The 56826-nt window shown below is 67.6% G+C and carries 49 protein-coding genes and 1 tRNA gene (2 of these 50 running past the window's edge); 23 read left to right on the top strand and 27 right to left on the bottom strand.

Annotated elements, in window-relative coordinates; genetic code table 11:
* Positions 1–434 carry the start of an acyl-CoA dehydrogenase C-terminal domain-containing protein gene (locus ACVWWW_RS11235; protein ID WP_027083472.1) on the bottom strand. 1363 nt of this gene lie to the left of the window's left edge, so only the first 434 of its 1797 coding nucleotides appear in the window; it begins with the start codon at positions 432–434; its stop codon lies beyond the left edge, outside the window.
* Between the two features lie 10 nt (positions 435–444).
* On the bottom strand, positions 445–927 hold the full coding sequence (locus ACVWWW_RS11230; protein ID WP_027083473.1) for an NDR1/HIN1-like protein: 483 nt from the start codon (positions 925–927) through the stop codon (positions 445–447).
* Positions 928–1048: 121 nt separating this feature from the next.
* Here ACVWWW_RS11230 and ACVWWW_RS11225 point away from each other — a divergent pair, with 121 nt between their 5' ends.
* Positions 1049–2242 carry an MFS transporter gene (locus ACVWWW_RS11225; RefSeq protein WP_456998699.1) on the top strand — a complete coding sequence of 398 codons (1194 nt, stop codon included), beginning with the start codon at positions 1049–1051 and terminating at the stop codon, positions 2240–2242.
* Here ACVWWW_RS11225 and ACVWWW_RS11220 read toward each other — a convergent pair.
* From ACVWWW_RS11220 to ACVWWW_RS11200, 5 genes are all read right to left on the bottom strand, one after another.
* The gene (locus ACVWWW_RS11220) at positions 2239–2880 is read right to left on the bottom strand and encodes a response regulator transcription factor (RefSeq protein WP_027083474.1); all 642 of its coding nucleotides are present in this window, start codon (positions 2878–2880) and stop codon (positions 2239–2241) included. The genes ACVWWW_RS11225 and ACVWWW_RS11220 overlap by 4 nt on opposite strands.
* A 57-nt stretch (positions 2881–2937) precedes the next feature.
* Complete coding sequence (locus tag ACVWWW_RS11215; protein ID WP_027083475.1) at positions 2938–3636, bottom strand: sensor histidine kinase; 699 nt, start codon at positions 3634–3636, stop codon at positions 2938–2940.
* Complete coding sequence (locus ACVWWW_RS11210) at positions 3633–6902, bottom strand: serine/threonine-protein kinase (RefSeq protein WP_051235296.1); 3270 nt, start codon at positions 6900–6902, stop codon at positions 3633–3635. Before ACVWWW_RS11210 ends, ACVWWW_RS11215 begins: the two co-directional genes overlap by 4 nt.
* Positions 6899–7804 (bottom strand): FHA domain-containing protein, encoded by a 906-nt coding sequence (locus ACVWWW_RS11205; RefSeq protein WP_027083476.1) that lies wholly within the window; start codon positions 7802–7804, stop codon positions 6899–6901. Before ACVWWW_RS11205 ends, ACVWWW_RS11210 begins: the two co-directional genes overlap by 4 nt.
* 142 nt (positions 7805–7946) lie before the next feature.
* Positions 7947–8774: a DUF6689 family protein gene (locus ACVWWW_RS11200; RefSeq protein WP_027083477.1), complete on the bottom strand. Its 828-nt coding sequence runs from the start codon at positions 8772–8774 to the stop codon at positions 7947–7949.
* 236 nt (positions 8775–9010) lie between these two features.
* Here ACVWWW_RS11200 and ACVWWW_RS11195 point away from each other — a divergent pair, with 236 nt between their 5' ends.
* Entirely contained in the window at positions 9011–11509 is a 2499-nt protein-coding gene (locus ACVWWW_RS11195; protein ID WP_081672169.1) for a S8 family serine peptidase, read from the top strand.
* A gap of 97 nt (positions 11510–11606) precedes the next feature.
* On the opposite strand, the gene ACVWWW_RS11190 is transcribed toward ACVWWW_RS11195, so the two are convergent.
* Positions 11607–12014: a DUF6491 family protein gene (locus ACVWWW_RS11190; RefSeq protein ID WP_027083479.1), complete on the bottom strand. Its 408-nt coding sequence runs from the start codon at positions 12012–12014 to the stop codon at positions 11607–11609.
* Positions 12015–12169: 155 nt separating this feature from the next.
* Here ACVWWW_RS11190 and ACVWWW_RS11185 point away from each other — a divergent pair.
* The 4 genes from ACVWWW_RS11185 to ACVWWW_RS11170 all read left to right on the top strand — a co-directional run bounded on the left by ACVWWW_RS11185 (position 12170) and on the right by ACVWWW_RS11170 (position 14360).
* Positions 12170–12245, top strand: a tRNA-Phe gene (locus ACVWWW_RS11185).
* A 110-nt stretch (positions 12246–12355) separates the two neighbouring features.
* Entirely contained in the window at positions 12356–13246 is an 891-nt protein-coding gene (locus ACVWWW_RS11180; RefSeq protein WP_027083480.1) for an MBL fold metallo-hydrolase, read from the top strand.
* Positions 13243–13959, top strand: coding sequence for a TMEM43 family protein (locus ACVWWW_RS11175; protein ID WP_027083481.1), 717 nt, complete (start codon positions 13243–13245; stop codon positions 13957–13959). Before ACVWWW_RS11180 ends, ACVWWW_RS11175 begins: the two co-directional genes overlap by 4 nt.
* Positions 13959–14360 carry an MAPEG family protein gene (locus tag ACVWWW_RS11170; protein WP_027083482.1) on the top strand — a complete coding sequence of 134 codons (402 nt, stop codon included), beginning with the start codon at positions 13959–13961 and terminating at the stop codon, positions 14358–14360. Before ACVWWW_RS11175 ends, ACVWWW_RS11170 begins: the two co-directional genes overlap by 1 nt.
* A 64-nt stretch (positions 14361–14424) precedes the next feature.
* Here ACVWWW_RS11170 and ACVWWW_RS11165 read toward each other — a convergent pair whose 3' ends face one another.
* Positions 14425–15933, bottom strand: coding sequence for an aminotransferase class III-fold pyridoxal phosphate-dependent enzyme (locus ACVWWW_RS11165; protein WP_027083483.1), 1509 nt, complete (start codon positions 15931–15933; stop codon positions 14425–14427).
* 206 nt (positions 15934–16139) lie between these two features.
* Here ACVWWW_RS11165 and queA point away from each other — a divergent pair, with 206 nt between their 5' ends.
* From queA to secF, 5 genes are all read left to right on the top strand, one after another.
* On the top strand, positions 16140–17189 hold the full coding sequence (gene queA, locus ACVWWW_RS11160) for a tRNA preQ1(34) S-adenosylmethionine ribosyltransferase-isomerase QueA (protein ID WP_027083484.1): 1050 nt from the start codon (positions 16140–16142) through the stop codon (positions 17187–17189).
* Positions 17190–17281: 92 nt separating this feature from the next.
* Positions 17282–18418 carry a tRNA guanosine(34) transglycosylase Tgt gene (gene tgt, locus ACVWWW_RS11155; RefSeq protein WP_027083485.1) on the top strand — a complete coding sequence of 379 codons (1137 nt, stop codon included), beginning with the start codon at positions 17282–17284 and terminating at the stop codon, positions 18416–18418.
* Positions 18419–18497: 79 nt separating this feature from the next.
* The gene (gene yajC / locus ACVWWW_RS11150; protein WP_027083486.1) at positions 18498–18842 is read left to right on the top strand and encodes a preprotein translocase subunit YajC; all 345 of its coding nucleotides are present in this window, start codon (positions 18498–18500) and stop codon (positions 18840–18842) included.
* 72 nt (positions 18843–18914) lie between these two features.
* Positions 18915–20777, top strand: coding sequence for a protein translocase subunit SecD (gene secD / locus ACVWWW_RS11145; protein WP_027083487.1), 1863 nt, complete (start codon positions 18915–18917; stop codon positions 20775–20777).
* Between the two features lie 13 nt (positions 20778–20790).
* Positions 20791–21756 (top strand): protein translocase subunit SecF, encoded by a 966-nt coding sequence (gene secF / locus ACVWWW_RS11140; protein ID WP_027083488.1) that lies wholly within the window; start codon positions 20791–20793, stop codon positions 21754–21756.
* Positions 21757–21896: 140 nt separating this feature from the next.
* Here the strand turns inward: secF and ACVWWW_RS11135 are convergent, their stop codons facing one another.
* On the bottom strand, positions 21897–22730 hold the full coding sequence (locus ACVWWW_RS11135) for an inositol monophosphatase family protein (protein WP_027083489.1): 834 nt from the start codon (positions 22728–22730) through the stop codon (positions 21897–21899).
* A gap of 78 nt (positions 22731–22808) precedes the next feature.
* Between ACVWWW_RS11135 and ACVWWW_RS11130 the strand changes: the two genes are divergently transcribed.
* The 3 genes from ACVWWW_RS11130 (at position 22809) to ACVWWW_RS11120 (ending at position 26742) form a co-directional block, all read left to right on the top strand.
* Positions 22809–23579, top strand: coding sequence for an RNA methyltransferase (locus ACVWWW_RS11130; RefSeq protein ID WP_456998698.1), 771 nt, complete (start codon positions 22809–22811; stop codon positions 23577–23579).
* A 92-nt stretch (positions 23580–23671) separates the two neighbouring features.
* Entirely contained in the window at positions 23672–24610 is a 939-nt protein-coding gene (locus ACVWWW_RS11125) for a phosphate/phosphite/phosphonate ABC transporter substrate-binding protein (RefSeq protein WP_456998697.1), read from the top strand.
* Complete coding sequence (locus ACVWWW_RS11120; RefSeq protein WP_027083492.1) at positions 24607–26742, top strand: EAL domain-containing protein; 2136 nt, start codon at positions 24607–24609, stop codon at positions 26740–26742. The genes ACVWWW_RS11125 and ACVWWW_RS11120 overlap by 4 nt, the downstream gene beginning before the upstream one ends.
* Position 26743: 1 nt before the next feature.
* Here the strand turns inward: ACVWWW_RS11120 and ACVWWW_RS11115 are convergent, their stop codons facing one another.
* Together ACVWWW_RS11115 and ACVWWW_RS11110 are read right to left on the bottom strand one after the other, a co-directional pair.
* Positions 26744–27358 carry an exopolysaccharide biosynthesis protein gene (locus ACVWWW_RS11115; protein WP_196804383.1) on the bottom strand — a complete coding sequence of 205 codons (615 nt, stop codon included), beginning with the start codon at positions 27356–27358 and terminating at the stop codon, positions 26744–26746.
* Entirely contained in the window at positions 27342–28658 is a 1317-nt protein-coding gene (locus ACVWWW_RS11110) for a hemolysin family protein (RefSeq protein WP_027083493.1), read from the bottom strand. The genes ACVWWW_RS11115 and ACVWWW_RS11110 overlap by 17 nt, the downstream gene beginning before the upstream one ends.
* 219 nt (positions 28659–28877) lie before the next feature.
* Between ACVWWW_RS11110 and ACVWWW_RS11105 the strand changes: the two genes are divergently transcribed.
* Positions 28878–29504: a DUF47 family protein gene (locus tag ACVWWW_RS11105; protein WP_027083494.1), complete on the top strand. Its 627-nt coding sequence runs from the start codon at positions 28878–28880 to the stop codon at positions 29502–29504.
* 10 nt (positions 29505–29514) lie between these two features.
* A complete protein-coding gene (locus ACVWWW_RS11100) occupies positions 29515–30645 on the top strand; it encodes an anion permease (RefSeq protein WP_456998696.1) in 1131 nt (376 codons plus the stop codon).
* A gap of 189 nt (positions 30646–30834) precedes the next feature.
* Here the strand turns inward: ACVWWW_RS11100 and ACVWWW_RS11095 are convergent, their stop codons facing one another.
* Entirely contained in the window at positions 30835–31245 is a 411-nt protein-coding gene (locus tag ACVWWW_RS11095) for a hypothetical protein (protein WP_027083496.1), read from the bottom strand.
* A gap of 36 nt (positions 31246–31281) precedes the next feature.
* Between ACVWWW_RS11095 and ACVWWW_RS11090 the strand changes: the two genes are divergently transcribed.
* Together ACVWWW_RS11090 and ACVWWW_RS11085 are read left to right on the top strand one after the other, a co-directional pair.
* Positions 31282–31626 (top strand): MGMT family protein, encoded by a 345-nt coding sequence (locus ACVWWW_RS11090; protein ID WP_051235300.1) that lies wholly within the window; start codon positions 31282–31284, stop codon positions 31624–31626.
* Positions 31627–31706: 80 nt separating this feature from the next.
* Positions 31707–32378 carry a rhomboid family intramembrane serine protease gene (locus tag ACVWWW_RS11085; protein WP_027083498.1) on the top strand — a complete coding sequence of 224 codons (672 nt, stop codon included), beginning with the start codon at positions 31707–31709 and terminating at the stop codon, positions 32376–32378.
* Positions 32379–32427: 49 nt separating this feature from the next.
* Here the strand turns inward: ACVWWW_RS11085 and ACVWWW_RS11080 are convergent, their stop codons facing one another.
* Both ACVWWW_RS11080 and ACVWWW_RS11075 read right to left on the bottom strand, forming a co-directional pair.
* Positions 32428–34455 carry a M13 family metallopeptidase gene (locus tag ACVWWW_RS11080; protein WP_027083499.1) on the bottom strand — a complete coding sequence of 676 codons (2028 nt, stop codon included), beginning with the start codon at positions 34453–34455 and terminating at the stop codon, positions 32428–32430.
* Between the two features lie 147 nt (positions 34456–34602).
* Complete coding sequence (locus ACVWWW_RS11075) at positions 34603–36678, bottom strand: M13-type metalloendopeptidase (RefSeq protein WP_027083500.1); 2076 nt, start codon at positions 36676–36678, stop codon at positions 34603–34605.
* 421 nt (positions 36679–37099) lie between these two features.
* Between ACVWWW_RS11075 and ACVWWW_RS11070 the strand changes: the two genes are divergently transcribed.
* On the top strand, positions 37100–38404 hold the full coding sequence (locus ACVWWW_RS11070) for a DEAD/DEAH box helicase (protein ID WP_051235302.1): 1305 nt from the start codon (positions 37100–37102) through the stop codon (positions 38402–38404).
* Between the two features lie 12 nt (positions 38405–38416).
* Here the strand turns inward: ACVWWW_RS11070 and ACVWWW_RS11065 are convergent, their stop codons facing one another.
* The 10 genes from ACVWWW_RS11065 to trxA form a co-directional block, all read right to left on the bottom strand.
* Positions 38417–39556 (bottom strand): DUF1501 domain-containing protein, encoded by a 1140-nt coding sequence (locus ACVWWW_RS11065; RefSeq protein WP_027083501.1) that lies wholly within the window; start codon positions 39554–39556, stop codon positions 38417–38419.
* Between the two features lies 1 nt (position 39557).
* The gene (locus tag ACVWWW_RS11060) at positions 39558–40976 is read right to left on the bottom strand and encodes a DUF1800 domain-containing protein (protein WP_027083502.1); all 1419 of its coding nucleotides are present in this window, start codon (positions 40974–40976) and stop codon (positions 39558–39560) included.
* Positions 40973–41224, bottom strand: coding sequence for a hypothetical protein (locus ACVWWW_RS11055; RefSeq protein ID WP_155914361.1), 252 nt, complete (start codon positions 41222–41224; stop codon positions 40973–40975). The genes ACVWWW_RS11060 and ACVWWW_RS11055 overlap by 4 nt, the downstream gene beginning before the upstream one ends.
* Positions 41225–41508: 284 nt before the next feature.
* A complete protein-coding gene (locus tag ACVWWW_RS11050) occupies positions 41509–43323 on the bottom strand; it encodes a DUF885 domain-containing protein (protein WP_027083505.1) in 1815 nt (604 codons plus the stop codon).
* Between the two features lie 86 nt (positions 43324–43409).
* Complete coding sequence (locus ACVWWW_RS11045) at positions 43410–44216, bottom strand: queuosine precursor transporter (protein WP_051235486.1); 807 nt, start codon at positions 44214–44216, stop codon at positions 43410–43412.
* Positions 44217–44236: 20 nt separating this feature from the next.
* Positions 44237–45412 (bottom strand): SMP-30/gluconolactonase/LRE family protein, encoded by a 1176-nt coding sequence (locus tag ACVWWW_RS11040; protein ID WP_027083507.1) that lies wholly within the window; start codon positions 45410–45412, stop codon positions 44237–44239.
* Entirely contained in the window at positions 45412–46065 is a 654-nt protein-coding gene (locus ACVWWW_RS11035; protein ID WP_027083508.1) for a DUF502 domain-containing protein, read from the bottom strand. The genes ACVWWW_RS11040 and ACVWWW_RS11035 overlap by 1 nt, the downstream gene beginning before the upstream one ends.
* A 22-nt stretch (positions 46066–46087) precedes the next feature.
* Positions 46088–48055 (bottom strand): bifunctional serine/threonine-protein kinase/formylglycine-generating enzyme family protein, encoded by a 1968-nt coding sequence (locus ACVWWW_RS11030; protein ID WP_196804384.1) that lies wholly within the window; start codon positions 48053–48055, stop codon positions 46088–46090.
* Positions 48056–48129: 74 nt separating this feature from the next.
* The gene (locus tag ACVWWW_RS11025; protein ID WP_027083510.1) at positions 48130–48579 is read right to left on the bottom strand and encodes a DUF4442 domain-containing protein; all 450 of its coding nucleotides are present in this window, start codon (positions 48577–48579) and stop codon (positions 48130–48132) included.
* A gap of 75 nt (positions 48580–48654) precedes the next feature.
* The gene (trxA, locus tag ACVWWW_RS11020; RefSeq protein ID WP_027083511.1) at positions 48655–49524 is read right to left on the bottom strand and encodes a thioredoxin; all 870 of its coding nucleotides are present in this window, start codon (positions 49522–49524) and stop codon (positions 48655–48657) included.
* A 74-nt stretch (positions 49525–49598) separates the two neighbouring features.
* Between trxA and ACVWWW_RS11015 the strand changes: the two genes are divergently transcribed.
* Positions 49599–50231 carry a DUF998 domain-containing protein gene (locus ACVWWW_RS11015; RefSeq protein ID WP_051235304.1) on the top strand — a complete coding sequence of 211 codons (633 nt, stop codon included), beginning with the start codon at positions 49599–49601 and terminating at the stop codon, positions 50229–50231.
* Here the strand turns inward: ACVWWW_RS11015 and ACVWWW_RS11010 are convergent.
* Complete coding sequence (locus ACVWWW_RS11010) at positions 50179–50430, bottom strand: SemiSWEET transporter (protein WP_027083512.1); 252 nt, start codon at positions 50428–50430, stop codon at positions 50179–50181. The genes ACVWWW_RS11015 and ACVWWW_RS11010 overlap by 53 nt on opposite strands.
* Positions 50431–50566: 136 nt before the next feature.
* Positions 50567–52306 carry a diguanylate cyclase gene (locus ACVWWW_RS11005; protein WP_051235306.1) on the bottom strand — a complete coding sequence of 580 codons (1740 nt, stop codon included), beginning with the start codon at positions 52304–52306 and terminating at the stop codon, positions 50567–50569.
* A gap of 135 nt (positions 52307–52441) precedes the next feature.
* On the opposite strand from ACVWWW_RS11005, the gene leuS reads away from it, so the two are divergent.
* From leuS to holA, 3 genes are all read left to right on the top strand, one after another.
* Positions 52442–55213, top strand: coding sequence for a leucine--tRNA ligase (gene leuS, locus ACVWWW_RS11000; RefSeq protein ID WP_036142105.1), 2772 nt, complete (start codon positions 52442–52444; stop codon positions 55211–55213).
* Positions 55214–55295: 82 nt separating this feature from the next.
* Positions 55296–55871: an LPS assembly lipoprotein LptE gene (locus ACVWWW_RS10995; protein WP_051235308.1), complete on the top strand. Its 576-nt coding sequence runs from the start codon at positions 55296–55298 to the stop codon at positions 55869–55871.
* A gap of 10 nt (positions 55872–55881) precedes the next feature.
* A protein-coding gene (gene holA / locus ACVWWW_RS10990; RefSeq protein WP_027083513.1) for a DNA polymerase III subunit delta crosses the window boundary here: on the top strand, positions 55882–56826 show its 5' portion. 120 nt of this gene lie beyond the right edge of the window; only the first 945 of its 1065 coding nucleotides appear in the window; its start codon is at positions 55882–55884; its stop codon lies beyond the right edge, outside the window.

Raw genomic sequence — 56826 nt, 5'->3', positions numbered from 1 at the left:
TCGGTGCCGTAGACCGAAAGCGCTTCAACCGCGCCATTCGACAGCAGCGGGAAGTTGCCCCATGCGAGATTGGCGGCGTCGACCATCTCCTTGATCGGGAAGCCGACAAGGTGCGGCAGGCCCTGGCCGCCGTGTTCGGTCGCGGTCACGAGGCCGGTCCAGCCACCTTCGACGTACTGCGCGTACGCCTCCTTGAAGCCGGGTGGCGTGCGCACATCGCCGGTCGCGGTGTCGAGCGTGCAGCCGATTTCGTCGCCGACACGGTTGAGCGGCGCGAGTACCTGCATGGCGAACCGCGCGCCTTCCTCGAGCACGGCGTCGAGCACGTCGCGCGTCGCGTCGGAATGACCCAGTCGCGCGAATTCGCGTTCGGCCTGCAGCAGGTCGAACAGCACGAAACGCATGTCGTTGAGCGGAGCGTCGTAACGGCTCATGGTGGCGACCTCAGCGCAGCACGCCGGGCAGGCCCGGCGCGGGGTTGAGCGTGCTGCGATGCTTCACGTCGAACGTCTGCTGCGACTTCTTGTCGGGCGTCGCGGCGATCTTGCCTTCGAGCATGTAGTCGACGCTGCGGCCGGCCGCCAACGCATCGGCGATGGCCAGCTTCGCGCCGGTCGCCGGCTGCAGGCGCACGTCGATCACGTCGGCGGATTCGGGGCCGATGTCGAGCGCGGGCGATGCGACGAGATCGCCGGCCGCCTGTTCGGACGCGGTCAGCGTGAGCCGCACCGTGTCGAAGCGCATCGGGATCGAGCTGTAGTTCTGCAGCCGCAGCTGGACGTCCCAGCCGCCGTCGGCACGCACGGTGAGTTGCTGGATCTGCGCGGTCGGCTCGGAGACGCGGCGCACCGGGCCGCTGACGCAGGCGGCGAGCATCGCGAGCGCGGCGGTCGCGAGGGCGAATCGAAAGAGTGAGGCTGGACGCATGGAGCAGCTCCGTTCGGAATCGTGTCGAGCATACCGTCCCGCACGGAGCGCGCGTCGACACGCTGTGCAGAGCAGGCGAGGGACGGCCGCCATACTCGGCCCATCGTCGATGGAGCAGCCGATGCAGCGATCGAATCTGCGACGCATTCCGCCTGCGGTGTGGGCCCTGGGCTGGGTCAGTCTGTTCATGGACTTCGGCTCGGAGATGGTCCATTCGCTGCTGCCCCTGCTGCTCGCCGGGCCGCTGGGCGCGAGCGCGCTGGCGATCGGGCTGATCGAAGGCAGCGCGGAAGGGCTGGTGTTGGTGACCAAGCTGTTCTCCGGCTACGCGAGCGATGCGATCGGGCGCCGCAAGCCGGTGGTGGTGCTGGGCTACGGACTCGCCGCGCTGACCAAGCCCTTGTTTCCGATGGCGACGTCGGTGTCGATGGTGGTCGGCGCGCGTTTGCTCGATCGCTTCGGTAAGGGCATCCGCGGTGCGCCGCGCGACGCGCTGATGAGCGACATCGTCCCGCCGGACCTGCGCGGCGCGAGCTTCGGCCTGCGTCAGTCGATGGACACCGTCGGCGCGGTAATCGGCCCGCTCACCGCTATCGCGCTGATGCTCGCGTTCCACGACGACATCCGGCATGTGCTGTGGTTCGCGGTGGTGCCTAGCCTCGTATCCGTCGCCATCCTCGTGCGCTTCGTTCGCGAGCCGGAGCACGTCGGCGACCGCGCACCGCGCGCACGTCTGCCGATCACCCGCGAGGGGCTGCGTGCACTCGGCAGCGGCTACTGGCGCGTGGTCGCGATCGGCGCATTGCTGTCATTGGCGCGCTTCAGCGAAGCGTTCCTGATCCTGCGTGCCGACCAGCTCGGCCTCGCGAAGGCGTATGCGCCAATGGTGCTGGTGGTGATGAGCCTGGTGTACACGCTGAGCTCGTATCCCGCCGGCGTGTTGAGTGACCGGCTTGGGCGACGCGGCGTGTTGATCGCGGGATTGGTGGTGCTCGTCGTCGCCGACGTCGTGCTCGCATCCGCGCACGGTCCGATCATCGCGTTGATCGGCGCCGCGCTCTGGGGATTGCACATGGGCCTGACGCAGGGCGTCCTTAGTGCATTCGTTGCCGACCACGCGCCGAAGGATTTCCGCGGCACGGCATTCGGCGTCTTCAGCCTTGCGTCGGGCATCGCGCTGGTCATCGCGAGCGCATTGGCCGGCGCGTTGTGGGACTGGCACGGTGCATCGACGACGTTCGTCGCTGGCGCGGTGTTCGCGGCACTGTGCGGGCTCGCATCGTTCGCGCTGCCGAAGCCGGTGGCGGTCGCCTAGTCGAGCAGGCCCTTGCGAAGCGCGTAGCGGACCAGCTCCGCGGTGTTGCGCACGCCGACCTTGTCGAGCACGCGGGCGCGATGGTTCTCCGCGGTCTTGGCGCTGATGTCGAGCTTGCGCGCGACTTCCTTCGTCGTGTGGCCTTCGGCGATCAGGTGGAAGACTTCGCGCTCGCGTGCGGTGAGCCGGCCGTAGGGATCGTCGAGCGTGCGTTCGGGATGCTGCAGCTGTTGCGCGAGTGTGCGCGCCGCCTGTGGGCCGAAATGGCCGCGACCCGCATGCAGGTTGCGCACGGCGGCGAGCAGCTCCGACGACGCGCTGTCCTTGACGAGGTAACCCGACGCGCCGGCGCGCACAGCCTGCAGCACGTACTCGTCCTCCTGGTGCATGGTGAGCACCAGCACGCGCGTCTGCGGCAGCGATTCGCGCAGGCGCCGCACGACCTCTATACCGCCGAGGCCGGGCATCGACAGGTCGGCGATGACGATGTCGGGCCGCACCGCGTTTGCCTTCTCGAGTGTTTCGATGCCGTCCGCGGCCTGCGCGACGACCTGTACGTCCCCATCCGCCTGCAGCAGGCCGACGAGGCTTTCGCGCACGAGAGTGTGGTCGTCGGCGATGAGGATGCGGATGGGCATGCGCGAACCGTGCGGTTCGAGCGGCCATGGCGTCAAGCCGGGGCCGCCCTGACGGCGTCAGTACGCGTCGAGCGGCACCACCGCGCGCAGCCGCGTGCCGTTGCCGGGCGCGGAATGGATCTCCAGCGTGCCTTGGAACAGACGCAGCCGTTCGCGCATGCCCGATAGCCCGCTGCCTCCGGCGCGTTCGTTCGTGTCGAAGCCGACGCCATCGTCGAGTATCTGCAACTGCAGTCGACCCTCGCGCTCGACCAGCCGCAGCAGCACGCTGCGCGCCTGCGCATGCTTCGCGATGTTGTTCAGTGCTTCCTGCGCGATGCGGAACATCAGGGTTTCGCGTTCGCCATCAAGCGGCGGAAGCGGTTCTACGTCGACGGTGACCGCAATGCCTGCGGTTTCGCCGACGCTGCGGCCGAGCCAGCGCAGGGCGGGTTCAAGGCCGAGGTCGTCGAGGATGGTCGGGCGCAGCAGGCGCGAAAGTTCGCGCGTGTCTTCCAGCGTGTCGGCACAAAGTGCGACCGCTGCATCGAGCGCAGCGCGCATAGGCACGTCGTCCAGCCCGTCACGCAACTGCGCGAGCCGATGCTTGAGCGCAGTGAGGTTCTGGCCGACGCCGTCGTGCAGATCGCGTGCGAGGCGACGGCGTTCGTCTTCCTGCACGCGCAGCACCGATCGGCCGAGGCGACGGAACTCGCGCTCGTTCGCTTCGAGGCGCTCAAGCAATTGCATGTAGCGGTCGGCGGCGGAATCGGTCATGGCGCGACGGCTTTCGCTAAGGCGGGTGCGGCGCGCGGCATGGCCGCGTCGAAATGCGTGCGCGCCTCGTGCGCAGCGGCTTCGGCGTCGGCTGCGGCCGAGGTGTCGCCGAGCGTGCGTTCGGCCGCCGCCGCCTGATCGTGGATGGAAGCGACGAGGCGGCTCGATGTATCACGCAGCGACGGCGCGGCGTCGCGATACAGGCGCAGAGCGCCCGCTGCGTCATTGCGTGCGAGCGCGGCGCGCATCGCGAGGTCGGTCCAGTCGAGACGAAGGCCCGCATTGCCGAGCGCCGCGGTAGGCGCGTCGAACGCTGCCGGGTCGCGCTTCGCGATTCGCGCCTGCAGCAGGTCGAGGTCGAGCTGCAGCGCGCGCACGCCGGACGCCATGGCGAGCGGTTGCGCGACCTTCAATGCGGCAAGCGCGGCACGTGTGTCGCCGCGTGTGTCGGCGAGCTGCGCGTCGAGGCGGCCGGCGATCGCGCGTTGTTCCGTCGACGCCTGCGCGAGATCGGTGCGCAAGCCAGCTAAAACGCGCGACGCACCGTCCAGATCATTCGCTTCGATACGCGCTTCCGCATCGAGCAGGCGCGCGTCGATGCTGCCGCGCAGGTCATCGCGTTCCTTGAACAGTGCAAGCGCTTCGGCCGCGTTGCGAATTGCGCCCGACGTGTCGCCGCGTGCGATCGCGAGCTCCGCGAGGTTGCGATAGGCGACGGCGGCTTCCTCCGCCATCTGGCGGCGCCGCGCCTGAGTCAGCGCGTCGGTCTGCGCCTGCTGCGCATCCGCCCAGCGCCCGCGCGCAGCCAGCAGCAGGCCGAGGTTCTGTCGCGTGCGGATCACGCCGGTTTCGTCGCCGAGCTGGCGATACGCATCGGCCGCGCGTTGCCAGTAGGTCTGCGCATCGTCGTACGCCCCGAGCTGGTACTGCGCGAAACCGATGTCGTTCAGCGCCTGCGCGACGCCGTGCGGGTCGCCGGCACGTTCGAAGCCCTGCAGCGCAAGACGGAACGCATCGAGCGATGCGGCGTAATGACCGCGTTCCTCTTCGAGCAGCCCACGTTCGTTGTCGACCGCCGCCAGGCCGGCGCGATCGTTCAGTTCGATGTTGATGCGACGCGCCTCGCCCAGCGCGGCAGCCGCAGCATCGAACGCGCCGCGCTGGCTGAGCAGGTTGGCGAGGTTGCGCTGGCTGGTCGCGACGCCGCGGCGATTGCCGACCGCACGACGCAGTTCGACCGCGCGGCGGTATTGCTCTTCGGCGTCGACGGTCTGACCGAGCCGTCCGTAGCCGACGCCGAGCGCATTCACCGTTTCCGCGACGCCGTACGCATTGCGGCCGCGTTTGAACAGCACGAGGGCGCGGACCAGGTAGTCGTCCACCGCCGGGCGTGCATCGCCCTTGAGGATGGAGAACTTGCCGAGTTCGAACCATGCGCGCGCATCCTGCGCATCGCGCTCGGTGAGTTTCTGCAGCGTGCCGATGGCGGCGTCGAATTCGCCTGCGGCGCCGGACGCGCGCGCGAATTGCAGTTGCGCGAACGTATCGGACGGAGACCGCGTCGACAACGCGCTCCACGTCTTCGCGGCGGTGGACGGATCACCTTCCAGCATTGCGCGCATCGCCGCGAGCTGCTCGTGCGAGGACGACGCGGAATTGGGCGCGGCGCGTTGCGCACGGTCGATCGCCGACAGCGCCACATCGTCCTCGCCGATCGCCTGCGCGACGTCCGCGAGCACGAGGAACGCGACAGGGTCATCGCGATCGAGCGCGGTCGCGTGTTGAAGCGCCGCGAGTGCGGCATCGTAGTGACCGGCGCGACGCGCGATTTCCGCCGAGCCTTCGAGCGCGAGCACATTGGGTGCAGGCACGTGGAAAGCGGGAGTCGCATTGACGCCGAATGCGCTTATGGCCTGCGCGGTGCGCAACCACGCGGCGAGCGCGGCAGCGGGCGTTGCTGCGCGCGGACCATCGAGTCGCGCATCGCCATCGCCGTCCTGCTCGCCGGTGACATGCCAGCCGTTCGCGACCGATGCGAGTTCGAGGCGTACCACGCGGCTCGCCGCACCGGCGCGACGCATTGCATCGAGTGTCGGCCGGCCCGTCGCGTCGAGCTGCCCCAGCGCCTGCAGCATGCGATCGGTGTCGACGCGCGCCATGCCGGGTGCGTCGGCCAACGCGGCGCGCAATTGCATGTCGAGACCCACGCGTTCGGCTTCCGCAACACCATCACCTTCCAGCGGCATCAGCAGCACGCGTTCGAGCGGGCGCGACGGCGCAGGCGCGATGGCATTGACGGGCGCGCGATGCGTCCACCAGAACGCGCCGCCGCCGATGGCTAGCGCAGCGATAACAGCACCTGCGAGCAAACGGCGACTACGAACGGGATCGCGCGGCACTTCGCACCGATCGATGGCCTGCACGACGGCCGCGGCGTCCGGCAACCGATGCGCGGGTTGCGGACGCAGAAGTCTTTCGACGAGCCGCGCGATCCATGTCGGCACGTCGGGTCGCGTCGCGGTGACGAGCGCAGGCGTGCGCACCATCCGCTGCGCCAGTGCTTCCGCGGCGGTCGCCGATGCGAACGCACGCTCGCCGGTCAGCATCTCGTGGAGGATCAGGCCGAGCGCGTACAGGTCGCTGCGCGGCCCGATCGGATCGCCGCGCGCCTGCTCGGGCGACAGGTAATCCGGTGTGCCGACGATGCTCGACGTCGCGCTGCGTGTGCTGGTCGCGATCGAGCGCGCCACGCCGAAATCGGTGATCGATGCATTGCCGTCCGCGGCGACCAGCACGTTCGCCGGTTTCAGGTCGCGATGCACGACGTCGCGCGCATGTGCCGCCTGCAGGCCCAGTGCGACATCGCGCGCGATGCGCAGCGCGGTGTCGATGGGGAGGGCCCCACGATCGATGATGCGATCCAGCGGCTCGCCGTCGATCAGGTCCATGCTGATCAGCCAACGCGTATCGCCGTTGGCGAACTCGTGTCGCGCGATGTCGTGGATGCGCACCACGTGCGGGCTCGACACCTGGCGTGCGAGCAGCAACTCCTGCCGGAAGCGTTCGAACGCATCGGCACGCTGCGCGATTTCCGGCCGCAGCAATTTGATCGCCACGGGAACACCTAACGCTTCGTCCTGCGCGCGATAGACGACGCCCATGCCGCCGACACCGACCAGTCCTTCGATGCGAAAACGCCCGGCAAGCAGGGTGCCGGGCGCCAGATCCATCTGCGCGTAGATGCCGGTGGACGTGTGGTCGGTCATCGCGTCGGCGAATGGCCTGCGAGCAGGTTCGCCCAGTCGCCGGGTGCGGGCGGTTCGACACCGCCCTGCGTTTCGCCACGGGCCGCGAGCCACAGCGCGCAACGCTCGGCGAAGGCCTGCAACAGTTCGACGTCGAGCGTGGTCAGCGCGGGGCCGGCTTCGCGGCGGTCCGCATAGACGGCCCCGAGTGCGCGATCGCCGTCGAGCAGGGGCAGGGCGATCAACGTCCGCAGCCCGCCGCGCACCACCGATTCGCGGCTGGACAGCCAGGCATCGTGGCCGATGTCGTTGAACACGACCGGTGCGCGCGACCGCAGGGCCTGCGCGACCGCGCCGAGGCTGCCGGTGAATTCGGGACCCGTGGCGAGCGACGCATCCAACGCGATCGACGCGGCGATGCGATAACGCCCGCCGCCGGCGGTCAATACGAAGCCGCGCGTGCACTGCGCAAGTTCCAGCACCGCGCGCAGGCTGTGCTCCAGCAGCGTGGATGTCGGCGCGGCGCCGTCCTGTGGCTGCGCCATGGCTTCAATGCGTGCGGTGAGGCGCGTGGCCTCGTTCCGGCGTTCGGCCCAGCGTCGCACCTGTTCCTCGGCGGCATTGGTGTCGAGGATCGCGAACTCGCAGTGCACGTCGCCAAAGCGCAGCCAGCATGCGCGCGCGAGCGAGGTATCGGTGACGCGCCCACCGTCGACGTAGCTGCCGTTCTTGCTGCCGACGTCCGTCAGGTGCCAGGTGCCGTCGACCTCGGGTGCGAGTTCCGCGTGGCGACGCGATACCGAGGCATGCGGCAACAACAGGTCGGCGTCGAGCGCGCGACCAATGCGGAGACGGTCGCCCGGTGCGACGATTCGTGCGATTGCGGCGCCTTCCGGAACGTAGGCGATGAGACGGGCCTGCATCAGCGCATCTTAGGGCCAGTTCCCCGTGCGAAACGGCCGTGCACGTCAACGTACGCCGACGTGCGGGGCCCGGACGCGCGAAGCCCCCGACGGGCGGGGGCTTCGGATGCGTCGATGGAGCGTGGCGGCGTCAGGCAGTGCCTCAGTGCCCGAAGTTGCGCAGGTAGGCGATCGAGAACTTCGCCGTGGCGACGCCGGCGATGAGTTCGCCCGCCGTGTTGTCGCCACCGCCGCCCGCGAGCCACGTATTCGGGATCGCAGTGCCCGCACGTGCGTCGACGCGCGATGCGAGGGCATCGAGGTTCGCCAGTGCGTCGTCGTAGCGCGCGTCCGCAACAGCCTGGGCCGCCGCGGCGCGCTGCGCTTCCAACGGCGCGGCTTCGCTGGCCGGTAGTGTGGCGATACGCGTACGCAGGCGCTCGAGCTTGTCGTTGACGACGTCGCCGGTGCGGCGCACGTCGGCGACGATCAGGAACTGCGAGAACCCACCGGTCGTGCCGCGTGCGCGGACGCTGCCTTGCGCGACTTCCGTGGTGATGTCGCGGAACGCGCCCCCGATCGGCGCCTTGAACAGGCGATAGCTGCTGCCGTAGGTGTAGGCCAGAGCGTGCGTATGGATTTCGACCTTGACCGTGCGATCGAACGACAGCCCGCCGGCGGGCGGTTCGACCGTCACCATCAGCGGGAACGACGAATCCAGCGCGGCGAGCGAGCCGGGCAGCCGCGTCAGCAACTGCGGGTCGCTGAGCGACACGGTCTGCGCGACGATGCCGAGGTTGGCGGCCGACAACGCATGCGGCGAGTCGAACGTCAGCGTCATGTCCGCGATGGGCAGCGAAGGCGTGCCGATGACTACGGTGGCGACATTGCCCTGCACGGCGACCTGCACCGGCAACGACTGCGCGGACGCGAACGGAGCGACGACGGCCAGCAGGGCGAAGATGAACCAGCGGGCAAGACCACGCGGCATGGCGGCTCCGGAACGTGTTGGGACCCCGATATCGCAGCGACGCTAGGCCGGGCCCGGTGAAGCGCGCGTCGTTGCGGACAGGCCCGACCTTACACCCGCGCGCGGCGCGGACGCGAGGTCGAAAACCCCCACGCGTTCATGAGTGTTTACCCCTGCGCCGCGTGGAGGCATTGCCGGATGGGAGCGCGTCTGCGCCGGTGCGACAACTGCATCGTCGCCTGACCTGGAGTTACCCGATGTCCGCCTCGCGCTCCCTCTCCCTCCGCGTTTCCGCCCTCGCGTTCGGCCTGCTCGCCAGTGGCGTTGCGCTCGCCGACGCCCACCTCGACGGCCAGCTCGTGCAGAAGCTCGCCGCCGCCGCGCCGACCGACCAGCTCGGCGTCGTGGTCACGTATCGCCAGTCCGGCCCGATCAATGCCACGCAGCTCGCCGAGCTGAAGGCGCTGGGTATCGAGAAGGGCCGCACGATGCGCAGCCTGCCGATCGCCGGCGTCATCGCGACGCCGTCCGAAATCCGCGCTCTGGCCAAGGAAGGCGACGTCGTCTCCATCTTCTACAACGCGCCGCTGCGCTACTTCGACGTCGAGGCGAACCAGATCTCGAGCGCGGCACGTGCCATCTCCAACCCGGGCGACTTCAGCCGCGCCGTGCCGTTCAGCGGCAAGGGCGTCGGCGTGATGATCAACGACTCGGGCATCGACGCGACGCACGACGACGTCAAGCTCGGCACGCACGTCGTGCAGAACGTGCTGGCGCCGCAGAACGTGCTCGCATCCCTGGCATCCGACGTCGCGCCGGGCATCGTGCCGCTTACGTATGTCGAGAACGTGCCGAACGCGGACATCGGCTCCGGCCACGGCACGCATTGCGCCGGCATCGTCGGCGGTACTGGTGCACGCTCCAACGGCTTGTATCGCGGCGTCGCCCCTGGCGCTTCGCTGGTCGGTTACGGCTCGGGCGCGGTGCTCTTCATCCTCGACGCGGTCGGTGGCCTCGACTACGCGGCGACCAACCAGTTCAGCTATCGCGACACGATCCGCGTGGTCAGCAACTCGTGGGGCAGCAGCGGCACGTTCGACCCGACCGATCCGGTAAGCGTCGCCACGTACGAGCTTTACAAGCGCGGCATCGTCAGCGTGTTCGCGGCTGGCAACGACGGCCCGGGCGAAGACACGCACAACCCGTACGCGCAGGCGCCTTGGGTCATTTCGGTGGGTGCGAGCGAAAAGGACGGCGTGCTGACGGGCTTCTCGTCGCGCGGCAAGCGCGGCGAAACCGGCACCTTCACCATGGCCGACGGTAAGTCGTGGACCTACGTCAACGAGCCGACGATCGTCGCGCCGGGCGTCGACATCATTTCCGATCGCGACCTCGCCGGCGCGCTGCCGCCGCTGGAAGCGCAGCACGACCAGGAAACGCTCGCACCGCAGTACCTGCCGTTCTATACGCACATGAGCGGTACCTCGATGGCGACGCCGCATGTGGCCGGCATCATCGCGCTGATGCTCGAAGCGAACCCGAACCTCACGCCGGCGCAGGTCAAGGACATCATCAAGCGCACCGCGACGAACATGACCGGTCGCCTCTCGTGGGAAGCGGGCGCCGGTCACATCAACACGTATGCCGCCGTTGCGGAAGCGACCAACGTCCGCACCGGTTACGGCAGCACGGTGAACTCGCTGCGCACGTTCAACTCGAACGCGGTGCTCGCCAAGGGCGCGGATCCGAAGCCGTTCTCGCTGTTCTTCGCGCCGGTCGGCACGGTCGACACGATGGAGTTCGACGTCGGTCCGGAAGTCGCCTTCGTCAGCGCACGTTCGACTGTCGACAACACCGTTGCGCTGGTGCTGATCGATCCCGATGGCGAACAGTACGGCTCGTCGATCGCGCTGCCGGTCGAGAGCGACACCATCACCGTCGGCGCGCCGGGCAAGGCGGGCAAGTGGAAGCTCACCGTACGCGGCGTCGGTTCGGTGTCGGGCGCTGGGCTCGATCCGCTGAAGGTCACGAACGGCTATGCAGCGCCGGGCTACGTCGATGGCGAGATCAGCTTCCTCAACTCCGGCGGCTACACCGGTCTCAACGACATCGCCAGTCATCCGGCGCGTCAGGCGATCGAGTTCGCCATCGCGAACCGCCTTGCCGACGGTTACGCCGACAAGACGTTCCGCCCGGACGCCAACCTCAAGCGCATCGAACTCGCGCAGTACCTGTCGATGGGCCAGAACATCGGTCAGTCGCTGCCGTTCAACGGACGCTCGAGCTTCAGCGATCTCGGCACCGGTGCCGCAGGTTATGCGTATGCCGAGTCGGCGATCGCACGTGGCGGCGCACTCCGCGACCTCGCGCACAACCAGGACGGCGTGATGGGCACCGTCAACGGCGCGTTCCGTGCGAACGACCCGGTGACCCGCGTCTCGCTCGCCTACTCGCTGGTGCAGAGCATGGCGCTGCAGTCGCAGGCGCAGTCGTTCAGCGGTGACCTCACCGCGTTCTACGACGGCAAGCGCGTTCCGGTCGCCGATGCGGCATCGATCCCCGCCGCGCTACGCGGTTACGTGCAGCAGGCGCTCGACCTCGGCCTGATCAATGCGCGCTTCGCGGTGGAGCAGGGGCCGTACGACCTGCAGCCGACGCTGAAGGCGTACTTCGATCCGAACAAGGCGGTAACGCGCGCCGCGTTCGCCGTCGCCGCCGGCCGCTACCTCACGGCGTATCAGGCCGCGCAAGACTGAGTTCCCCCACGCGCACCTCGTCAATGTGCAACGCCCCGGGGAGACCCGGGGCGTTTTTGTTTGCATTGCGCGCATATGTCTGCCGACGTCGACTGTTCTACTTGCTGACGACGCGCTCCGCGGCGCGGACCGCGTTCGTGTCCAGCGGCCGGATCGACACGATCTGGCACGGAACGGTATTGCCTGCGCCGAGCGGGATAACGCGATCGAGCTTCGCCGACACCTGGTTGCCGCCACTCTGCGTGACCTGGATGCCGTGTGCCCATTGCAGGTCCCGGCAGCCGGGTACCTCGAGCAGGTATGCGCGCCCGGGCGACATCCAGAGTGCAAGCGCCTCCGTCCCAAGCGGCGTCCACTGCATGAAGCTGCTGTTGTAGAGGAAGTTGTTGATCGGCGCGCCTGCGTTAGAGCGATACATCTCGAGCTGCTGCGCCGTGTTCTGGGGGTTACTGGCACAGCCGCCAAGCACGAGCGCAGCGGCCACCAGCGCGAGTACGGGTTTCATGGTGTGTGCTCCAGTTCCGTTGAAGGTCTCCCGATGATGCGCTTGAAGACGGGGCCCCCAAGACTCGCGTCGTCGCGCTCGTTCAGCCCACATGCGGCTTGCCAACCACTCCACGCGTCCGTAACATTCCGCCTCCCACGGCCCGCCGTGGTCGTGGCCGGGTAGCTCAGTTGGTAGAGCAGGGGATTGAAAATCCCCGTGTCGGGGGTTCGATTCCCTCCCCGGCCACCACGATTCGAATCGGGAAAGCCCGCAGTTGCCTGCGGGCTTTTTTGTTGCCCGAGATCCGCCTTGACCCCGCGGGGCGCAGGCGGTCGAATGGTGGAAACGCGGAGGTCGGCATGAAGCTCTGGTCCATCGACGGCAATACCCAGAAGCTCGACGGCGGCGCCATGTTCGGCAACGCGCCTCGTGCGCTGTGGTCGCGCTGGGCGGCGCCGGATGAGCAGGGACGCATCGATCTCGCCTGTCGCGCGCTGCTGGCCACGCCACTCGCCGGCAAGACCGTACTGTTCGAAGCCGGCATCGGCGCGTTTTTCGAGCCCAAGCTGCGCGACCGCTACGGCGTGGTCGAGGATCGCCACGTGCTCCTCGAATCGCTCGCGCACGCCGGCTTCCAGCCCGAGGACATCGACGTCGTCGTCCTCTCGCATCTTCATTTCGACCACGCGGGCGGCCTGCTGACCGCGTGGCAGGACGGCAGCGAACCGTCGCTGGTGTTCCCGAATGCGCAGTACATCGTCGGGCGCCGCCATTTCGAGCGCTCGCTCGATCCACATGATCGCGACCGCGCGAGCTTCATTCCCGCGCTGCCGGGTCTGCTGCAGTCGACTGGTCGCCTTGAACTGGTCGACAGCGAGCATTCGCACACGCTGGGCAACGCCGTGCGCTTCCACTTCAGCGACGGCCACACGCCGGGCCTGATGCTGGCGGAAATCGTCGGCGCGCCGAATGCGAACGGCCACGCGCATGGCGGCGTGGTGTTCTGCGCGGATCTGATTCCCGGTCGTCCGTGGGTGCATGTGCCGATCACCATGGGGTACGACCGCAATGCCGAGCTGCTGATCGACGAGAAGCGCGCCTTCCTCGACGACATGCTCGCGCGCGACGTCCATCTCTACTTCACTCATGATCCAACTTGCGCGCTCGCGCGCGTGGTGAAGTCCGCCGACGGGCGCTTCGGCACAGCTAACGAGGTTCCGGCGCTGCAGGCGCGACCGATCGCCGCATGAAATCAATCGCGACGCTCGCACTGGCTGCGCTGATGTTCGCGGGCGCAGCACATGCCGACGCGGTTCCGGAAAACGATCCCGCGCCGTCGAACGCGCTGGAGGACCCGGATTTCCACGTCGCGTCCAAGCAGTTCGGGCTGGAGCGACGCGTCGAAATGTTCCAGTGGCGCCGCGATGACGACGGCAGCTACAGCACGGTATGGACGGCCGGGCCGATCGACTCCGACGACTTCGACGCGTCGCATCGCAATCCCGATCGTCTTCCGGTTCGCAACCGCGAATGGTGGGTCGATTCGGTGTCCATGGACGGTCGCCCGTTGCCGATCGAAGTCGTGCGCCTGCTCGGCCAGTGGCAGGCGCTGCGACCGAACTTCTCGCGGCTTCCCGGCAACCTCGGCGCGAGTTTTCAGCCGGAAGGCGATGGACTCGCGAGCAGCTACAACCCGCTGGCGCCCGCGATCGGCGACGTGCGCATCACCTGGCACGAATTCGTGCTGCCCCCGCTTGCCGGCAAGGTCGCGCTGCGCGACGGCGCGTGGCAATTGAGCGCAAAGGCCGCTGCGGCACCCGCGGTCGTGCGTCCGGCCGTGGACATCACCGCCGCGACGCGCAAGCCCGCGATGAAGCTTCGCCCCTGGCTGATCGCGATCGCTACTGCGGCGCTCGTCGGCCTCTGGTTCCTTACCCGTGCCATCACCGGAGGCAAGTCCTGATGCCTGTCGTCACGTTGCTCGTCGCCGGCCTGCACGGCCTTCTGTTGATGGTGTTGCTGTTGCCAATCGTGGCGTTGCGCCGTGGTCGCAAGGTCGGCCTCGGCGACGGCGGCGACCCGCAGCTTCTGCAGCGAATTCGCGTGCATGCGAACTTCATCGAGAACGTTCCGTTCGCGCTCCTGCTTCTCGCGCTGTTGGAGCTGGGCCGTCTCGACCGCTGGTGGGTCGCTGTTCTGGGTGGCGTGTTGTTGCTTGCGCGCGTGTTGCACGCGGCCGGTCTGTCGCGTTCGGCGGGTTATTCGTTTGGACGATTCTGGGGCACGTTCCTGACGTGGTCCGTCATCGTTTCCTCGTCGCTGCTCGCCGTCGTTCGCAGCGCGATGATGCTGTCAATGCACTGACCCATCGCGCATGAAAAAGGCCGGCAATCAGCCGGCCTTTTTACTTTCAGCGATGCGTGTGGCGTCAGGCGGCTGCGGCCTGCTCGATGCTCGGGCCTTCCTTCAATGCACGGCCGACCATTGCGACCACCATCTCCAGCTCGTCGCTGGTGATGGTGAAAGTCGGCGTGAAGCGCAGCGAGTTCGCGCCGCCGTGGATGACGCCGATGCCGCGCTCGCGCAGCCATTCCTCGGTCGAGCCCGCGCCGTAGCACTTGAACTTCGGCGACAGCTCGCAGGAGAACAGCAGGCCCGTGCCTTGCACCTTCGTGATCATTCCGCCGAGCTCGCTGGCGAGCGCTTCGAGACGCTGCAGCGCTTCCTGGCCGCGCGCGACGATGTTCTCGCGCACCGCCGGCGTGACCTGCGCCAGCACGGCGCATGCGACATCGAGCGCACGCGGGTTGGTCGTCATCGTGTTGCCGTAGAGGCCCTTGCGATACAGCGCCGCGGCGCGTGCATTCACCGCGAGCACCGACAGCGGGTACTGCCCGGCGTTGAGCGCCTTCGAATAGGTTTCCATGTCCGGCGCTTCGACGCCTTCGAAGCCCGGGTAGTCGACGATCGACAGCACGCCCGTTGCACGCAGGCCGGCCTGGATCGAGTCGATCAGCAGCAGGCCGCCGTGCGAACGCGTGAGTTCGCGCGCGGCCTCGTAGAACGCGCGCGGCACGCGACGGCCCGGGTCGCCTTCGCCCATCACCGGCTCGAGGAACATCGCTTCGATGAACCAGCCGTTCGCATCGGCATCGGCGAACGCGCGACGCAGCGCATCGACGTCGTACGGCTCGACGGTGATCACCGAATCCTCGCCACGGAAGCTCGCGAGATGCTGCATGTAGGTCTTGCGCGACGAGTCGGAATACAGCGCCGGGCGCTCGGTGCGGCCGTGGAAGCTGCCCTTCACGACGAGGCGCTTGATGGCGCGGCCCGCATGGCGTGCCCCGGCGTCCGTCATCAGCTTGGCGTTCGCGTCGGCGATGCGTGCGGCCAGCGACACCGATTCGGAGCCGGAATTCAAGCAGAAGAAACGTTCGTACGGGCAGCCGCCGGATGCGCCGATCACGGCGCGGATCGCGCGATCGAAACGGCGTTGCGCGAGCGACGGCGTCATGATGTTGGCCATCACCTGCGGCTTCGACATCGCGTCGATGATCGCCTGCGGCGCATGGCCGAAGCCGAGCATGCCGTAGCCGCCGGAATCGTGGAGCACCGCGCCCTTGAGCGTGACGACCCACGGGCCGCGCGCGACCAGCGCGACGTACGGATTGACGCCGTCGTCCGGATAGAAGTTGACGAAGCCGGCCTGCACCGCGTCGATCTGCGCGTCCTCGTCGAGATCGAGGATGTCGGCGGCCTCGGCCTGGATCGCATCGAACTCGACAACCGCGGCTTCGATGGCTTCGCGCAGCTCGGCATGCGAGGCCGCGAAACGCTCGACGGTCACGTCGTCCAGGCCGATCGTGCGGCGGCGTCCACCACGGGCGCGCAGCGGGGCGAGGAGGGCGACGACGTTGGCGTTTGGGTTCGACATGACAGCGGCTCCGAGCAGTCCTGGGACAAGACGAAAAACGCGGGAAACAGGCGGGCGCGGAAGCGCGCGCGAGGCGTTTTCCGTTTCCATTCAAAAGGTTGCGTCCATGCTATCACGCGGGTTTTGCGCCGATAACCCCCGGCGCGCCGGTACACTACGCGGCCGTCCGCGCCGCGGATGAACGGTCGACGATGGTTCCGTCCGCCTTGAAGAAGTCCGATTTCGATTACGAACTTCCGCCCGAGCTGATCGCGCAGGCGCCGCTCGCGGAGCGTTCGGCGAGCCGCCTTCTGGTGGTGCCGCCGGGCGATGCGCCGTTCGAAGATCGCGTGTTCCGCGATCTTCCCGACCTGCTGCGCGCCGGCGACCTTCTAGTGTTCAACGACACACGCGTCATCCCGGCGCGATTGTTCGGACAGAAGAGCACGGGTGGCCGCGTCGAAATCATGATCGAGCGCCTGCTCGGTGCGGATCGCGCTCGTGCGCAGCTCGGCGTCAGCAAGTCGCCGAAGGAAGGCGCGGTCATCGAACTCGATGCGGGCGGCGTCGCACGCGTGCTCGGTCGCGAGGGCGAGTTCTACCTGCTGCAGTTCGAGGTGGACGAACCGCTCGAATCGTGGCTGCTGCATGCGGGCCGCCTGCCGTTGCCGCCGTACATCCAGCGCGAGCCAGGCCAGGACGACACGGAGCGCTATCAGACCGTATTCGCGAAGGAGGTCGGCGCCGTCGCCGCACCGACCGCGGGCCTGCATTTCGACGAAGCACTTCTCGCGCGGCTGCGCGCCATGGGCGTCGACTTCGGCCACGTCACGCTGCACGTCGGCGCAGGCACGTTCCAGCCTGTGCGCGTCGACGATCTCAGCCAGCACGTCATGCACAGCGAGTGGATCAACGTCGGTGCGACGCTGGTCGAGCAGATCCGTCGAACGCGTGACGCGGGCGGACGTGTGATCGGCGTCGGCACGACGGTGGTACGTGCGCTGGAAAGCGCGACGCGTCATCACGACGATGGCCGGGTCGAACTCGCGCCGTTCGCCGGCGAAACGCAGCTCTTCATCCTGCCGGGTTACCGCATGACCAGCGTCGACGCGATGGTCACCAACTTCCATCTGCCGCAGAGCACGCTGCTGATGATGGTGTCGGCATTCGCGGGCCGCGAGCGCATCTTCGCCGCGTATCGCCATGCGATCGTCGCGCGCTACCGCTTCTTTTCCTACGGCGACGCGATGATGCTGTGGAAGCGCAGCGATGGCTGACGACGCGATCTGACTGTCGTCGACAAATGCACCAGGAAGCCCGTTCGCGACTTCCGATTTCTCCGTAATCACGCACCCAGGTCCAACGTCCCATGAGCCGCATGTCGTTCGAACTCCTCGGCACCGATGGCGTCGCCCGTCGTGGTCGGCTCACGTTTCCGCGCGGCACGGTGGAGACGCCGGCGTTCATGCCGGTCGGCACGTATGGCTCGGTCAAGGGCGTCACGCCCGATCAGGTGCGAGAGCTCGGCGCCGAAATGATTCTCGGGAACACGTTCCATCTGTTCCTGCGGCCGGGTCTCGACGTGATCGGCGATCACGGCGGGCTGCACGGCTTCACCCGATGGAACGGCCCGATCCTGACGGATTCCGGCGGATTCCAGGTGTTCTCGCTCGCGCACAAGCGAAAGATCACCGAAGAGGGCGTGACCTTCGCGGCGCCCACCGACGGCAGCAAGGTGTTCCTCGGTCCCGAGGAAAGCATGCGCATCCAGAAGGTGCTCGACTCGGACATCGTGATGATCTTCGACGAGTGCCCGCCGGTACATGTCGACGGCGTGCCGGTGTCGCCCGACGTGATCCGTCGCTCGATGGAGCTGTCGCTGCGCTGGGCCGAGCGCAGCAAGCGCGCGCACGAGGGCAACGACGCCGCGCTGTTCGGCATCGTGCAGGGCGGCGTGCATCGCGACCTGCGCACGAAGTCGGCCGAAGCGCTGCAGGCGATCGGTTTCGACGGTTATGCAATCGGCGGGCTGGCGGTCGGCGAGACCGAGGACGAGCGCAACGCAATGCTCGATCACACGGCACCGCAGCTTCCGACCGATCGCCCGCGCTACCTGATGGGCGTTGGCCGGCCCGAAGACCTGGTCGAGGCCGTCACGCGCGGCGTCGACATGTTCGACTGCGTGATGCCGACGCGGAACGCGCGCAACGGCCATTACTTCACCGCGACGGGCGTCATCCGCGTCCGCAATTCCAAATACGAGCGCGACCTGCGCCCGATCGAGGAAGGTTGCGACTGCTACACCTGCCGCAACGGCTACACGCGCAGCTACCTGCGCCACCTCGACCGCTGCAACGAGATGCTCGGGCCGATGCTGGGCACGCTGCACAACCTGCGCTACTACCAGCGCCTGATGGCCGGCATGCGCGAGGCGATCGAGCAGGGGCGGTTCGGCGAATTCCGTGACGCCTTCTACGCCGCGAGGCAGGCGGGCGAGGGCAGCTGAATCGGGCTGGCCTTCACGCGCGGCGCTGCGGGCCACCGGCGGGTGGCATAATCCCGGGTCGCTTTCGCCGGACCCCACCATGTCCCTGCTCGATCTCGTAATTCCCGCCGCCCACGCCCAGGCCACGGGTGCCGCTCCCGGCGGCGCCAGCGGCGTACTCGGCTTCCTGCCGATCCTCGTCGTCGTCGCGGTGATGTACTTCCTGATGATCCGTCCGCAGATGAAGCGCGCGAAGGAACACACCGGCATGCTCGCCAAGCTCGCCAAGGGCGACGAAGTGCTGGCTGCTGGCGGTCTCGCTGGCACCGTTACCGATATCGGCGAGAACTTCGTCACGATCGAGGTCGCCGATGGCGTTCGCGTTCGCGTGCAGAAGTCCGCGATCGGCAACGTCCTGCCCAAGGGCACCTTGAAGGCGGCGTAAGCCGCGAGCACTTGAAGGCGGCTACGGCCGCCCTTACGCCTTGTACGCGGCGGGGAGCCGCCTGGACTTCTGATGCTGACCTACCCGCGCTGGAAATACGCCCTCGCCGTCATCCTGCTGCTGTTGAGCGCGCTGTACGCGCTGCCCAACGTGTTCCCGCAGGATCCTTCCGTGCAGGTGAGCGCCAACCGCGGCGGCACCGTCGACGCTGCGCTTCGTACGCGCGTCGCCGACGCGCTGGCGAAGGCCGGCGTGCCGGAGAAGGGCAGCGAGATCAAGAACGGCAGCCTGCTCGTGCGCTTCGCGAACCCGGACCTGCAGGTCAAGGCCGCGGACACGCTGCGCGATCCGCTGGGTAACGATTACGTCGTCGCGCTGAACCTCGCGTCGACCGCGCCGGAATGGCTCGCAGGTATCGGTGCGAAGCCGATGCTGCTGGGCCTCGACCTCCAGGGCGGTGTGCATTTCATGATGCAGGTCGACCAGAAGGCGGCGATGGACAAGCGCCTCGACGCGCTGGCCGAGGACGTGCGCGTGCAGTTGCGCGACGCCGGCATCCGCTACGAGTCCGTCGAGCGTCGCCCGGATGGCAGTGTCATCGCCACGCTTGCGCCGCAGGATGTCGCGCGCGCGCAGCAGCTCATCCTCAAGGGCCAGACCACGCTGGACGTGTCGGCCGTCGGCGGCACGATCACCGTTCGCGTCAACCCGGCCGAACAGCAGCGCCTTGCGCTCGAGGCGGTCGAGCAGAACGTCAGCACGCTTCGCAACCGCGTCAACGCGATCGGCGTCGGCGAGCCCATCATCCAGCGCCAGGGCACCGACCGCATTGTCGTCGAGCTTCCCGGCGTGCAGGACACCGCGCAGGCCAAGCGCATCATCGGCGCGACCGCGACGCTCGAATATCGCGCCGTCATCGAAGGCGACGCGCAGGATGCGGTCACCACCGGCAACGTTCCGCCGGAGGCGCGCGTCTACTACCGCCGCCAGATGACGCCAAATGCCCCGCGCATTCCGGTGCTGCTGAGCAAGCGCGTCATCGTGTCGGGCGACCAGCTCGTCGGCGCGACGGCCACGACCGACGGCCAGTCCGGTACGCCGGCCGTGAGCGTCCGCCTCAACAGCGTCGGCGGCCAGCGCATGTTCGACTTCACCAGCGAGAACGTCGGCAAGCCGATGGCGGTGGTGTACATCGAGCGCGTGCCGGAGGTGAAGACGATCGACGGCAAGGAAGTGCGCACCACGCGCATCAGTGAGGAAGTGATTTCCGTCGCGACCATCCAGGGCGTCTTCAGCAAGGAATTCCAGACGACAGGCCTGTCGAGCGCGAACGAAGCCTCCGACCTCGCGTTGCTGATGCGTTCGGGTTCGCTTGCGGCGCCGATGGACTTCGTCGAAGAGCGCATCGTTGGCCCGAGCCTCGGTCGCCAGAACGTCGAGCGCGGCCTCACCGCCGTCGCCGCGTCGTTCTGCTTCACGCTGGTGTTCTTCCTCGTCTACTACCGCATGTTCGGCATCATCACGAGCCTCGCGCTGCTGATGAACCTGCTGATGGTGATCGCCATCCTGTCGGTCTTCCACGCAACGCTGAGCCTGCCGGGCCTTGCGGGTGTCGCGCTGACGGTCGGTATGTCGGTCGACGCCAACGTGCTCATCAACGAACGAATCCGGGAAGAGTTACGACTCGGGCTGCCACCACAGACATCGATCTCGGAAGGCTACGAACGCGCCAAGGGCACGATCGCCGACGCCAACCTGACGACGATCCTCGCCGGCCTCGCGCTGTTCGCATTCGGCACGGGCCCGATCAAGGGCTTCGCGGTGACGCTCATCGTCGGCATCCTGACGTCGATGTACACGGCGGTTTCGGTGTCGCGCGCCATCGCGACGCTGATCTACGGCCGCCGCCGCAAGCTGCAGTCGATCGCGATCTAAGGGAAGACGATCCATGAAGCCTTTCAATGTTTTCCCGTACGACAGCAACATCGACTTCATGCGCCTGCGGTGGGTCTCGCTGACCATCGCCGGCCTGCTGATGCTGGCGTCGTTCGGCGCGATGATCTTCCACGCCTCGCAGGGCGGTCTGGACAAGACCTTCAATTTCGCACTGGATTTCACCGGCGGTTCGGTGGTCGAACTGCGTTTCGATCGTCCGGTCGATACCGACCAGGTGCGTAATCGCCTCAATGCGGCCGGCTTCCACGGCGCGCAGGTGCAGGGCCTTGGCACCGGTCGCGAGATGATGGTCCGCATGCAGGCCGAAGGCGCGCAGGCGAAGGACCGCACCGCCGCGGCTGTGGTGCAGGCCGCGGGCACGCCGGACAACCCGGCGCACGTGGTGCGCAGCGACTTCGTCGGCCCGCAGGTCGGTCAGGAGCTCGCGTGGAAGTCGCTGTACGCCTTCATCTTCGTGCTCGCCGGCCTGCTGATCTACATCTCGTTCCGCTTCGAGCTGAAGTTCGCGATCGGCGCGATCATCGCGACCGTGCACGACGTCAGCATCGTCGCCGGCTGGTTCGCGATCACGCGCCATGAGTTCGACCTGACGGTGCTCGCCGGCCTGCTCGCGGTCATGGGTTTCTCGATCAACGACACCATCGTCGTGTTCGACCGTGTGCGCGAGAACTTCCGCAGCATGCGGGTGCCGCCGCGCGAGATCATGAACAAGGCGATCAACCAGACGCTGTCGCGTACCGTCATCGTGTCGTTCGTGGCGTTCCTGTCGATGCTCGCGCTCTACCTGTTCGGTGGCGAGTCGCTGCGCGGCCTGGCCGAGGCGCAGATCATCGGTACCGTGATCGGTACGCTGTCGTCGATCTTCATCGCCTGCCCGCTGCTGCTCTGGCAGGGCGTGAGCAAGCAGGACCTGATGCCGAAGGCGAAGGACGACGCGGCGCTCGCGCGTCGCCCATAACCGAAGGTCTCAGCATCACGAAAAAGGCCGCAGCGATGCGGCCTTTTTCATGTCCGCGTATTGATGCACGACGTCGTGCCGGCGCAACGAAAAAGGGCCGCATCGCTGCGGCCCCTCGATCGATCCCGCAAGCGAAGCGATCAGCCTTCGTCGAACGCCGCCGCGTACCCGGTGTCGACGATGCGCTTCTGCAGTTCGTCGCAGACCTTCAGGTTGCCGGCCACGAGCGGGCGACCCATCAGGCCGCGATTGTCCATCGGGCCGGTGGTGCGGCCGCGGTAGTCGACGACCTTGCCGCCGGCCTCGCGCACCATCAGCGCACCCGCCGCGATGTCCCACGGCTTCACGCCCGCTTCGAAGTAGCCGTCGGCACGGCCGCAGGCGACGTAGGCGAGGTCGAGCGCCGCCGAACCGGTGCGACGGATGTCCTCGGCCTGCACCAGCAGCGAATCCACGCACTTGAGCTGCGCGCTGGCACGCTCGCGCTCGCGCGGCGGGAAGCCGGTGATGAGCATCGCGCCGTCCAGATCCTTGCGGTCGGACACGCGGATGCGCTTGTCGTTGAGCACCGCGCCCGAGCCACGCGTCGCGTGGAAGATCTCGTTGCGCAGCGGGTCGAAGATCACGCCGTTGATCGGCTCGCCGTTCTCGACCAGCGCGATCGACACGCAGAAATGCGGGATGCCGCGCAGGTAATTGCTGGTGCCGTCGAGCGGGTCGATGACCCAGGTGTAGCGCGCGCGCGGGCCGCTGTTGAGCGGGCCGCTTTCCTCGCCGAGGATCGCGTAGTCCGGCGTGGCGCGGCGGAATTCCTTGATGATTTCCTTCTCGGCCAGGCTGTCGACTTCGCTCGCGAAGTCCATGCGGCCCTTCTCGACGACATTGAGCGAGTCGAGCTTGTGCATGTGGCGGAGGAGCACGTTGCCGGCGGCGCGCGCGGCCTTGATCATCAAGGTGATGGCGGGTTTTTGCATGAGGATGTCCGGGCGCGCTGGCCGTGGAAAAGAGCGATTCCGCCATCGTCGGCGGTCGCGAAGCTTACCATTGCAGGCATGACCCACGATTTCATGAAGCTCGCCGCCGACCGTACCCGGATCGTGCTGGTGGGCACGCAACACCCCGGCAACATCGGCTCGGCGGCCCGCGCGATGAAGACCATGGGCCTGCGCCGGCTGCTGCTGGTCGCACCCGAAAAGGCGCCCGATGCGGAGTCCTTCGCACTGTCGGCCGGCGCGCACGACGTCCTCGATACCGCCGAATTCCACGATGACCTCGCGTCGGCGCTGGCGGGCTGCACGCGCGTGCTCGGCTGCACCGCGCGCAGCCGTCGCGTCGCGCTGCCGGAGCTCACCCCGCGCGAGGCGGCCTCGACGGTCGTCGACGGTGCGGCCGGCGGCGACGTCGCGCTCGTGTTCGGTCGCGAGCGAACCGGCCTGACCAACGACGAGCTGCACCTCTGCCATCAGGCCGTGCACATCCCGGCCAATCCCGACTACAGCTCGCTCAATCTCGCAGCGGCGGTGCAGGTGGTGTCCTACGAAGTCCGGATGGCGCTGCTTGATCGGGCCGCTTCTGGCGAAACCGCGGAGCCGCGCGACCCGCCGGCGTCGCACGAGCAGTTGGAGAGCTTCTACAGCCAGCTCGCGGAGACGCTGGACCTCATCGACTTCCACAAGGGCCGCGCCCCGGACAGCGCGATGCGCAAGCTGCGACGCATCTTCAACCGCGCATCGCTCGACGATCGCGACGTCCGCATCCTCCGCGGCGTGCTGGCCGATGCGCAGCGCATGGCACGTATCGCGACCGAGCGCGGCCACGGCTGAGCAGCCTCGAGCGGTGTGATGAAAATGGCGCGGATCGCGACGAGCGTCCCAAACCGGGTGGTTTTGCTTTAGGCTCCGCGAGGGCCCTCCGGTTGTTCGCCTTGATCACCCGCGTCCTCCGCTACGCCTGCTTACTGCTGCTGGCTTTCGCCGTGGCGCCTGCGCCGCTCGCGGCAGCGGGCGATTCGTCGTCGGGCGTGCTCGTGCTCGGGCGCGTCAGTGACGACCCCGCCGCGCATTACGACCAGCTCAAGCCGCTGCTCGACTACGTCGTGCCGCGCATGGCCGACGTCGGCATCCGCGAAGGCCGCATCCTTATGGCGCGCGACCCGCAGCAGATGGCGAGCTACATGCGCCGTGGGCGCGTCGACTGGGTCACCGAGACCGCCGGTACCGCGATGCTGCTTCAGCAGCGCGTCGCCGCCCGCCCGCTGCTGCTGACCGAGCGCGACGGTGTCAGCCGATACCACAGCGTCTTCTTCGCGCGCCGCGATCGCGGGCTGTCGTCGATCGACGACCTGCGCGGCCATCGCATCGCCTTTCAGCGGCCGTCGTCCACCAGCGCGTATTACGTGCCGGCGGGAACACTGCTCGACCGCGGCCTGCACCTCGAAATCCTGCTTTCGCCGGACGACCAGCCCGCGCCCGGCGCCGTCGGTTACCTGTTCGCGCGGTCCGAACTCAACATCGCGACCTGGGTGCACAAGGGCCTGGTCGACGCCGGCGTCATGAGCAACGTCGACTGGGAAAATCCAGCGCGCGTGCCGTCGACGTTCCGGCGCGATTTCGTGCTGATCGGGCAGACGCCCGATTACCCGCGCGCGATCGAAGTCGTGCGTGGCGATCTCGACCCGCGCGTCGCCGCGCGTCTGCGCGAAGTGCTGCTTCAGGCTGCGAACGATCCGGCCGGCCGTGACGCGCTGCTCGCGTTCTTCGGCACGACTCGTTTCCTGCCGCTCGATGCGGCGTCGGAGCGATCGCTGGCCGGGATCGGCCGCGGCGTCGCGCGCATCAAGGCAGACGTGGAATGAGATTCCGCATCGGCTTGCAGGCGCAGTTCTTCGCGATGGTCGGCTTCGCCATCCTCGCGGCGAGCGCGCTGATGATGCTGTTCTGGATGCGCCAGCAGGAAGTGCAGACCAGCGTCGAAAGCCTGTCGCGCCGCGCCACCGACCAGGTGCTGGATGCGAACCTTCGCCGTCGCGCGGAAGGCACCACCCAGCAGCTCGCGAAGTCGCTGGTCAACCCGCTGTATTACTTCGACCTCGATGCGGTCGGCGACCTCGCCAAGGGCACGCTCCGCCAGCCCGGCGTGCGCTACGTGCTGGTCTACGACGCCGACGGCAACATCCTGCACGACGGCACGCCGGACATCCCGACCTACGGCCGGCGCATGGACGACGCGCTCGCGTTCGAGGCCATCGGTGCGCGTGAACTGCATGCGCAGATGACGCGCGACATGCTCGATGTATCGGCACCGATTCTGATTGGCGGCTCGCGGCTCGGTGGCGTTCGCATCGGTTTCGATCGGACCGAAGGCCGCGATTTCCAGCAGGTCGCGATGCTGCAACTGGGCACGCAGATCCGCGACCTCGGTCATCGGCAGCTGCTCGCCATCCTCTTGCTGAGCACCGCATTGCTTGCGCTCGGCGGCGTGGTGTTGGCGATCATCCAGCGCACGATGGTGCGGCCGATCAGCCAGCTCGCGGATTCCGCGCGCGCGATCGAAGCCGGTCATTTCGACACCGGGCTGCCGGTGAGCAGTCGCAAGGATGAACTCGGTGATCTCGTTCGTGCGTTCGGGCGCATGAGCCAGAGCGTGGCGCGGCACGATCGCGAGATCCGCCGCATGGCGTACACCGACGCGCTGACCGGCCTCGCGAATCGCCTGGCCTTTCGCGAAATGCTCGACGCACGCCTGATGCAGCTCAAGGGCGCAGGTCGGGAACTCGCGCTGCTGTTCGCCGACGCTGACGATTTCAAGCGCATCAACGACACGCTCGGCCATGACGCCGGCGACGAAGTGCTGCTGCAGTTCGCGCATCGCATTTCCGACACGGTCGCGGAGGTCGGCGGCATCGATGCACGCGTCGCGCGTTTCGGTGGCGACGAGTTCGTGATCCTCGTCGAGGACGCCGACGTACGCGGCATCGCGACGCAGCTCGCCGAACGCCTCGTCGAAGTGCTGTCCGAACCGCTGGTGGTGCAGGGCCGGCAGGTATTCCTCGGAACATCGATCGGCGTAACGCTTTTTCCGGGCGATGCCGACGGCGGCACGTCGCTACTCAAGAATGGCGACATCGCGATGTACCAGGCGAAGGTCGCCGGCAAGAACTGCTACCGCTTCTACAGCCGTGCGATGAACGAGGCGGTCGAACGCCGCGTGCACCTGGAGAACGAGCTGCGCGGCGCATGGGATCGCGGCGAACTGCGCATCGTCTACCAGCCTGTGTATCGGCTTGCCGACCAGCGCCTTGTCGGCGCGGAAGCGCTGCTGCGCTGGCGGCATCACGAACATGGCGTCATTGCGCCGTCGGTATTCATCGATGTCGCCGAGCAGAGCGGCCTGATCGACATCATCGGCCCGCAGGTCATGCGCGCGGCCTGCGGCGATGCGATGCGCTGGGAACACGTGCGCGGTCCCGACGCCGTGCCGCTGTTCGTGTCGGTGAACGTGTCACCGCGACAGCTGCGCAGTGGCGATCTCGCGCGCATGGTCGAGGCGAGCCTGCGCGACGCGGGATTGCCCGCGGACCAGCTGCATATCGAGCTCACCGAAACCGCCGTCATCAGCGACGAAGCCCATGCGAGCCAGCTGCTGACGCGCCTGCGCTCGCTGGGCGTCAAGGTCTGGCTCGACGACTTCGGCACCGGCTTCTCCGGGCTCAGCCATCTGCGCCGCGTGCCGGTGGACGGCGTCAAGATCGATCGCAGCTTCATCGCCGACGTATTGCGCGATCCGGACGACCTCGCGCTCACCACCGCCATCATCGCGATGGCGCATTCGCTGGGCATCACGGTGGTGGCGGAAGGTGTCGAGAAGGAAGGCCAGTACGCGCTGCTGCGCGAGCGCCGCTGCGACCTCGCCCAAGGCTACTGGCTGGGTCATCCGCTCGAGATGGACGAGTTCCTCGCGCTGCTCGCGGACGAAGTTCCCGCCTGATTCAGAAGTAGTGCGCGACCGCGCGGGCGAGGCTGCCCGAGAGCAGGCCGAACACGATGAGCGCGGCGATCGCGGCGGCCCATGCGATGCCCATCAGCACGCCATCGCGTTCGAGGAAGGCGAGGGCGAACAGCACGACCAGCAGGCCGAGCACGTAGTTGGTGAACGGAATCGGCAGCGTCAGCAGCGCGCCCGTCGTCAGCACCAGCAGGCCGGTGACGATGCCCGGCGCCCAGTGATCGAGAAGCACGGCGGCACGCGGGCGCACGACGCGCTCCAAGCGAGCAAGCCACGGGTCCAGATGGTCGCGCAGACGCACGAGCGCGGACGCACGCGGGCTGCGCCGCCCGATGAAGCGCGGCAGCCACGGGCGATGCAGGCGCATCACCAGCTGCGCGCCGACCAGCATCACCAGCGGGCCGCTGAGCCCGCCCGCGAGCCCCGGAACCGGAATGAACGCGGGCGCCGCCGCGGCGATCAGCAGCATGCCGAACGCGCGGTCGCCGAGCCCTGCGAACAGTTCGGCGAAGGTCGGCGTGGCATCCGGTGCGGCGTTTGCGAATCCGTCGAGCAGGCCGCGCGTGCCGAGGTCCTCGACGTCAGGCCGTCCGCGCATCATCGTCGCCTTCGGTCGCGGGCACGCGCTGCATCAGCAGTTTGTCGACGCGCGGGCCGTCGAGGTCCACGACTTCGATGCGCCAGCCATTCCAGTCGAAGTGCTCGCCGGCGTGCGGGATGCGGCCGAACTGCGCGATCACCATGCCGGCCGCGGTGTGGAAGTCGTGCTCGTCCTCGCCGGGCAACGTCGCCGCGCCGAGCAGTTCGCGCAGTTCCTCGACGCCCAATGAGCCGTCGACCAGCAGCGAGCCGTCGTCGCGCACGACTACGCCGGTCGCGCTGTCGTCGTTGTCGCCCTGGATGCGGCCGATCACCGCGCCCATGAGGTCGTTGACGGTGACCAGGCCGCTGATGTCGCCGTATTCGTCGACGACGAGCGCGAGTGACTGCTGCTCCTCGCGGAAGATCTCGAGAAGCTTGAGCGCCGGCGTCGATTCGGAAACGAACAGCGGCTCGCGCAGGCTTTCGAACAGCGACGGCAGTTCGCCGCGTCCGACCGCGCGCAGCAGCGATTTGGCTTCGAGGATGCCAACCACGTCCTGGTCGCTGCCGCGATACACGGGAAAGCGCGAGAACGGCGCGGCATGCAGCGCTTCGAGGTTCTCGGCGGTTTCCGCGGACGCGTCGAGCCAGACGATGCGCATGCGCGGCGTCATCAGGCTTTCGGTCGTGCGGTCGCCCAAGCTCAGCACGCGATTCATCATCTTTCGTTCGTCGGCATCGATCACGCCCTGCTCGTGGCCTTCGCTCACGAGCATGCGGATCTCTTCTTCGGTCACCGCTTCATCGCTGCCGCCACTGAGGCGCAACAGGCGCAGCAACACGCGCGTGGACGTCGACAGCAGAATGACGAAGGGTTTGGCGATCTTCGCGAAGAAGTCCATCGGATACGCGACCAGCGTCGCGATCGCTTCCGGCCGCAGCGTGCCGATGCGCTTGGGCACCAGTTCGCCGATCAGGCCGAAGAAGAACAGCACGACGATGAAGCCGGTGCCGCGCCCGATGTAGGTCGCATACGGCGCCAGCGCGGGCATGTCGCGCAGCGGCGCGGCGATCTTCTCGCCCATCGATTCGCCGCCGAAGTAGCCGGTGAGCAGGCTGAGAAGGGTGATCCACAGCTGGACGGCGGACAGGAAGCTCTCGGGCGATTCGGAGAGCTCCAGCGCCTTCTGCGCGCGCGGGCTGGTGCTGGCCATGTGACGCAGGCGCGACTTGCGCGACGTCATCACCGCCATCTCCGACATGGCGAAGAAGGCGTTGCAGACCATCAGCAGGAAGACGATCAGCAGGTCGCGCACGGACAGGTTCCCGGGGGGAGAGGTCGCGATGCCTGCGTCGGGCCGTGCCAGCCCGGGGAGGGCGACGCGGTCCACGGTACGGATTGGCGCGGGGGAGGGCTCAAAGCGGGCGCGATCTTAGCAGGTGAAGAGACGCGACCCCCGTGAACACCCGGGCGGCGCTCTATCGGACGCGATCCGTTGTCATAATTCCGCAATTCGACGCTCCGGACGCCCCGCATGTTTTCCCTCCAGACGATCTTCGGCCAAGGCAAGCAGTTCTACGCGCTGCTCGAGGAAGCCGCCGTCGCCGCGCACGACAGCACCAAGGCGCTGCATTCGATGCTGCGCGAGACCAGCGGCAATCCGGCACTCGACGCTTTCAAGCTGGCGCGCCAGCGCGAACGTGCCGCGTCAGACAAGATCCGGCAGGAGCTGGTGAACAGCTTCATCACGCCGATCGAGCGCGAGGACATCGAGGCGCTGGGTTCGGCGCTGTACAAGATCCCGAAGCAGGTCGAGAAGTTCGCCGACCGCTACTCGATGGCACTGCGCAACCTGCAGGGCATCGACTTCGCGCCGCGCGCGGCAATGCTGGAGAAGGCCGCCGGCGTCGTCGTCGAAATGGTGCACGCGCTTCCGACGATGAAGCTCGAGGCGATGAAGGGCCTCAGCGACCGCCTGCGTTCCATCGAGAACGAGGCTGACCGCCTGATGCTCGAGCTGTATCGCGACATCTATTCGGGCCGCCTCGATGCGCAGCAGATGTTCCTGCTGAAGGAATTCTTCGAGATCCTCGAGAAGGCCATCGACCGCTGCCAGGAAGCCGGCGTCGTCGCCTACGAAATCGTGCTGAAGAACTCCTGAGGCGACGCCGATGCTGACCCTCGTGCTGGTCGTCGTGGCCGTTGCGCTCGTCTTCGAGTACATCAACGGTTTCCACGACACCGCCAACTCGATCGCGACCGTCGTCGCGACCAAGGTGCTTTCGCCCATGCAGGCGGTGATGCTCGCCGCCGGCACCAACCTGTTCGGCGCGTTGTGGGGCACCGCCGTCGCCAAGACGATCACTTCGGGCATCGTCGATGCGCACGTCATCGAGATCTCGTCGCAGCTCGTGCTGTGCGCGCTGATGGGCGGCATCGTCTGGAACCTCATCACCTGGGCGATGGGCCTGCCGTCGTCGTCGTCGCATGCGCTGATCGGCGGACTCTGCGGCGCCGCGCTAGCCGCTGCGCGCGGCAACTGGCACGCGATCATCTGGGCCGAGCACAAGGACCCGTGGTTCAAGAGCGGCGGCGTGCTGTGGAAGGTGGTGATCCCGATGGTGACGTCGCCACTGATCGGCTTCATCGTCGGCTTCCTGATCATGGGCCTGCTGTACGCGATCATTTCCGGCATGGCGTCCGCAGGCGGCCCGCTGCGACGTCTTGCGCGTCCGCGTCCGGTCAACTGGTTCTTCGGCAAGGCACAGGTCGTCAGCGCCGCGGCGATGGGCTTCGCACATGGTTCGAACGACGCGCAGAAGACGATGGGCATCATCGCGATCACGCTGCTCGGCGCGCAGTCGGCCGGAACGTTGAACGACTTGCCGTCGTGGCTCGCCTTCCTGCACCCGACCGCGAATGCGATGGCGACCAAGGACATCGATACCTGGATCAAGGTGTCGTGCGCGCTCGTCATGGCGGCCGGTACCGCGGCGGGCGGCTGGCGCATCATCAAGACGCTGGGCCACAAGCTGGTGAAGCTTCAGCCCATCAACGGTTTTGCGGCGGAAGCGAGCGCGGCGAGCGTGATCCTCACTGCGTCGGCGCTGGGCATCCCGGTGTCGACCACGCACAACATCTCCGCGACCATCATGGGCGTGGGCACGGCGAAGCGTTCGAACTCGATCCGCTGGACCGTCGTCGAACGCATGGTGTGGGCATGGATCCTTACGATTCCCGCCGCCGGCGGCATCGCTTGGCTGTCGTACGACGAAGCGCTGCGCGCGCTGGGCTGGGCCTGACGTAAAGGAACCCCGGTGGGGCTCCGACCACCGGGGTTCCACCTCCCGAGCGGGAGACGCACTCGCTTCGGTGAGTGCACGACGGAATTACCGTCGCGGTGTCGACGATCCGCCTTGCCCGGTTAGGCAGACGTCAACAGGCCGTTACGCGACGGCGGCGATCTGTCGCACGCCGTCGAATTGCGTAAATCAAAACAGGTCGCCGCCCGCCGAAAGCGTGCGTTCCATGCGATCGCCAACGCCGCCGATCTCGAGCACCAGACGATGCACTTCCGCAAGGTCGAGGCCGTCGAGCGGACGGTTCTCGCACAACTGCAGGTGCGGCACGCCGTCGAGATCGCCAACCGCGAGATGGCCGACCTGGCTGTCCCAGTTGAAGGCGAGTGCACGACGTGGATCGACGCCAGTCATCGGCGCGACGACGGTGCTGACGCGCAGATAGCTGCGGCCGTCCTCGTCGGGAATGCGGGTCAGGAAGATCGCCTGGTGGCGCTGACCGTTCTCGAGCGACAGCTCGATGCAGACGAGGCCGTCGTCGTGCACGGTCACGTCGTGGCCGGCGCCGTCGAGGTAGTCGCGGATATCGTTGAAGTGGCGCATGGGGGTGAACCTCCTTGTGGCGTCTATGCTATCGCCATGTCGACCCCGGACACGAACGATGCCGCACGTCGCATCTATGCGGCGATCCGCGCGATCCCCGCGGGCGAGGTCGCGGGTTACGGTGAAGTCGCGCGTCGTGCGGGGCTTCCGGGCCGCGCACGCATGGTCGCGCGACTGCTGAGCACCGCATCCGAGCCCGACCTCCCGTGGCATCGCGTGATGCGATCGGATGGCCGCATCGCGTTCCCCGACGGTTCGGAAGGTTTCCGCGAGCAGAGCGCACGCCTGCGCGCGGAAGGCGTACGCGTCGAAGCAGGGCGGGTCTTGGGCCTGCGCAAGGCGCGCACGCTCGACGAAGCGCTGTGGGGCCCGCCGGGATGAACACTACGGCCGCTTCGCACGGCGGCCGTGAGCCCGTACTGCAGTGCAGCAGTTAACATGACGGTTCCCGAGGAGCCGCGATGTTTTCCAAACTGCCGCCCGTCACGCGGGCCCTGCTGATCGCCAATGTCGTCGTCTTCCTGCTGCAGTGGTTGGCAGGCGCGTCCGCGTTCGGCGACGTGCTCGAGATGATGCAGTTGTGGCCGATCGGATCGGGCGACCAGTACGGCGCGCCGCCGTTCATGCCGTGGCAGCTGGTGACGTACGGATTCATGCACGGCAGCTTCCAGCACCTGTTTTTCAACATGCTCGCGCTGGTGATGTTCGGCTCGCAGGTCGAGCACGCATGGGGCGCGCGACGCTATTTCGGCTACTACATGACATGCGTGATCGGCGCGGCCTTGTGCCAGCTCGCTGTCGGCTACGCGACCATGTCGATGGGTGGCGAGGCGTATCCCACCGTCGGCGCGTCCGGCGCCATCTTCGGCCTGTTGCTCGCCTACGGCATGTTGTTCCCGAACCAGCGCGTGATGCTGCTGATTCCGCCGGTGCCGATGAAGGCACGCACGCTCGTCATCGTGTACGGGCTGCTCGAACTTTTCATGGGCGTGACGGGCACGATGCCTGGCGTCGCGCATTTCGCGCATCTCGGCGGCATGTTGTTCGGCTGGCTGCTGATTCTCTATTGGCGACGCCGGCCTCCGTCGCGCGGCAACCGTCCGCGTCCGCCGCATATGCGCGTGGTGCACTAACGAAAACGCCCGCATCTGCGGGCGTTTTCATGTGCGACGTCGCGTTGGCTCAGGGCCAGAGGCGCACCAGCTGCTCGGACTTCGGCTGCATCGCGTTGCCGGCCTTGCAGGTGAACGCGGTACCGAACGCGGGCTGGTTCATCAGCGGCACGTTGGCGCGCCAGCGACCCGGCGGATACGCGCTCGACGCCGCACGCGCCGTCGCTTCGTCGACCGACACCTGCTCGGGCCACAGATGCGCCCAGCCGTTGTAGAACGCCTGCATCGTTTCCTTCGCTGCGCCCGGCTGCGCGGCCTGCAACGCAGCCTGCGCGAGTTCGACGCCGGCTTCGTCCGCGACGAGCTGGTCGCGCACGAGCGAGCCGTTGACGCGCACGCCCGTCAGCTGTGGATAGTCGAACGCGCTGGCCTGCGATGCGATGCGATCGCCGAGCGACGACCACGCCGCCGTTTCAGTCGGCGTCCACCAGTCGCGCGCCTGGCCCTTGGCATCGATCAGGCGGCCCTGCGTATCGATCGCATGGATCAGCTCGTGACCGACCAATGCGCCATATGCGCCGTACTGCGATGCGACAGGCTGCGTTGCATCGAACACCGGCGGCTGCAGCATCGCGGCGGTGACGATCAGGCGGTTCTGCGGGACGTCGTAGGTGAGCGCGGGCTGCTGCGGCAGCACGTCCCAGCGACGGTCGGCATTGCCGCGCCCGATGCGGCGCATTTCTTCGCGATGACGCCAGGTCGACGCGATCAGCATGTTGCTGCCGAAGCTGCCGCGGCCCATCGGCTGCACGGTGTAGTCGAGGTCGCGATGCGGCGCGCCCACTTCGATCTTGAGCGCGGCGAGCTTGGCCTTCGCTTCAGTCTTCGCGGCGTCGCCGAGGCGCGTATCGCGATCGATCATCGACGACAGCGCATCACGCACCTGCGTCGCGATGGTTTCGGCCTGCGTGCGCGACGCAGTCGGCAGGTAACGCGCCACGTATTCGCGACCGAGCATCGGGCCCGCTGCGAGGTTGATCGCGTCGAGCACGCTCTGCTGGCGCGACGGCGCGGAGACCTGTCCGTTGAGCAGATGGCCGCGGAACTCAAAGTTCGCATCGCGCCACGAACGCGTCAGGTACGGCGCCATCGCGTCACCGACGCGCCAGCGCAGGAACGTCTTCCATTCGTCGACCGGCAGGCCGGCGACCAGGTTGTCGAGCGTGGTGAACAGCTCGGGGTTCGCCATCGACACCTGGTCGTCGGTGACGCCCTGTGCCTTGAGGAAGTCGGCGAGCTGCAGGCGCTTGAACTGCTGCGCGAGGTTCGCGGTCGGAACGGCGGCGTAGTTCGCGCGCGGATCGCGCTGCGACGCCATCGGGCGCATGGCCGCGGCGATGCGCGTTTCCACGTCCATGACGTAGGCGAGTTCCTGCGGCATCTGCGCCTGCTGCGTGCCGGTCAGCAGCAGGATCTTCTGCACGTAGGTGCGGTAGCGATCCATCACCGCGCGCGTTTCCGCGTCGGTGCGCGAGTAGAACGCGGGGTCCTGCAGGCCAATACCGCCGCCGGTGAAGTAACCGATGTGGCGGCTGGTGTCGGCGAGGTCGACGTCCGCGCTGAAATTGAACGCGACCGGGATGCCGACCTGATGCAGCGCGGCGATCGCGGCCGGGATGTCCTTGGCCTTCTTGATCGCGTTGATACGGCCGAGCAGCGGTGCGATCGGGTTCGCGGCGTCGCGTTCGACGGCAGCTTCGTCGATGCCGCTGGCCCAGAAGTCGCCGAGCAGCTTCTGCACGTCGTTTGACGGCGCGGTCATCGCGCTGTTGAGCAGGTCGATCTGCTGCTGGTACGCACGCTGCCGCAGCTGGTCGAGCGCGGACACCGCCGGCACGCCGGGCGTCGCGGGATTGGACGTCAGCCACGACTGGTTGGCGTAGGTGTAGAAGTCGGTGCATGCCGTCGGCGCGGCCGGTTTGGCGCTGCGCGACGACGCGGTGGCCGACTTCTTCTTCGTCGCCGCGGACGAATCGGGGACGGATGTCAGGGCGAGCAGGGCAACGGCCAGTGCGGCGACGATGGGGCGTGCGGTCATTGCGGGGCGTCCTTGTGGAAACCGGCTGGAGTCTAGCAACGGCGTCGTGCGTGCAATGAACGATTCCCTCACGCCTTCGTGCATGCGGCCGCAAAAGGAAAGGCCCGGGTCGCCCCGGGCCTTTCGATCACTGCATGTCGCGACGACTTACCAGATCACGACCTGCTGGTCGCTGCCACGCACCATCGGGCTGCCGACCTTGCACTGGAACGCGTTCGCGAACGCCGGCATGTTCGACGGCGCGCCGATCGCGCGGAAGTTCGCCGGTGCGTGCTCGTCGGTGGTGATGCGCAGCTTCAGCTCGTCCGGCGTGAAGTTGCGGCGCCATACGGTCGCGAAGTTGACGAAGAAGCGCTGGTCGCGGGTCAGGCCATCCTTGACCGTATCCGGCTTGCCGGCGGTCGCCTTCTGCATCGCGTCGTACGCGGTGTTGAGGCCGCCGAGGTCCGCGATGTTCTCGCCGAGCGTGTGCTTGCCGTCGACCTTCAGGCCCGGTGCGGCTTCGTAACCGTTGAACTGGTTGACGAGCTTGTCGGTGCGCGATGCGAAGCCCTTCGAGTCGGCATCGGTCCACCAGTTCTCGAAGTTACCGGTCGGCCCGAAACGGCTGCCCTGGTCGTCGTAGCCGTGCGTCATCTCGTGGCCGATCACCGCGCCGATGCCGCCGTAGTTCATCTCGTCGGGCGCCTTCGGGTCGAAGAACGGCGGCTGCAGGATCGCGGCCGGGAACACGATCTCGTTCATCGACGGGTTGTAGTACGCATTGACCGTCTGCGGGCTCATGCCCCATTCGGTGCGATCGACCGGCTTGCCGATCTTCGAGATGTCCCACTTGTAGTTGAACTCGTTCGCGGCCATCGCGTTGCCGAGATAGCTCTCGCGCGAGGTCTGCAGGCCCGACCAGTCACGCCACTTGTCCGGGTAGCCGATCTTCGGCGTGAACGCGGCCCACTTGGCGAGCGCCTTCTGCTTGGTTTCGGCGGTCATCCAGTCGAGCTTCTCGATGCGCGCCTTCTGTGCGTCGCGCAGGTTCTGCACGAGCGTTTCCATGCGCGCCTTCGATTCCGGCGAGAACGCCGTCTTGACGTAGAGCTGGCCCATCGCTTCGCCAGCGGCACCATTCAGCGCACCCAGCACGCGCTTGCCGCGCTCCTTGATCTGCTTCTGGCCGCGCAGCGTCTTGCTGTAGAAGTCGAAGTTCTCGTTGACGAACGCGTCCGACAGGTACGGCGACGCTTCGTCGACGGTGTGGAAGCGCAGGTAGCTGCGCCACGCCGATGCCGGCACGTCGCCGAGCATCTTGCTGACTTCCTGATGGAACGACGGAATCGCGAGCGAGAACATCGCCGGCACTTCCAGGCCCTGCGACTTGAAGAACGTCGTCCACGGGAAGTTCGGCGTCAGCTTGTCGGCCGCGGCCGGGCTGATCGGGTTGTAGAAGAGTTCGGCGTCACGCGACAGTTCCGAACGCGACTTCGACGCCTTCGCGAGGCGCGTTTCGAACGCGACCACGTCCTTCGCCTGCTTGGTGGCCTCGGCGGCCGGCGTACCCGACAGCGTCAGCACCTTGGCGATGTGCGCCTCGTACGCCTTCAGCACGCCCGCCTTGGTCGGGTCGCTGTAGAAGCTCGTATCCGGCAGGCCGAGGCCGCCCTGGAACGCGACGCCGATGTTGACCGACGAGTTCTTGTAGTCCGGCGTCGAGCCGAAACCGAACAGCAGGTTCTCGCCCTTGGCCGCGCTCTCGCGCAGGTAGTCGGCGATCTGGTCCTTGTTCGACAGCTTGTCGATCGCGTCGAGGTGACCCTTCAGCGGCGCGATGCCCTGCGCGTTGATGGCCTTGGTGTCCATGCCGGTCGCCCAGAAGTCACCGACGATCTTCTGCACGCCGGTCGCGTTCTTGTCGGCGGCGACCTTCTCGGCGATCTGGCGCTGCGCGGCGTTGCTGCGCTCGTCGAGCATTTCGAACGCGCCCCACGAGGTGCGATCGGACGGAATCGGGTGCGAGGCCAGCCACTTGCCGTTGACGTAGCCGCCGAAGTCCTTGCACGGTTCCTTGGCGGGGTCGAGGTCGGCCTTGGCGAAGCGGTTGACCGGCGGCAGCTTGGCGGCGTCGATGCTGAGGTCGTTGGACGCCTTCGGCGCGGCGTAGGCGGCGACGCCACCAGCCAGTACGGTCACGACGGCGAGGGCGAGCGGGAGAGTGCGGTTCTTCGAGGTCACGTAAGGCTCCGGAGCCGGGGCATTGGGGGTCGGCCCGGGACATGGCCACGGGCGACACGCCGGTTGGCATGCTGGCCGGACGTTACGCGGGGCCCGGCAGGCGGAAGCGTGCCGGAGGTCATGTCGGGCGGACCAGACTGAACCGCTCGGCGGAGCGGCCGGGCAGGCTGGAGCGTTTTCACGTAGCATCCACGTCGTTCGCCGTCTTGCATCCGCCCTCGGGCGCGTTTTCCACGGTTCTCGCAGGCCCCGCCGGGCCTTTGCCGCCCCATGCGGCATCGCGATGTCATCCGCACGCATTCTCGACGCCGACACGTTCCGGGCCTTTCCGGCGCGTCACCCCTTTACTCGCAGCGCGGTTTGGAAGGCTCCGAGTGGACCCGCGGTTATTCCCGCGGCGTATTTCCATTGGAGCACCACCATGACTGAACCCTCGACCTTCGAGGCGCTCGGCCTGCCGCCCGCCGTGCTGCGCGCGCTCGCTGTCCTCAACTACAACACCCCGACGCCGATCCAGCAGGCCGCGATCCCCGCGGTTCTCGCCGGCCGTGACGTCCTCGGCGCCGCGCAGACGGGTACCGGCAAGACCGGCGCGTTCGCGCTGCCGCTTCTCGCGCGTCTCTCCAAGACGACTGCCGCCCAGGGCCCGCGCCGTCCGCGCGCGCTCATCCTGGTGCCGACCCGCGAACTCGCGGTGCAGGTCAACGAGAGCCTGCGTTCCTACGCCCGCCACCTGCAGCTGCACACCTGCATGATCTTCGGCGGCGTCGGCATGGGCCCGCAGATGGACGTGCTGCGTCGTGGCGTCGACATCATGGTCGCCACCCCGGGCCGCCTGATCGATCACCTCGAGCGCGGCACCGCCAAGCTCGATTCGATCGAGATCCTCGTGCTCGACGAAGCCGACCGCATGCTCGACATGGGCTTCATGCCCGCGATCAAGCGCATCGTCAACACCGTGCCGAAGGCGCGCCAGACGCTGCTGTTCTCGGCGACGTTCGAGCCGCGCATCCGTGGCCTCGCCATGGACTTCATGCGTAACCCGGTCGAAGTCGAAGTCGCCGCGCGCAACACCGTTGCGTCGACGATCAAGCACATCGCGCATCCGGTCGATGGCAGCCGCAAGAAGGACCTGCTGGTCCACCTGCTGGCCACGCGCTTCCAGGATCGCGTGCTCGTCTTTGGCCGCACCAAGCACGGCTGCAATCGCCTGGCCGAGCAGCTGGAAGACGCAGGCCTGAAGGCCGTCGCCATCCATGGCAACAAGAGCCAGGGCCAGCGTCAGAAGGCACTCGACGCGTTCAAGGCCGGCCGCGCTCGCGTGCTGGTCGCGACCGACGTCGCCGCGCGTGGTCTCGACATTCCGGACCTGCCGCTGGTCATCAACTTCGACCTGCCGATGGTCGCCGAGGACTACGTGCACCGCATCGGCCGCACCGGTCGTAACGGCGCGACAGGTGAGGCGATCTCGCTGGTCGGCGTCGACGAAGGCGGCCTGCTCGCTCAGGTGCAGAAGATGCTCGGCCAGAACGTGCAGCAGGAAACGGTCGAAGGCTTCGTGCCGACGCGTCCGCTCCGCATGGACATGAAGCCGGTGCAGGCGCAGCGCACGCCGCGTCCGGCGCATCGTCCGCATGGCAAGCCGGCTGTACGCACCGCGCACGCGCATGCACACACCGGCAAGCCGCGTAGCGCGACCAGCCGTGCGGCACGTCCCGCGCGCTAAGGCGCGAGACGTCTAAGCCACCAGGCCGCCCATCACACGTGCGGTCGTGCTGTCGGGAAACACCTGACGCTCGACCGCCGTGCGATCCAGCCCCATGTGTTCGACCAGCACGCCCTTGAACAGGGCGCGCAGGTCGTTGGTCGCGTGCAGATCGCGGCCTTCAAATAGCGCGGACGAGGACAGGCCCGGCCAATCGCCGGCGACGCGTCCACCGCGTACCGCGCCACCCGCGAGGAATGCGACGCCGCCCGTGCCGTGATCGGTGCCGCCGGTGCCGTTGGCCGCGGCGGTGCGCCCGAATTCCGTCACGATCGCGACCACCGTCTTCGGCCAGATCGGCTGCGCGTTGTCGTGGAATGCGCGCAGGCCGGCATCGAGTTCGCCGAGCTTGCGCTTGAGTTGATACGCCTGGCCGCCGTGGCTGTCCCAGCCGGTGTCCTCGACGAAGGCGATGCGCGGGCCGTCGGCCGCACGCATGAACGTCGCCGCCGCCTGCATCGCTTCCGGCAATCGCAACGCACCGCTGCTGCCCATGTCGCCATTGCGCATCGCTTGGGCGAACGACGGCGCAAGCTCGCGGTCGTTCGCATACAGCGCTTGCAGGCGCTGCAACATCATCGGGTCGACATCGTCCGCGAATGGCGGCGACCACGTGCGCACACGGCCGGGGCCGCGCGCGGACAACGGTGCGACTGCCGCGACTGCGAGCGCGTCCGCGCCTGTCATCGCCGCGCTCGTGCGGCTCAGCCAGCCCGTCTGCAGATGCGCGCTGGCATCGCCACCGCTTTCCACGTTGTCCTGCGCTTCGAAATGCGAGCGGCCGCGATATGGCGGTGCGATCGCGACGACGGGCATGAACTGTTTCGACGCGTACAGCTGTGACGCGAACGACAGCGACGGGTGTAGGCCGAAGCCGCCGCCCAGCGGCAATGCATCAGTTACCGCGAGGTCGCGGCGTAGGCGCAGGTAGTCGGGATCGTCGACCGGCGGCAACGCATGCAGCGCATCAAGTCCGCCGCGCAGCAGCACGACGACGAAGCGGGCGTCGTTATCGCCTCGCAACGTGCCGGCGAACGAGGGAAGCCGCGGCCACAGCGCGAGCGATGCGCTGGCACCGGCGACGGCGAGGAAGCGGCGTCGGCTGGGGTCCATGTCAGGTCCTCCACTGGAACGCCGGACTCGCGAACAGCAGCGCGAGCCCGGAGCGTGCGGATTCGGCGCGACGCAGCGTGGTTGCGGTCGCATCGTCGAGATGCGGGCCGAGCGCCGTGCGCGCGGTGGCGAGCGGGTCGGGCGTGGATGCGAGCGTCGCGAGGCGCTGCGCGGCCTGCACGCGCTTGAACAGCGCGTCGCCGCCGCTCCATGCGGTGGTGATATCCGGAAAACCCGCCGGAGAGCGGGGAGTGAATGCGGGCTCGCCAAGTTGCGTCAACACCGGCTGCAAACGCGCGATGGACTCTTCCGTATCCAGCGAACGCAGCGCGGCGACGAGGAAATCATCCGGCGTGCGGAACTTGCGCGCACTCGCGTCCCACGCTTCGGGGCTGTCGATCAGCACGCGGTACACGTCGACGAGTTGCCCGTTGCTGCGCGTCCACGCCTGCGCCATGCGGTCGACGACGGCTTTCGGCGGATCGTCGGAAATGAAATGACGCGCGAGCTTCGTCGACACGTGGCGCGCGGTCGACGGATGCACCGCGAGGTCGCGCAGGATCGCGCGTCCCTGGTCGATGCCGCCTTCCGCATAGCGACGGCCGATCACGCTGCGCGCGCCACCTTCGTGCGCGTTCGGGCGAAACACGAAAGCGGAGGTCGGCACGCTCTCGAGCATTTCGCGCGGTGCGGGCGTGCTCCAGCCGGTGATCGCACGCGCGAGTTCGGTGACGTCGACCTGCGAGTAGCCGCCGTCGACGCCGAGCGTGTGCAGCTCGAGGATTTCGCGCGCGAGGTTCTCGTTGAGGCCGAGCTGTCGCTTGCCCATGGCGCGCTGTGCGGCGCGCGAGTCGTCGCCGATCGAACGCACGTTGTCGAGGTAGCGAAGCATCGCCGGATGCTGCTCGACCGCGATGAGCAGGTCGCCGAAGCGTGCGAATGCGTTTGGACGGATCGCTTCGCGCTCCATCGGCGCCGCGTAGAGCAGGGCCTGCCGCTTGTCGATCGAGACCGCGAAATGGTTCGACCAGAAACGCACGAGGCGTTCGGCGAAACCGTCGGGCGTGGTCGCGGCCTGGCGATAGCGTGCGTCGAGTTCGGCGCGTACGGAGTCGCGCAGCGCGCCGCGTCCACCGCCCTTGCGATTGCGCGACTGCGGCATTGGGTCGTCCTGCATCGGCGACGTCGTGTCGTCGCGCATGCGCTTGGCCTGTCGCGCGTTGGCGAGCACGGTCGCTTCGAGATGCAGGTAGTCGCGGCTCGACGGCAGCGCGCCGAAATCGTTCGCGCCGGCGTTTCCGCCCAGTTGCCGGATCAGCACTGCATGCGGATCGTCCGCACGATCGAGATCGCCCGGGCGTGCGCCCAGTCCGAACCTGTTATGCGTGCTGGCGAGTCGTCGTTGTTGGTCGTCTGTCATCTCACGCCCTCCCCGGGTGGAAACGCCCGGGGAAGCTCGCGGTTGACAGGTTTGGCGCACGCGCGCGTGAGCGGGGCGCCGCGTTGCGCGGATTCGCAGGCGTCCAGCGGCCGTTGCGGCTCGATGGGTCGTGCCGCGAGCAGGAAGGCGAGGGCGAGCAGGGCGACGCCGAACGCGATGCCGGCCGCGATCGCGAGGGCATCGCGAAGTGCGGCATAGCGGCGGGTGGGTCGAGCGTCCTGCGTCATCGGCATGCGATCCGTGCAATGCGGGGTGCGATGGTTCGCGCGAGTCGATGCGCACGTCGCCCGACCGCCTGCGCGCTAACGCAAGGCGGATATGCGACGCAGCGAAGCAGGAGGCGACGGTCCATGGCGGCTCGCGAATGATCGGAGTCGCGAACGCCCGATGTATGCGCGCGGTTGACCCCGCCCGATGCACGGTCGGGGCCGGCGTGCAGGCGGTCGCTCGTGGGTGGCCGGAACGCGAACGGGCCGCTTTCGCGGCCCATCCGGTGAGGCATTTGCGTGGATCAGGAGGCCTTCTTCGCCTCGATCCAGCGGTCGATCTTGGCGTCGAGCACGTCCAGCGGTACCGCGCCGTCCCTCAGCACTTCGGCATGGAACTCGCGGATATCAAACTTCGGACCCAGCGCCTGCTGTGCACGCGCACGCAGCTCCTTGATCTTGAGTTCGCCCGACTTGTACGCCAGCGCCTGGCTCGGCCACGCGATGTAACGCTCGGCTTCGGCCGTGGCGTCGGTCTCGCTCGCCGCGGAGTTGTCGAGCATGTACTTGATCACCTGGTCGCGGCTCCAGCCCTTGCTGTGGATGCCGGTGTCGACGACGAGGCGGATCGCGCGCCAGAGTTCGTTCTGCAGGTAGCCGAAGTAGCTGTACGGATCCTTGTAGACGCCGACGTCTCGACCGAGCGATTCCGCGTACAGGCCCCAGCCTTCGGCGAACGCCGTTTCGCCGCCGAAACGACGGAACTTCGGCATCGTCGTCAGCTCCTGCTGCAACGAGATCTGGAAGTGATGGCCGGGGATCGCCTCGTGCAGGAACAGGTCTTCCGCGTCCCACGTCTTGCGGCTCGGCAGGTCGTAGGTGTTGACGTAGAAGATGCCCGGACGCGTGCGGTCCTCGCTGCCGCTCTGGTACTCACCACCCGCAGCCGACTTCGCGCGGAAGGCTTCGACCGGGCGGATCTCGAACGGCGTCTTCGGCGTCAGCGAGAACTCGGTCGGCACGCCGGCCATGATCGTCTTCTCGAGGCTGCGATAGAACGTGAGCAGCTCGTCCTCGGTCTTGAACTGGAAGCGCGGGTCGGTGCGCATGAACTGGAAGAAGTCCTGCAGCGAGCCCTTGAAGCCGACCTGCTGCATCACCTGCTGCATCTCGCCGTGGATGCGCGCGACTTCGCTCAGGCCGAGCTCGTGGATCTGCTCCGGCGTGCGGCTGGTCGTGGTGCTGTTGCGCACGTCGTAGGCGTACCAGGCCTTGCCGTTCGGCAGCGAATCCAGGCCGATCGTCTCGCGCGTCTTGGGCACGTATTCGTCATTGATGAAGGCACGCAGGCGCTTGTAGGCCGGCATCACCTGCTTGCTGATCATGTCGCGATACTGGTTCGTGAGGCGCTCGCGATCGGCTGCCGAGAAATCCTTCGGCATCTTCGCGATCGGGCCCCAGAACAGCGTCTTGGTCGGGTCGTCGTTGATCAGCGCGTCGAGCTGGGGCACCACCTTGACCATCAGCACGCGCGGCTGCACGACACCGGCCTTGACGCCTTCGCGCATGTTCGAGATCGACGTGTCGAACAGCTTCGGCAGCTGGTTCGCGCGCTTGAGCCAGTTGTCGTAATCCTTGACGGTCTTGAACGGCTGCGGACCGGTGCCCGAACCGAACATCGCGCCGTAGCTCGCGATGCTGCCCATCTGGTTGACCGGCATCATCCAGTCGGGGAACTGCTCGCCTTCGAGCGAGCGCTTGGCGCCGTCGACGAAGATCTCGTAGCTCAGCAGGTCCTGGCCGGTCAGGCCGTCGCTGCCGACCTTCTGCACTGCATTGAGCCACTTCGTCGTGAAGTCGTGCTGCTTCTTGCGGTACTCGGCCGTGCCGAAGTCGGGCATCTGATCGTTGTAGCGCGGGTCACCCTGGAACGTGGCCTGCAGCGGGTTGAGCTTGAGCAGCTCCTCCCAGTACTGGTCGTACATGGCCGACAGCTTCTGGCCCTTGGCGGACTGCGTGCTGGACGCCGCGGCGGGCGCCTTTGCCGGTGCGGCGATGGAGGGCAGGGCGGCAATGCCGAACGCGAGGGCGACGGCAAGGGTGATGGGACGCAGATGCATGGCGGGCTCCGGCTGGGGACCCCCGGAGCATGCGGGCTTCCGCGTGCGCTATCGCCGGTCGGAAGTCATGCAATGGCCGCCTTCCGTCAGTCCGCCGCAGCCTGCGCGCGCAGCTGGTCGGCGCGTTCGACACCGAGGAAGCGGATCATCGCGTTCTTCATGATGTAGATCAGCGGGATCATCGCCACCGCCGCGACCATCTTGTAGGCGTAGTTCACCGTGCTCACCGCGAGGAACAGGCCCATCGGCCAATGCTGCGGGCCGAGCACGAACGCGATGTACAGCACGACGAAGCTGTCGACGAGCTGCGACACCGCGGTCGAGCCGGTGGAGCGCAGCCAGATGGCACGCGCGCCGGTCGCGCGGCGGATGCGATGGAACACCGCGACGTCGATGAACTGCCCGAGCAGGAACGCGACCAGCGAGCCCGCGATCGTCCACATGCCTTGCCCGAACACGGCCGAAAACGCGGCCTGGTAGTTGTCGACACCCTGCGATTTCGCCGCGCCGATCCACCAGCCCGCCGGCGCCAGCGAGATTGCGGCGAACGCGAAGGCAAATCCGTAGACGATGAGCGCGGCGGCCAACAACGAAATGATGCGCACGCCTCGATGGCCATAGAACTCGTTGATGACGTCGGTCATCAGGAACACGATCGGCCACAGCAATGTGCCGGCCGTAAAACTCAGTGAGCCGTTCTGTCCGAACAGATGCCATTCGAACGGATTGATCCCGAGCGTGTCCTCGAGCGCGAAGATCTTTACGCCGATGAACTCGGCCAGCACGGTGTTGACGCAGAACAGCGCGGCGAGACCGATGAACAAGCGCACTGCGCGGTCGGCGAGGACGTGCGGCGTGCGGTCGGCCGATGTGGCCGGCGTTGCTGCAGGCATGTCGTCGACGGAGGTCGCGCTCATCGGGCTTTCCGCAGGTGGTAGACGACGCCCTTGCGGTCGTCGCTGAAATAGAGCGCGCCGTTGCCGTCGTCGATCAGGCCGGCGGGGCGGCCGTTGACCTTGGTGCCTTCGAGGAAACCGGTGATCAGCGGTTCGACCGTGCGGCCGTCGCGGCTCACGCGCACCAGCACGTAGCCGTGGCCGATGCGTTCATTGGTGGAGCCGTGCAGCGCAACGATGTAATGGTTGGCGAGTACGTCCGATGCATCGCGGCTTGCGGGCATCGGCAGCACGCCGAGCGCCGAGGCGTGCGCGGGGAAGTGCGCGAACGGCGTCGCGACATGTGCGCAGCCGGCGGCGCGCGGGAACTTCGGATCAGCCGTAACGCGGCCCGCTGCGCTGTAGCAATACGGCCAGCCCGCATCCATTCCGTCGACGATGCGGTACATCGTTTCGTCGGGACGATTGAGGCCGAGGTGGTCCGCGCCCTGGTTCGTGGCGATCAGCGCGTCGCCGTCGCGCACCAGCCCGACCGCATTGCGCAGGCCACGCGCGATGGTGCGCTGCTTTCCATCGGGACCGATCGCGACGATGCTCGCGCGCACGGCTTCCTTCTCGATGCAGGCATTGCAACTGCTGCCGACGGAAACGAGCGCGGTGCCGTCCGGCTCGACCAGCACGGTGCGCGTCAGATGCCAGCCGCCGTACTTGTAGCTGAGGCCGTAATCGGGAAACGTGGCGAGGGTTTCTGGCGCGCCGGAAATGCGACCCGTCGCGACGTCGTACGGATAACGCAGCAGCGCCTGAGTGAGCGCGAGGTAGAGCCACGTGCGCGACTTCGCATCGGTGTGGAACGCGATGCTGTTCGGGTTGCGCAAGCCGTCGAGCATCACCGTCGGCGCTGCGAAACGTCCCGTCGCCGCGTCCGCCTGGCCCAGCATCAGCACCTGGCCTTTGCGGTTGTCGGTAAGGTCGTGCATGTCGGTGACGAGCAGCCGACCGCGCGGATCCCGCGCGAAGAAGCGCACGCGGTGCAGGCCCTGCAGCACCGGGTCGAGCCGGTAACCCGCCGGAATGCGCAACTGGAACGACGAGCCGTCGGCCAGCGCAACGCGCTGCGCGACGAGTTTCGGCTGCGCGGCGAATGCGGGCGCCAGCGCAAAGGCCAGCAATGCGAGGAATGCGCGTTTCATCAGTCGTCCTTGGCCGGTGCGCTGAAGGGAATCGTTTCCGGCGATACGGCGCCGCCGGAAATGATGAAGCTCATCGCCTGGTCGACCGTCCAGTCCGTCGGCGTGATCTTTTCGATCGGAACGATTTCGAGGTAACCGGAGGTCGGATTCGGCGTCGTCGGCACGTACACCGCGGCGAGTTCGCGACCCGTGCCCTGTTCGCGCAGGACACGCGTGACGAAGCCGATCGATTTCATGTGCGCATTCGGAAAATCGACCAGCACCACGCGCTGCGTGCCGTCCGGTTTCGTCTGCAGGATGTCGAGCAACTGCCGCGCGCTGCCGTAGATGATGTTCGCGAACGGAATGCGCTTGATCAGCGCCTCGAACCAGCGCAGCAGGCGCTGGCCGAAGACGCGTCGGGCCATCATTCCCGACATCAGGATCACCGCGATCGTTGCGAGCAACGCGAGACCGTTCTGCACCCACGGCGCGGCGACCCATGCGAACGTCGGATTACCGTCGGCGATGCCCTGCAGGCCCGGCCTGATCAGCGGTCGGCTGATGTCCGACAGCAGCACGAACACGAACTTGACGACCACCCACGTCAGCCAGATCGGCAACAGGGTGAGCAGGCCGGTGAGGAAGAGTCGCTGCAGGTTGGTTTTGCCCATGCGGCGATTGTAGGCGGCGCGGTCAGCGCTCGCGCATCAGACGGAAGCCGACGTCGTCGTAACCGCGATTGGCGGCGAGTGCTTCCTGCGCGGTGCGGCCGCGCCAGGAATGTGCGGTCACCGTGCGCTGTACGCAGCTGCTGCCGCAGTCACGTAGCCACAGGCTCACCGCGCGGCTGCCGACATCCGCCGACACGCGGGACGATTCGGACGACGAGGGCAGGCGGAAATGGCCGCCGGCCTGATTGCTCAGCCAGTTCGCATACGCCTCCGCATCCTGCAGCGACACGCAGACCACGGGATCGTTCGCACCCTGCGCGAAGCCGGGCGACTGCCAGCTGCGCGGCGAGAACACGCGCAACAGCGACGCGCGCTCGCGACACAGCGACGGCGGGCGATGAGTCGCCTCGACGAAGCGCTGGTACTCGGCGCGGGTGACGGGGCGATCGGACACGCTGCCGCGACCGAGGTCCGCGACTTCATCGCCGACGACCGTGCGCGGCGCGCCTTCGATGTTGTTCGCCTCGCGCGTCCAGCGCGCGAGTTCCGTCGGTGCGAGGCGCAGGTCGCGCGCGAGCACCAGTGACTGCTGTGCGCGCTTGCGATCGTTGTGCTTCAGCGCGTCGTCGAAGCGCGTACGCAGCGCTTTCTGCACGTCAGGTGTCGCGGTGATCGCTTCCGGATGCGGGCCGAGCGCACGCGCGAGTTCGTCGAGATGCCCGGACAGGTCGCGTGCGCGGACGTCGTCGTTCGTGCGGACGGCAGTGGCCATGCGCGTGCGGATTGCCGTCGCGACTTCGCCGACGACCGCCTGCACGCGCGCGTCGGTCGGATTGTCGTTCCACGCGGCCATGACCGTAGCGAGCGCGTTGTCGCCGTCGGGCGCGGTCAATGCATTGCGCGCGATCTGCGTGCGTGCGCGCGACACCGCCATCTCGACGTCGGCGCCGGGCAGTGGCTCCAACATGCTGTCGGTGGGGTCCGGCGCGGCCGTGCTGGCCTGCGTCGAATGCGTGGGATTCGATGCATGGAAGAAGCCATCGCTACCGCCGCGTGGCCAGATCGATGCGATGCCCCACGTCACCAGTGCGAGCGCGACGGCTGCAGCGCCCCAGCGCACGGCCGGGCTCGTCACGACGTCCCGCGCGCGATCCCATGCCGGCAGCCAGCGCGGCGGGCGCACCGCGAGCATGGCGTCGCGCATTTCGGCGGCGGTCTGGAAACGCGAGTCGGCGGACTTCGACAGGGCGCGATACATGAAGCGCTGCCAGTGACGCAGGTGCGCAGGCAGTTTCGGAATGGGCTGCTGCGCGTGCGCGATCGCCATGGACAGCGCGTCACCGGCTTCGTACGGAAGTCGGCCGGCCAGCATTTCCCACAGCACGACGCCGAGGCTGTAGAGATCGGCGCGACCGTCGACATCCTCGCCACGTGCCTGCTCGGGCGCCATGTACGCGGTGCTGCCGACGGCGAGCCCGGCGGTGGTGACGCGCGGGCCGAAACCGCGTCGCAGCGCGATGCCGAAATCCGCCAGCAGCGGGCGACCGGCGTCGTCGAACAGGACGTTTTCGGGTTTGACGTCGCGATGCACGACGCCGCGCGAATGGGCGTACTCGAGCGCAGCGAGCAGCGCGGTCGCGATCTCGACGGCGCCGGCTTCGTCGCGGGTGAAATCGACGTCGCCCAGGTGCCCGCGCGCGAGGTGCGGCATCGAGTAGTAGGGCAGCCCGTCCTTCGTGCGGCCGAGCTCGTGGATGCGGACGATGTGCGGATGCTCGAGGCGCGCGATCGTGCGGACCTCGTTCTCGAAGCGGCGTCGGCTCACCTCGTCGGCCAGCGCCTGCGGCGCCATGACCTTGATCGCGACTTCGCGCCCCAGTGCGATCTGATCGGCGAGGTAGACGGTCGACATGCCGCCCTGGCCGAGGCGGCGCAGCAGGCGGTACCCGGCGATCTGCGGGAGTGTCTCGACGTTGGCGTCGGCGGGCATTTGCTCGTCCATGCCGGCCCGAGCATATAGGGCCGGACGCGCGGCGCGAAGGCCGGATTCCGGCGGAAACGTGATCAGCGGCCCGGCTTGCGCCGCACGTAGAGCTGTTTGCGCACGCGCGCGACGGTGTGGCCGTCGGCGTCGATGACGGGCGTCTCGAACCAGCGCAGGTGCTTGGCGCCGTCGGCGGTCTGCGTGCGGATGTCGTCCAGCGTGGCGTCGTCGAGGTGGAAGTCGGCATGCACGATGCCGCGACCGGGGCGGTCGAAATCGATGGCGCCGGAACGGTCCCAGACGAAGTAGTCACGCCCGACATTGCGCATGACCAGCAGCATCCAGAACGGGTCGGTCATGGCGAACAGGCTGCCGCCGAAATGCGTGCCGACCGCGTTGCGGTTCCACGGGCGCAGGCGCAGCTCGACGCGCGCATGGCGGAAGTCGTCCGCGAGATGGGTAACATGGATGCCGGTCGCGAGGAACGGCGGCCAGATGTTGAGCGCATGCCGCAACGCGCCGGCACGGATGTTCTGCGGGTTCAAGGTGCGGTTCCGCTGGACGCCCGGCGACGGGCTTTTCGGCTTCGGGCGATGCGTCGCGGCTCAGAAGAGCAGCGATGACATCCTGCGGCGGTAGCGGCCGACGAGATCCTCGTCGGGGACGATCCGGAACGCATCGATGAGCGTGCGTCGCGCAAGGCCTTCTTCGTACTGGCGATCGCGGCGGAGCATTTCGATCAGGTGTTCGAGGCCGTCTTCTTCGCGGCCGCCGAGCACGCGTTGCACCGCAAGCAGGTGACGTGCGCGCAGGTCGGCCGGGTCGGCGGCAATGACGGCTTCCAGCACGTCGGCCGGAGGCGCGTTGCTCGCCGCGGCGAGCAGGCGCAGGTGCGCGCGGGCGCGCTCGGTGCGGTCGTCCGTGGCGAGGTTGGCGGGCAGGGCGTCCAGCAGCTGCTCCGCTTCGGGCGTCGCGCCGGTGGCCAGCAGCGCGAGCGCGAGGTCGAGCTTGAGTGCGTCGTCTTCGGGCTTGCCCGCCACTTCGCCACGCAGGCGAACGACCTCGGCGTGCGGGTCGATCGCCGGCGCGTCCTCGACCACTTCCGGTGCCGTCGTCGCGGCCAGCGGCTCGATGCCGTGCGTCTTCAGGAATTCGCGCAGCGTGCCTTCCGGAATCACGCCCGGGAAGCCGTCGGCAAGCTGGCCATCCTTGACGAGGTAGACGGTCGGGATCGAGCGCACCTGGAACGCGGCGGCGAGCTGCTGTTCCTTGTCGACGTCGACCTTCGCCAGCAGGAACGCGCCGTTGTATTCGGCGGCGAGCTTTTCCAGCACCGGGCCGAGCGTCTTGCACGGGCCGCACCATTCGGCCCAGAAATCGACCAGCACCGGCACCTGCAGCGAGCGCTGCAGCACGGTGTCCTGGAAGCTGTCGGCGGTGGCGTCGAAGACGTGCGGATTCGCGTCGGCGGTCATGGCGGCTCCTGGAAGTGCACGGGAGATGGGGACGTGCCCCGGTCTCCGCAAGGCGCGCACGCTAGCATGGGTCCATGCAACGACACGTCAGCCTTCCGCTCGCCGCCGCGATCGCCGCGGCCGTCCTTTTCGCCGTGTCGGTCGCCGGTTTCGGCGTGATGCACGACGGGTTCTCGCAGCTGCGGCATCCGGTCGCCGCGCTGGGTGGGAGCGGCGTCGATCATGCGCTCGCGTTCAACGTGTTTGCGTTCGTCGTGCCGGGGCTGCTCGCGGCGTTCGCGACTCAGGCGCTGCGCGCACGAATGGCGGATACGCGCTTCATCGCGCGCTTGGGAGTGCAGGCATTGACCCTCGCGGCGATGGCGTTCGCCGCGCTCGGGCTGCTGCCGCTGGATTCCACCGACCTGCTCGCAACCGCCAGCCGGCTGCACGCGGCGACATGGACGGTCTGGTGGGTCGCGTTCGTCGCCGGCGCGTTGATGCTAGCGGTCGGCATGCGTGGAACGCGGCAAGCGCGGCGGAGCTGGATGGTGGCCGGTTGCGCGTTGGTGACGCTGGCATTCGCGCTCGTGTTGCCGGGCCTGCTTCCCGTCGGGCTGTCGCAGCGCGTCGCGTTCGGTGCGTGGTTCGCCGCGACGGTGCTGTGCGCGCCGCCTAACCGTGGCGCAGCTTCAGTACCAGGATCGTCGCCGACAGGCCCAGCGTAAGCAGGTTCGACACGATCATCGGCCACGACATCAGCACGATGCCGTAGAAGAACCAGCACGCGACCCCGACCGTAAACACGACGTACATCCCCAGCGAAATGCCGCTGGTGTCGCGCGTGCGGATCGTCTTGATCGCCTGTGGGATGAAGGACGACGTGGTCAGTACCGCGGCCGCATAGCCGACCCATTCGCCGGTCATGCGGACGCCTGCGCGGCGGTCGAGGCGAGTCGGCGAAGGGAAGGGCGGCTGGGCATGCGGATGTAGTTCCGGAGATCAGGACGTCGGGCCGAATGTCGAACGAATGGCCCGACGCGCGCTGCGGCCGGCGATTGAATCACGCGCGGCGGCTGTCGGGCAGGGCGTCGCCACGCGAAGAGGGCAGCGACGACCGCAGCACGCGATTGCGACCCTGCGCCTTCGCCGCGTAAAGCGCGCGGTCGGCGGTGGCGAGCAGCGTTTCCGGCGTGTCCATACCGACCTGCAGTTCGTGCACACCGATCGACGCCGTGACCGGCCCGAGTTCGCGGCGCATGTAGGTGATCGATGCTTCCGCGATCGCCAGGCGGATCTGCTCGGCGCGCATCGCGGCCTGCTCGAGCCCGGCTTCCGGCATGACGATGGTGAATTCCTCGCCACCGTAACGGCAGGCGATATCCTCGCCGCGTGTTACCGCCGCAAGCACCTGGCCGATCTTGGTCAGCAGTGCATCGCCGGCGCCGTGGCCGTGCTCGTCGTTGAATCGCTTGAAGTAATCGACGTCGATCATCAGCACCGACAGCGGGCGCGCGCGGCGCTCGCAGCGTTCCATCTCGCGCGGCAGGCTTTCTTCGAGATAGCGGCGGTTGTACAGCCCGGTCAGCGGATCGCGCAGCGACTGCACGCGCAGGCTTTCGCGCAGTTCCAGGCTGTAGAGCACGACGCCGAGATGCTCCGCGACGGATTCGACCGCCGCGCGCTCGAGGTCGCTGAGTTGTACGCCGAGACGCGTGCTGACGTGCAGTAAGCCGAGCGTCATGCCCTGCGATGCGAGCGGCATGCAGACGCCACACGCCTGATCCGGCGTCAGCTCCTCCAGATGTTCGCAACGCGCCATCGGGCGCGACGGATCGAACGCGTGCGGGCTTCCGCGTCGCAGCGCCCAGCATTGGTCCGGCCGCATCGCGTCGGGATATTCGGTGCCGTGCGTGCCGAAGAGCGGACGCAGCTCCAGCAGGTTCTGCGATGCGCGCATCGAATAGCAGACGCCCGCGCCGTTCGGCACGAGTTGCGACAGCGCATTGCCGGCGACGTCGAGCGCTTCCTCGACGTTCTGGCAGCTGTGCAGCAGGCCGGCGAACGCGCCCAGTACGCGACGCTGCTCGGCGAGCCGCTCGCGCTGTTCGATCGACGCTTCGAGCGTGGCCAGCGCCGTTCGCGCTTCGCTTGCATGCTTGCTGGACCGCCGCGTTTCGCGACCGATCATCGCCAGCAGCACGCCCAGCATCGTGACCGACAGCAGCATGCCGATCACGACGAACAGCGTCAGGCGGACCGAGTCCCGGCTGCTGGCCGCGGTTCGCTCCTCCAGCAGGCGTCGCTCGACGCGCGCCATCTCGGCAGTGGCCTGATCAACCGCTTCGTTGGTCGGGATTCCGCTTTCGACCATCACGTGGTTGGCCGCCTGCGCCGAGCCGGTCTGGTGAAGGGTCACGCTTCGCTCGACCTCGACGAGGCGTCGCGCCACGAGCGCGCGAAGTGCCAGCGCGCGGCGCTCCTGCGCCGGGTTGTCTTCGACCAGCCGCGCCAACGCGTCAGCGCTCGAGATCGGCTGCGGCCGGTTACCGACATATTCGGCCTGGAGGCGCTCGTCGCCGGCGAGGCGGTACCCGCGCGCGGCCGACTCGGTGGCATCGAGCGCGGACCGCACCGACTCGATCTGCGCGAGCACCTGATAGGTATGGCTGACCCATTGCGTGCTGGCGTTGAACGAGCGGATGCCCCAGAGCATCACGCCCGTCACGGCCAGCAGCGCCGCCAGAAGGGCGGCGAGCACCGGGAAACGGCGTCGATCGGTTCGAAGCGTGCTGAGCGGCATTCAGGTAGGCGCGTCGGGTCTGTCGCCACCCTAGCAAGCGGCATGCCGCGGCCGCGCCAACGGACCGTCGGCGTGACGGCCGTTTGTGCACTGCGATAGGCTTTTCGACCGCCCGCCCGTTTCCGGACTGCACCCGTGTCCTCCCCCAACGCGAACGACGTCACACTTTCCGGCTCCGAGCCGCGCGCCTACGAGCCCGGCTCCGTCGAGTCGTCCGCGCAGTCGTTCTGGGACCGGACCCGCGCCTTCGAGGTCGTCGAGACCTCGGAGAAGCCCAAGTACTACTCCCTGTCGATGCTGCCGTACCCGTCGGGCGCGCTGCACATGGGCCACGTGCGCAACTACACGATCGGCGACGTGATCAGCCGCTACAAGCGCATGACCGGCCACAACGTCATGCAGCCGATGGGCTGGGACGCCTTCGGCCTGCCGGCCGAGAACGCGGCGATCAAGAACAACACCGCGCCGGCGAAGTGGACCTACGCCAACATCGAGCACATGCGCGCGCAGCTGCGGCAGATGGGCTACGCGATCGACTGGTCGCGCGAGTTCGCCACCTGCCGCCCGGATTACTACGTCCACGAGCAGCGCATGTTCGTGCGGCTGATGAAGCAGGGCTTGGCGTACCGCAAGAATTCGGTCGTGAACTGGGACCCGGTCGACCAGACCGTGCTCGCCAACGAGCAGGTGATCGACGGCCGCGGCTGGCGTACCGGCGCGGTGGTGGAGAAGCGCGAGATCCCGCAGTGGTTCCTCAAGATCACCGACTACGCGCAGGAACTGCTCGACGGCCTCGACACGTTGCCGGGCTGGCCGGATGCGGTCAAGACCATGCAGCGCAACTGGATCGGTCGTTCCGAAGGCCTGGAAATCCGCTTCGACGTGCGCGATGCGCGTGGCGCGGCGGTCGAACCGCTGACCGTGTTCACCACGCGCCCGGACACGCTGATGGGCGTAACGTTTGTTTCCATCGCGGCGGAACATCCGCTCGCGATGGAAGCTGCGGAGTCGAACGGCGACCTCGCCGCGTTCATCGCTGATCTGCGACGTGGCGGCGTCTCCGAAGCCGAACTCGAAACGCAGGAAAAGCGCGGCATGGATACCGGCCTGCGCGCCGTGCATCCGCTCAGCGGCGAAGAGCTGCCGGTATTCGTCGCCAACTTCGTGCTGATGAATTACGGCACCGGCGCGGTGATGGGCGTACCCGGCCACGACGAGCGCGACTGGGCGTTCGCGAAGGCCTACGACCTGCCGATCCGCATGGTCATCGCGCCGACTGAAGTGCGTGATGCGATCTTCGAAGCCGCCAAGCACCTGGTTCGCCACGACGATCCCATGACCGTCGCGCTCGGCGAATCCGGCGCGACCGATCCGTACGAAACGCGCGCGGCCGTGGAAGTCGTCGACGCATTCGAGCGCGGCATCCTCGATACAGGCGCATGGACCGAGAAGGGCTGGATCGTCAATTCCGACGACCTCGACGGCATGGAGTATTCGGAAGCCTTCGAATACCTCGCGAAGCGTCTCGAAGCCGAAGGTCACGGGCGTCGTCGCGTCAATTTCCGCCTGCGCGACTGGGGCGTGAGCCGCCAGCGTTACTGGGGCTGCCCGATCCCGGTCATCTACTGCAATTCGTGCGGCGCCGTGCCGGTGCCCGAAGAGCAGTTGCCGGTCGTGCTGCCGGAAGACGTCGCATTCAGCGGCGTCGCCTCCCCGATCAAGTCCGACCCGGACTGGCGCAAGACCACGTGCCCGAACTGCGGCGCGGCGGCCGAGCGCGAGACCGACACCTTCGACACCTTCATGGAGTCGAGCTGGTACTACGCGCGTTACACGTCGCCGGGCGCGGAAACGCAGGTCGACGAACGCGCGAAGTACTGGCTGCCGGTCGACCAGTACATCGGCGGCATCGAGCACGCGATCCTGCACCTGCTGTATTTCCGCTTCTATCACCGCCTGCTGCGCGATGCGGGCCTCGTCAACGGCGACGAGCCGGCGACGAATTTGCTCACGCAGGGCATGGTGATCGCCGACACGTTCTATCGCGAGCTCGACAACGGCGCGAAGGACTGGATCAACCCGGCCGACGTCGAGATCGATCGCGACGAGCGCGGCAAGATCATCGGCGCGCACAGCAAGGTCGACGGCGGCCGCGTGCAGATCGGCGGCACCGAGAAGATGTCGAAGTCGAAGAACAACGGCGTCGATCCGCAGACGATGGTCGGCAAGTACGGGGCCGACACGGTGCGCCTGTTCTCCATGTTCGCCGCGCCACCCGAGCAGTCGCTGGAATGGAACGAAGCCGGCGTCGAAGGCATGGCGCGTTTCCTGCGCCGTTTCTGGCGCGAGGTAATCACCCACGTATCGCAGCCGGACCATCCGGAAGTCGACGCGTCGCAGCTCAACGTCGCGCAGAAGACGTTGCGCCGCCAGCTGCACGAGACGATCCAGAAGGTCGGCGACGACTACGGCCGTCGCCACGCGTTCAACACCGCGATCGCGTCGCTGATGGAGCTGCTCAACGCCGTGTCGAAGTTCGACGACATCAGCGACCAGGGCCGCGCCGTGCGCCACGAAGCGCTGCAGACGATGGTGCTGCTGCTCAATCCGGTGACGCCGCATGTCTGCCACGCCTTGTGGCAGGCGCTGGGTCATCCGGAAACGCTGCTCGAGGACGTGCCGTTCCCGCAGGCCGACCCGTCGGCGCTGGTGCGCGACGCGGTGACGCTCGCGGTGCAGGTCAACGGCAAGCTGCGCGGCACGATCGAGGCGGCGGTGAATGCGCCGCGCGAAGCGGTGGAAGCTGCGGCGCTCGCCGAGCCGGGCGTCGCGAAATTCCTCGAAGGCCAGACGGTGCGCAAGGTCATCGTCGTGCCGGGGAAGATCGTCAACATCGTCGCCGGCTGATCGCTCGCGTCCACGTGCACGCCACGTGGACGCGCGACCTGCCGCTATTGCCGCCCGCCGCCGCCTCGTCCAGACTCCCCGCATGATCCGACGCCTCGTGTCCGCCGTCCTTGTCCTCGCCCTGACGGGCTGCGGTTTCCATCTGCGCGAACGCGTCGCGATTCCGGCCGAACTGAGCCCGCTTCGGGTGGTGTCCGCCGATCGATACAGCCCGCTGGCGGAATCGATTGCGCAGTCGATCGAGCGCGCGGGACTCACCGTGGTTCGCGAAGGCGGCGACGGCGCAATTCTCGACATCCTCGCCGAGCAGTGGGGCGATACGCCGATCAGCGTCGACGCGCTCGGTCGCTCGCAGGAGTTCAGCCTGCGGTACGCGGTGATCTTCGAGTTGCGCGATTCGGCCGGAAACGTCGTGGTGCCGCGTCAGACGATCGAGCTGTCGCGCGACTACGTGTCGAACCCCACCAATGCGATCGGCTCCGAAGGCGAGCGCGAGACGCTGGCGAAGGAACTCCGTCGCGAGATGGCGTTCTCGATGCTTCGTCGCATCGAAGCGGTGCTGAAGCTCGGTGTGCCGGTCAAGTCGCTGCAGCCGGTGCCCGCACCGACCGTGACGCCGAACCCGGCTGACCAGACCGGCGCCAGCTCCGGCGGCTGATCTCCGAAACGTGGATCTCTCGCCCGAACAGCTGGTCGCCCAGCTCGAGTCCGGGCCGCTCAAGCCGGCCTACCTGATCGCGGGCGCCGAACCGCTTCTCGTCCTCGAAGCCGCCGACGCCGTGCGCGCCGCCGCGCGTCGCGACGGCATTGCGGAGCGTGAAGTCTTCGAAGCGGGCGCCGGCCAGCGCGAGCCCGACTGGGACGGCATGTCCGCGTCGTTCAACGCGCCCAGCCTGTTCGCGTCGCGGCGCTTGATCGAACTGCGCCTGCCGACCGGCAAGCCGGGCAAGGAAGGCGCGAAGGTCATCACCGAGTTCTGCGCGACGCCACCTGCGGACGTCGTGCTGTTGGTGACGTGCGAGGACTGGAGCCGCAGCCACGGTGGCGACTGGAGCCAGGCGATCGATCGCGTTGGTCGCGTTGCCGTCGCCTGGCCGGTGAAGTTGCACGAACTGCCGGGCTGGATCGACCGCCGCCTCCGGGCGCGTGGTTTTTCGCCGGATCGAGACGCGGTGCTGCATCTGGCCGAGCGCGTCGAGGGCAACCTGCTCGCTGCGGCGCAGGAGATGGAGAAACTCGCGCTGCTGTTTCGCGACGCGCCCGACGCGCCGCGCGGTGGTCGACCACTGACGCTCGAGACGCTGCAGTCGCTGGTCGCCGACGCATCGCGCTACGACGTGTTCCGACTCATCGACGCGGCGATGAACGGCCAGTCCGCGCAGGTCGTTCGCATCATCGCCGGCCTGCGCGCGGAGGGCGATGCGGTGCCGGCGCTGCTCGGCATGATCGTGATGGAACTGCAGCGTGGCGCCGCGCTTGCGCAGGTCAACGCAAAGGGCGGCAACCTCGTCGCTGCGTTCAAGGCGCAGCGCGTGTGGGACGCGAAACAGCCGATGTATCGACGTGCACTGCAGCGGCATTCGCCCGCGGCATGGGAAGCAATGCTGGTGCAG

The sequence above is a fragment of the Lysobacter sp. HA18 genome, from assembly GCF_054057595.1.
Note: the sequence above shows the minus strand (reverse complement) of the source record. Positions and strands in the feature narration are given on the sequence as shown.

What these genes read in the sequence shown, in the direction of transcription:
- ACVWWW_RS11230 (WP_027083473.1), bottom strand. Translation starts at nt 927, where the DNA reads ATGCGTCCAGCCTCACTCTTTCGATTCGCCCTCGCGACCGCCGCGCTC.
- ACVWWW_RS11225 (WP_456998699.1), top strand. Translation starts at nt 1,049, where the DNA reads ATGCAGCGATCGAATCTGCGACGCATTCCGCCTGCGGTGTGGGCCCTG.
- ACVWWW_RS11220 (WP_027083474.1), bottom strand. Translation starts at nt 2,880, where the DNA reads ATGCCCATCCGCATCCTCATCGCCGACGACCACACTCTCGTGCGCGAA.
- ACVWWW_RS11215 (WP_027083475.1), bottom strand. Translation starts at nt 3,636, where the DNA reads ATGACCGATTCCGCCGCCGACCGCTACATGCAATTGCTTGAGCGCCTC.
- ACVWWW_RS11210 (WP_051235296.1), bottom strand. Translation starts at nt 6,902, where the DNA reads ATGACCGACCACACGTCCACCGGCATCTACGCGCAGATGGATCTGGCG.
- ACVWWW_RS11205 (WP_027083476.1), bottom strand. Translation starts at nt 7,804, where the DNA reads ATGCAGGCCCGTCTCATCGCCTACGTTCCGGAAGGCGCCGCAATCGCA.
- ACVWWW_RS11200 (WP_027083477.1), bottom strand. Translation starts at nt 8,774, where the DNA reads ATGCCGCGTGGTCTTGCCCGCTGGTTCATCTTCGCCCTGCTGGCCGTC.
- ACVWWW_RS11195 (WP_081672169.1), top strand. Translation starts at nt 9,011, where the DNA reads ATGTCCGCCTCGCGCTCCCTCTCCCTCCGCGTTTCCGCCCTCGCGTTC.
- ACVWWW_RS11190 (WP_027083479.1), bottom strand. Translation starts at nt 12,014, where the DNA reads ATGAAACCCGTACTCGCGCTGGTGGCCGCTGCGCTCGTGCTTGGCGGC.
- ACVWWW_RS11180 (WP_027083480.1), top strand. Translation starts at nt 12,356, where the DNA reads ATGAAGCTCTGGTCCATCGACGGCAATACCCAGAAGCTCGACGGCGGC.
- ACVWWW_RS11175 (WP_027083481.1), top strand. Translation starts at nt 13,243, where the DNA reads ATGAAATCAATCGCGACGCTCGCACTGGCTGCGCTGATGTTCGCGGGC.
- ACVWWW_RS11170 (WP_027083482.1), top strand. Translation starts at nt 13,959, where the DNA reads ATGCCTGTCGTCACGTTGCTCGTCGCCGGCCTGCACGGCCTTCTGTTG.
- ACVWWW_RS11165 (WP_027083483.1), bottom strand. Translation starts at nt 15,933, where the DNA reads ATGTCGAACCCAAACGCCAACGTCGTCGCCCTCCTCGCCCCGCTGCGC.
- tgt (WP_027083485.1), top strand. Translation starts at nt 17,282, where the DNA reads ATGAGCCGCATGTCGTTCGAACTCCTCGGCACCGATGGCGTCGCCCGT.
- yajC (WP_027083486.1), top strand. Translation starts at nt 18,498, where the DNA reads ATGTCCCTGCTCGATCTCGTAATTCCCGCCGCCCACGCCCAGGCCACG.
- secD (WP_027083487.1), top strand. Translation starts at nt 18,915, where the DNA reads ATGCTGACCTACCCGCGCTGGAAATACGCCCTCGCCGTCATCCTGCTG.
- secF (WP_027083488.1), top strand. Translation starts at nt 20,791, where the DNA reads ATGAAGCCTTTCAATGTTTTCCCGTACGACAGCAACATCGACTTCATG.
- ACVWWW_RS11135 (WP_027083489.1), bottom strand. Translation starts at nt 22,730, where the DNA reads ATGCAAAAACCCGCCATCACCTTGATGATCAAGGCCGCGCGCGCCGCC.
- ACVWWW_RS11130 (WP_456998698.1), top strand. Translation starts at nt 22,809, where the DNA reads ATGACCCACGATTTCATGAAGCTCGCCGCCGACCGTACCCGGATCGTG.
- ACVWWW_RS11120 (WP_027083492.1), top strand. Translation starts at nt 24,607, where the DNA reads ATGAGATTCCGCATCGGCTTGCAGGCGCAGTTCTTCGCGATGGTCGGC.
- ACVWWW_RS11115 (WP_196804383.1), bottom strand. Translation starts at nt 27,358, where the DNA reads ATGCGCGGACGGCCTGACGTCGAGGACCTCGGCACGCGCGGCCTGCTC.
- ACVWWW_RS11105 (WP_027083494.1), top strand. Translation starts at nt 28,878, where the DNA reads ATGTTTTCCCTCCAGACGATCTTCGGCCAAGGCAAGCAGTTCTACGCG.
- ACVWWW_RS11100 (WP_456998696.1), top strand. Translation starts at nt 29,515, where the DNA reads ATGCTGACCCTCGTGCTGGTCGTCGTGGCCGTTGCGCTCGTCTTCGAG.
- ACVWWW_RS11095 (WP_027083496.1), bottom strand. Translation starts at nt 31,245, where the DNA reads ATGCGCCACTTCAACGATATCCGCGACTACCTCGACGGCGCCGGCCAC.
- ACVWWW_RS11090 (WP_051235300.1), top strand. Translation starts at nt 31,282, where the DNA reads ATGTCGACCCCGGACACGAACGATGCCGCACGTCGCATCTATGCGGCG.
- ACVWWW_RS11085 (WP_027083498.1), top strand. Translation starts at nt 31,707, where the DNA reads ATGTTTTCCAAACTGCCGCCCGTCACGCGGGCCCTGCTGATCGCCAAT.
- ACVWWW_RS11080 (WP_027083499.1), bottom strand. Translation starts at nt 34,455, where the DNA reads ATGACCGCACGCCCCATCGTCGCCGCACTGGCCGTTGCCCTGCTCGCC.
- ACVWWW_RS11070 (WP_051235302.1), top strand. Translation starts at nt 37,100, where the DNA reads ATGACTGAACCCTCGACCTTCGAGGCGCTCGGCCTGCCGCCCGCCGTG.
- ACVWWW_RS11065 (WP_027083501.1), bottom strand. Translation starts at nt 39,556, where the DNA reads ATGGACCCCAGCCGACGCCGCTTCCTCGCCGTCGCCGGTGCCAGCGCA.
- ACVWWW_RS11060 (WP_027083502.1), bottom strand. Translation starts at nt 40,976, where the DNA reads ATGACAGACGACCAACAACGACGACTCGCCAGCACGCATAACAGGTTC.
- ACVWWW_RS11055 (WP_155914361.1), bottom strand. Translation starts at nt 41,224, where the DNA reads ATGACGCAGGACGCTCGACCCACCCGCCGCTATGCCGCACTTCGCGAT.
- ACVWWW_RS11050 (WP_027083505.1), bottom strand. Translation starts at nt 43,323, where the DNA reads ATGCATCTGCGTCCCATCACCCTTGCCGTCGCCCTCGCGTTCGGCATT.
- ACVWWW_RS11045 (WP_051235486.1), bottom strand. Translation starts at nt 44,216, where the DNA reads ATGCCTGCAGCAACGCCGGCCACATCGGCCGACCGCACGCCGCACGTC.
- ACVWWW_RS11040 (WP_027083507.1), bottom strand. Translation starts at nt 45,412, where the DNA reads ATGAAACGCGCATTCCTCGCATTGCTGGCCTTTGCGCTGGCGCCCGCA.
- ACVWWW_RS11035 (WP_027083508.1), bottom strand. Translation starts at nt 46,065, where the DNA reads ATGGGCAAAACCAACCTGCAGCGACTCTTCCTCACCGGCCTGCTCACC.
- ACVWWW_RS11030 (WP_196804384.1), bottom strand. Translation starts at nt 48,055, where the DNA reads ATGCCCGCCGACGCCAACGTCGAGACACTCCCGCAGATCGCCGGGTAC.
- trxA (WP_027083511.1), bottom strand. Translation starts at nt 49,524, where the DNA reads ATGACCGCCGACGCGAATCCGCACGTCTTCGACGCCACCGCCGACAGC.
- ACVWWW_RS11015 (WP_051235304.1), top strand. Translation starts at nt 49,599, where the DNA reads ATGCAACGACACGTCAGCCTTCCGCTCGCCGCCGCGATCGCCGCGGCC.
- ACVWWW_RS11010 (WP_027083512.1), bottom strand. Translation starts at nt 50,430, where the DNA reads ATGACCGGCGAATGGGTCGGCTATGCGGCCGCGGTACTGACCACGTCG.
- ACVWWW_RS11005 (WP_051235306.1), bottom strand. Translation starts at nt 52,306, where the DNA reads ATGCCGCTCAGCACGCTTCGAACCGATCGACGCCGTTTCCCGGTGCTC.
- ACVWWW_RS10995 (WP_051235308.1), top strand. Translation starts at nt 55,296, where the DNA reads ATGATCCGACGCCTCGTGTCCGCCGTCCTTGTCCTCGCCCTGACGGGC.